This window comes from Pseudomonas sp. NPDC089530 (genome assembly GCF_050280705.1).
Taxonomy (GTDB): Bacteria; Pseudomonadota; Gammaproteobacteria; order Pseudomonadales; family Pseudomonadaceae; genus Aquipseudomonas.
Genome location: NZ_JBNNVU010000006.1, coordinates 1 through 57,671, shown reverse-complemented (window position 1 = coordinate 57,671; position 57,671 = coordinate 1). Strand labels below are relative to the sequence as shown.

Here is a 57,671-nt window from a genome sequence, read left to right as displayed (position 1 = left end):
GCCCGGCTCGACCACCCGGGCCAGGGGGTCCTTGGGCGATATCCAGCGGCCCACCTCCAGTTGCGGCAGCAGGTCGCGCAGTTGGCCAGCCTCGGGAGCCCGCAGCAGCAGGCGCTCGCGTTGCGCCGACAGACCGCGGAACTCGGCCACCGCCTCGGCCAACTGCTGCTCGACAATCCCGGCGTCGGCCGCGGTTTCGCTGCGGCTGGCCCGACGGCGCATCTGCAACTGCTGAATCTCGATTTCCCGCCGGACGATGGCTTGGCGCGAAGCCAGGTCCGGGGACTCCAGCTCGATCAGCACCTGGCCCTTGTCCACCGCCTGGCCGTCGCTGACATTGACCAGCCTGACCCGGGCCGCCACCGGCGCATGCAAGGCACTGGCGCGTCCGGCCTCGAGCATCACCGGTAGTTCCACCGCGCTGCGCCAGGGCACCGCCACCAACAGCAGTGCCGCCAACAGTCCCAGACCGCTGAGCAACACCCGCGGCGTATGCGCCTGCTCGCGGCGCGTCCACCATTCGCGCCACTCGCGCACGATAGGCAGGAAGATGAACCACGCCAGCTCCACCAGCATCAGGAAGATACCCAGCAGTTTGAAAAACAGGTGGTACACCGCCAGCGCGATCCCGAAAAACAACACCGCGCGCCACAGCCAGGAACCATACCCCCACCACAACAGGCGCCGCCGCATGGCTGGCGACCAGGGTTCCGGCGCCGGCTGCCGGTAGCCGAACAGCGCCTCGCGCAGGCGCCAGCGACACAGGGCGAAGGCCCGGCCCTGGAGGTTGTCCACCTCCCAGAAATCGCTGAGCAGAAAATAGCCGTCAAAGCGCATGAACGGGTTCAGGTTGACCGCCAGGGTGGTGAGCCAGGTGGCGCTGGCCAGCATGAACGCCGCCGTGCGCGCCGGCCCGTCCGGCAGCAGCGACCAGGCCAGCAGGGCGATGCACGCCAGCAGCAGTTCGGCCAGTACCCCGCCGGCACCGATCAGCAAGCGCGCGCGGCGGTCGTTGACCCGCCAGGCATCGCTGACGTCGGTGTAGAACATCGGCAGCAGCACCATGAACGCCACTCCCATGCTCTGCACCCGGCAGCCGGCGCGCTTGGCCATGAAGGCATGGCCGAACTCATGGCACAGCTTGGCGAAGAACAGTGCCACGCCGAACGCCAGGGCGCCGCCGAGGCTGAACAGGTGGGGAAAGGTCGCCAGAAAGCGTTGCCAGTCCCGCGATACCAGGAACACGCCCAAGCCCAGGGTCAGCGGCAGGCCGTAACGCAGCAGCCCCGGGCCAACCCGGGCCAGCCACGGCCAGGCGCGGTTGAGAAAGGCGTCCGGGCGCCACAGCGGGATGCGGAAAAACAGGTACTGGTGCAGCAGGATCTGCCAGAGGCTCTGGTGCTGCGCGGCGGCCTTGAGGGCATAGCTGGCGCGCTGCTGCGGGTCGAGGGCGGTGATCAGGTCGTGGCTGCGCAAAAATACCAGCAACTCGTCCAGCTCCACGCCGCCCAGGGGCAGCCCCGGCTCCCGGTTGGCGGCGCGCAGCACCTGCTCGGCGTCCCCCAGGGACCAGTGCCTGAGCAGGCGCATCGCCGCCGCGCCGAGCTTGAAGTAGCGGCCGCGCACCGGGTCGGCCAGGGTCCAGCGCGGCGAACCGTCCAGCGCCGGCGCCGCCGGCGACAGTTGCAGGTCCGCGCGCAGGCCCGGCAGGTTCATTACAGGCCCACGCTCTGCCGCAGGCCGGCCAGGGGCCGCCGCAGCAGGTACAGCGCCAGCGGCGCGCGTTCACCAAAGACCTTCGCCGTGCCGCGCAGGCCGATGCGCGGCGGCGCGTCGCGAAAACGCGCGTCGAGGCGGTAAGCCAGTTGCCCGCTCGGCGTGGGCTGCGCCTCGTAGGCGGCGCGTTCGAGGCTGGCCAGATGGCGTTGCAGCGGGTCGCTGTCGAGAAACAGCGCCACCTGCGCCCCGGGCTCCAGGGCGATGGCGTCGCCCACGGCCAGTTCGATGCGCAGTTCGGCCTGGTTGGGGTCGGCGATTTCCATCAGCCGCTCGCCGGTCTGCACCGGTTTGCCGGTCCAGCGCTCGGCGTCGGCGAACACCGCGATGCCATCGCGTTCGGCCCGCACTTCGCTGCGTTTGAGCAGCTCGCGGGCGTAATCCCGCTCGGCGCGCTTCTGCTCGACCCGCGCCGCCAGCAGATCGATCTTCGAGCTGGACTCGGCATCGGCGAAGGCCCGCTGGGAATTGGCCTTCAGTTCCGCCTCGGCCACGCCCAGCGCCCGGGCGGCGACATCGGCCTGGGCATTGAGGGTGGTGTTTTCGAATCGCAGCAGCAGGTCGCCGGCCTTCACCGTCTGGTTGGGCTTGACCAGGAACTCGGCGATCACCCCATCCAGCGGCGCCGCCACCACCCGCCCGCCCAGGGGCACCACTTCGGCCGGCGCCAGCACCGATTGCCGCACCGGGACCAGCAGCCCCAGCAACACCACCGCCAGCAGCGCCAACTGGCGCTTGCGAGTCCAGCGCAAGCGCCACGGCTGGCGCGGTTGCAGCGCCAGCCAGGCGTGGCTGTAGGTGTCGCCCAGTTGCGCCAGCAGCACTTGTTCCGAAGGGTTCCACGGGGTATCGCGGGCCAGCCACAGGCCACCGAAGACCGCGCCCTGCCGATCGAGCAGCGGCAGCCAGAACACCTGGGCCGCCGACAGGCTCTGCCAGTCGGCCCGCACCGCGGCGCTCAGTTGCTCGGCCGCGATGGCCCGCGCCTGCTGTACCAGCTCAAGCTTGAACAGTTGGGCCACGGCCTGCTCGACGAAGGCCACGAACGGCGCGTTCGGGTCGAGCGCGCTGACGCCGGTCACCGCACGGACCTTGCCGGCGATCACCAACGCCGCGTGGCGAAAGCCGAACAGCGCCTGGCTGTCGTTGACCAGGCTGTAGGCCAGTTGCTCGACCGTGCGCGCGGCGCGGGTCTGGCGCTCCAGGTCGAGGAACCGGGCGAAGACCTGCTCGGCGGCACCCGCTGCCGGTGCGTTCATTTGAGCTCCGCGAACCGCGCCGTGCCGCTCATGCCCGACAACAGGCCGTCGGCATTCGGCACCGCCGCCACCAGCAGCAAGGTCTGGCTGCCCTCGTCGATCCGCGCGCCCAGGCGCTTGACCGTGGCGGTCAGCGGCTGGCCGGTCTCGTCCGGGACGAAGCTGAAGGTCTGCCCGGCCTTGAGCCGGCCCATCCAGCTCGACGGCACCAGCAGGTGGATCTCCAGGGAACGGTTGTCGACGATTTCCAGGAGCGGCGAACCGGCGGTCACGCTTTCGTAGCGCTGGACCTTGCGTGCCACCACCTGGCCGTCGAATGGTGCGATCACACTGCAACGCTTGACCTGCACCTGATAGACCTGGGATTGCGCCTGGGTCTCGGAGACCTTGGCCGTGGCCCGCGCCACTTCGAAGCGGCCGACGGAATTGAGCGCCGCCAGTTGCCGGTTGTGCGCCAGCTCTTCACTGGCGCCACGGCTGGCGGCCTGGGCGGCATTGAGCTGGGCCTGATAGGCCGAGCAATCGAAACGGGCCAGAACGTCGCCCTTCTTGAACGACTCGCCCTCACTGAAAGGCAGCTCGACGATGCGCCCGGACAGCTCGCCGGCCAATACCGCCTGGTCCTTGGCCCGCAGCACGCCGCGCGCTTCGCTGCCGGTCGCCGCGGCGGCCCCGGCGCTGCTGTCATTGAGCAGTGGATCGTCTGGTGCAGGTGTTTGCGCCTGGGCCACAGCGGCCAGGCAGGTCAATCCGAATGCCAATCCATGAAAACGCCGCATAACCGTTACTCCCTGACGGATGGGCGGAGTCTAAGACAGCAAGCGCAAGCGTCAAGCAAATGGCCACTATCTTTATCGATCCCGATTAGACGCCCAGCGCTCCGCCTGGCAGCCTGGATGCCTTGTCCTGCACGGCCTGCATCGGGGTCGTGTGGGTATTTTAGATGGCGTCGAGCAGCTTCTGTATGATTCGCACCACACTCGGGCCACCGGCTCCCGCGGTTTCGGATTAAGGACAATTCATGCGTATCGGTCTTTTGTCGTCTTTGACACTGGCGCTCGGCGCCCTTCTCAGCAACCAGGCCCAGGCCAGCTCCGACGATTCCTGTTACCCCAACTGGACCCTGGTCAAGGACAACCTCGACACCTGCAGCAGCCTGCCGTTTCTCAACCCGGGCAACGACAGCCGGGTGAACCTGCGCCTGTTGCTGGCCGACAGCGGCGCCCTGTCCGTGGTGCCGAAAGTACTGAACGCCGACGACCAGGCCGAAGGTTACGGGCCGGTGCCGTTTCCGGTGTGGCACCTGGCACCGCCGTCCAGCGACGAGCCGACGCAGGCCACGGATGACACTGACCTCAATGGTCGCCTGGAGTCCTTGCAGGTGGTACGCGAAACGCCGAAAGCGGCTGGCGATGCCTTTCTGTCCGGCGAAGGCAGCCGTTGCCGCAGCAACTCTGACGCCAGCGCCCAGGCGTTCATCGACCAGCTGATCGCCGCCGACCTGCCGGATGGCGAACGCCAGGCCCTGGCGCAAAGCCGGGTCAACCTGCTCGCCGCCTGCGACTGGGACAGCACGCAACTGAGCAGCCTGCTGCCCGCCACTGTGCAGAGCCCGCTGGGCAAGGGTTTCGCCACTTATCTACAGGCCGCCGGCGACTTCTACAGCGGCCGCTTCAGCGAGGCCGACACCGGGTTCACCCGCCTCAAGGACAGCCCGAACGCCTGGCTCAAAGAAACCGCGCTGTACATGAATGCCCGCAGCGCCCTCAACAATGCGCAGCAGAATGCCTTCGACGAATACGGCATGCCCGAACTCGAGCATGTGGATAAGTCGCTGCTGCAACAGGCCGAAACCGGCTTCGACGCCTACCTGCAAACTTATCCACAGGGTGCCTACGCCGCTTCGGCCAAGGGCCTGCTGCGCCGGGTGCACTGGCTGGCGGGCAACGCCGACAAGCTGGCCGCCGACTACGCCTGGCAGATGACCCAGGCCAAGGACGACCAGCGCAACCTGTCGCTGGACGAGCTGGTGGAAGAAGTCGACAACAAACTGCTGATGGTCAACCGCAGTCCGCTCGGCACACCCCTGCTGCTGGCGGTCAACGACCTGATGTGGATGCGTGGGCAACCCGAGCCTCTGTTGACCCGCGAGGCCTTGCTGCAGCAAAAAGCGGCATTCGCCGCGCAACCGGCGCTGTACGACTACCTGCAGGCCGCCTTCGCCTTCTACGTCGAGCACAACCCGGATGCCGCGCTGAAACTGCTGCCCGCCGAGCTGCCGGCCAGCCTCGACTACCTCGCCTTCAGCCAGCAGACCCTGCGCGGCCTGGCCCTGGAAGCGAAAAACGATGGCCCTGGCGCACAGGCCCTGTGGCTGCAACTGCTGCCCCTGGCCAAGCAACCGCTGCAACGGGAACAGCTGGAGCTGGCCCTGGCGATGAACTACGAACGCAACGGGCAACTGGCCAAGGTGTTCGCCGCCGACTCGCCGATCAAAACCCCACAGGTACGCTTCATCCTGCTGCGCCATGTGGCGGGCGCCGAGCTGCTGCGCCAACAGATCGGCCAGGCCGCCGACCCGCTGGAGCGCAATACCGCGCAATTCGTGCTGCTCTACAAGGACCTGATGCGCAGCCAATACGCCGCCTTCGCCAACGACCTCAAGCAACTGCCCGCCAGCGTGTCGGAAGACAAGCTCGGCTACAGCCTGGGCTATGTCTACAGCAACGGCCTGTCGCTCCAGCTGTTCCAATGGAACGGCGCCAATGCCGACTCCGGCTACGTCTGCCCGAGCATCGTGGAAACCGCGGCGACGCTGGAAAAGGATGGAAAACACCCGCAAGGCCTGAACTGCTTCGGCGAATTCATCCGACGCAACGGCCTGGACGGCATGCCCCTGGACAATCAGCCCGACAAGCAGTCCCTGGGCGGCACGGAGCCGGCCTTCAAGGGCCAACTGTTCTCCCGCCTCGAGGGTTACAAGCAGGTGATCGCCAACACCAAGGCACCGCGCAACGACCGCGCCTATGCCCTGTACCGCGCGATCAATTGCTATGCACCGTCGGGCAACAACAATTGTGGTGGCGAGGAAGTGGAGCCGGCGGTGCGCAAGGCCTGGTTCCGCCAGCTGAAAGGCAGCCTCGCCGACACCCAGTGGGGCAAGTCGCTGCAGTACTACTGGTAAGCATGGCCGGCTTCTGGCGATGCCTGCTGCCGGTCTGGCTGTTGCTGACCGGCAGTGCCCAGGCCGCGGTCGATGCCCGCGACCACCAGAGCTTCTGGCTGTGGAGCGGGGTCGCCCCGCAGCCGGTGCTGAACCAGGCCAAGACCCTGTACATCCTGCAAGGGCAGATCAGCCGCTCACGGCGCGACCCGAGCGGCAAGGTGCATTTCATCGCCCAGGGCATGGCCATCCCGCGCCTGAGCCAGGGCGAGGTCTGGGTGGTCTATCGCGCCCACACCCTGCACTGGCCGGAAGCGGTCTACCGCCAACTGCTCGGCCAGGTGCAGCGCTGGCAGCAGGCCGGCAACCCGGTGGTCGGCATCCAGCTCGACTTCGACGCCCGCACCCGCTACCTCGACGAATACGCCAGCTTCCTGCGCGACCTGCGCCAGCGCCTGCCGGCACACTATCGCCTGAGCATCACCGGCCTGATGGACTGGAGCAGCAACGCCAACCCCGAGGCCATCGCCGGCCTCAAGGGCGTGGTCGACGAAGTGGTGGTGCAGACCTACCAGGGCCGCCACAGCATCGCCAACTACGCCGCCTACCTGCCCCGCCTCGACCGCATGGGCCTGCCGTACAAAGTGGGCTTGATCCAGGGCGGCGAATGGCAAGAGCCGGACTACCTGAAAGACAGCCCGTGGTTCAGGGGGTATGTGGTGTTTTTGCAGAATCCACCGCAGGCGGAAGCTGCCGCAACACGCCCTAATAGATCCATTCCCGCCGATCCTTGACCCTCTGGCGCCAGGCAGGCAAAACAGCTGACACCGGTTCGGATCTATTGCAGATCGATACCTTAAATCGGAGCGCGGTTGACGACGCCAGCTCCTCGAACTTAGGATCGACCCCACAACTCAACCCCGTACGCAGCGATTAGGTTCGCTGGCCGTTGGGGTGAAAAAACCGGCCCAGGCCGGTTTTTTCGTTTCCAGGGATTGGAATTGTGCGCACTGCCTTCTTCGTTGACGGCTACAACCTGTTTTACGGGCTGTTGGCCGGCACACCGTACAAGTGGCTGGACCTGCCGAGCCTGCTCGGCCATATCCTGCACGTCGAGAACCCGACCAGCGTGCTGACCTCGGTCGACTACTTCACCTCCTCCGTCAAACCCGAACTGGCCACCCGTGGCAGGGTCTCCAAGGAAGCCCAGGACACTTACGTACGCGCGCTGAAAGCCCGCCACGTCAATATTCACTACGGCCGCCACCAGCTCGAACCGGCCAGGGCCCCACGCTTTATCGACAAAGGCACCGGAGCCTCACGGCTGGACAAGGTGGATATCTGGAAGCTGGAGGAGAAGGAAACCGATGTGCACATCGCCGTCAGCATGTACCGCCTGGCGGCCAGACAGGCGCTCCTGAGAAGCCTCGAACCCGTCGACCAACTGGTACTGGTTTCCGGCGATACCGATATGGCGCCAGCCCTGCGCGCCATCCGCGAAGACTTCCCGGACCTGACTCTCGGCGTCATCCTGCCGCACCGTCCGGAATTCAAACGCCCGGCACCTGGTTCCTTGAAAAACCATGCCCACTGGATGCGCCGAGTCATCACCGCGGATGAACTGCGACAGCATCAGTTGCCGCCTCGGGTGCCGACGCACAAGGCGCCGGCCATCAAGCCGGACTACTGGTGAGCAGCAGCGCCATCGGCCCCCTGCGCCACCGCCAGCGGATACACCGACTCCCAGCCCCCGCCCAGGGCCTTGTACAGGCCGACCATGGCCAGCGACACGCCGGTGGCGCTTTCCACCAGTTGTTCCTGGGTGGCAAGCAGCGCGCCTTGTACGGTCAGGACGTTGACGAAGTCCACCACGCCTTCGACGTATTGCTGTTGCGCGGTGCGCAGGGCGATCTGGTTCTGGCGCACGGCTTCGGCGAGGCTGTCGCGGCGCAACTGGCTGCTGTTGTAGCGGGTCAGCTGGTCGTCGATTTCGTGCCAGGCGCGCAGCACGGTCTGCTGGTAGGCGATGGCCGCTTCCTGCTGCTGGGCTTCGCGCAGGTGCAGCATGCCGCGCAGGCGGCCGCCGTCGAACAGCGGCAGGCTGAACTGCGGGCCGATGCCGAACTGGCGCGAACTCCAGGAGCCGAAGTCCGACAGCTGCAGGGCCTGGGAGCCGAAGTTGCCCGACAGGGTGATGCGCGGGTAGAAATCGCCCTTGGCCACGCCGATGCTGGCGGTGGCGGCATGCAGGCGGGCCTCGGCCTGGCGGATGTCCGGGCGGCGCTCGGCCAGTTGCGACGGCAGGCCGATGGCGACCTGGCGCGGGGTCTGCGGTACCGGCGCGTCTGCCGCCAGTTCGTCGCGTAGGGCCTGGGGCGGCGCGCCCAGCAGCAGGCTCAGGGCGTTGATCAGTTGCGCCTGGCGCTGTTGCAAGGCCGGCAGTTGCGACTCGATGGTCGCCACCTGTGCGGCGGCCTCGGCCACATCCAGGTCGGTGGCCACGCCGTCGGCCAGACGCAATTGCGACAGCTTCAGGCTGTGGCGGGCAACGTCGAGGTTCTGCTCGGTCACCGCCCGGGTGCTCTGCACACCGCGCAGCTGGATATAGTCCTGGGCTGTTTCCGCCAGCACCGACAACAACACCCCGCGCCGATCGTTCTCCGCGACTTCCAACGTCGCGTCGGCAGCCTCGGTCTCGCGCCGCACGCGGCCCCAGAAGTCCAGCTCCCAGGACGCCGAGAAACCGGCGTCCCACAGATTGAAGGCGGACTTGCCGGCGTTGCCCGACGGATCGTTCAGGCCTTCGGCGCTGTTGCGTTTGCGCGCATAGCCGCCGTTGGCGCTGCTGGTCGGATAACGCTCGGCGGTCGTCACCTGGTGTGCCGCGCGGCTCTGTTGCAAGCGACTGGCGGCCAGTTGCAGGTCCAGGTTGTCGGTCAGCACCCGCCGGCTCAAGGCCGACAGCTGCGGATCGTTGAACACCTCCCACCAGCGCTCGTCCAGGGGGCTGGCCACCGCCTGGCTCGGCGCAGCCTGTTGCGGGGTGGCCCAGGCCTCGATCCGCGGCCCTTCGGGGCGCTGGAAATCCGGGCCGACACTGCAGGCCGCCAGGGACAACAGGCTCAAGGCAAACGCCGGCTGGAGCAGGTAACGACGGCTCATCGCTTCGCCACCTCACGCACGGTGCCGGCCTTGCCCAGGGTGTCGACGCTCGCTTCCACCGACATCCCGACCCGCAGGCGCTCGGCGAGGGGCTGGCCGGGCTCCAACAGGATCTTCACCGGAATGCGCTGCACCACCTTGGTGAAGTTGCCGGTGGCGTTGTCCGGCCGGACGGCGGCGAAAGTCACCCCGGTGGCCGGGGCCAGGCTCTCGACCCGGCCGTGCAGGGCTTCGCCGCCCAGGCTGTCGACCCGCACCTCGACCGGTTGCCCGGCCTGCATGTGGGCCAGCTGGGTTTCCTGGAAGTTGGCCACCACATAGGCCTGTTCCAGCGGCACCACGGCGAGGATCTTGCTGCCCGGGGTGACGTAGGCGCCGACCCGCACCGCGCGCTCGCCGACCATGCCGTCCACCGGGGCGACGATGCGGGTGTAGGACAGCTCGTAGCTGGCCATTTCCAGGGCGGCCTGGGCCCGTTTCAGACCGCCCTCGGCGGCATCGCGCTGGGCGGTGAGGATCTCCACCTGCTTGCGTTCCGCCGCCAGGGCCGCGGTGGCCGTGGCCAGCCGCGCGCTGGCCTGGTCGATGCGGGTCTTGGCCTGCTGGGCGTTCTGCACCGTGCCGGCGCCGACCCCGGCCAGGTGGTTGTAGCGGTTCAGCTCATGTTCGGCGAAGGCCATTTCCGCTCGTGCAGCGACGACCGCGGCCTGGGCCTGGGCGATCACCGAACTTTGCCGGTCGAGGGTGGCGCGGGCGTTCTGCAGCTGCGCCTGGGCCACCAGGGTTTCGGCATCCGCCGCCTGGGCCGCGGCGCGCAGGTCGCGATCGTCGATCAGCGCCAGCAACTGGCCGGCCTTGACCCGCTGGTTGTCTTCCACCAGCACTTCCTTGATGAAGCCCGCCACGCGCGGCGCCACCAGGGTGTAGTCGGCGCTCACGAACGCATCGTTGGTGGTCTGCTCGGTGGCCTTGCCGGTCACCAGATACGCCAGCACGCCAAGGACCGCGACCGCCGCCACGCCGACGGCGATTTTGTGTTTGATGTGGATCGTCATAAAAACCTTCTGTCTCAGTAAACGTTCAAGTCGGCGCGCGCGGCGGATAGATCCGCGTCGGCAGCCAGAAAATCAGCAGGATCAGGGCCGCCGCAACGCCGGCCATGACGTAGTAGAGGTCGGCGGACGTCAGCACCACCGCCTGCTGGTGCAGGCGCCGGGCGAGATCGCTGGCACCGGCGGCGCTCAGCGGCGAGTTGCCGAGGTTGTCCACCAGCACGGTCGAGTGAAAGTGCAAGCGGTGGGTGGTCAGGGCATCCAGCACGCCGGTGGCGATCACCGCCGCCAGGCCTTTCACGGTGTTGAACCAGGCGGAGGCGAACGGTCCCTCGATCGGCTGGATACTGCCGGTGGAGAGCATCAGCAGCGGCAGCACCGCCATCGGCTGGCCGAAGATCTGCAGCAGTTGCAGCACATAGAAATCGTCGCGGATCCACACCGAGGTCAGGTGCGTGCCGCCCAGGCACGACAGCACCAGCATCCCCAGGCCGATGCCCAGCACCCAGCGGCAATCGACCCAGCGCAGGTTGCACAGGGCCGCCACCAGTGGCAGCGCGATCAGTTGCGGCAGGGCCATCACCAGCATCACCGGGGCGGTCTGCAACGGCCGGTAGCCCTGGACCTGGGCCAGGAAACTCGAGGGGATGATGATCACCGCGGTCAGCACCACCAGCACCCCGGCCAGGGTCAGCAGGGCGAAGGACAGGTTGCGGATGCCGAGCATCTGCAGCTTGAAAAACGGGATCGGCTGCGACCATTCGTTGATCATGAACAGCACCAGCAGCAAGGTCCCGCCGCCCAGCAGCAGGCAGATCAGCGGCGAACCGAACCAGTCCAGGCGGTTGCCCTGCAAGATGCCGATCACCAGCATGCAGATCGCCGGAAAGCCCAGCAGCAGGCCACGCCAGTTGAAGCCTTTGAAGCGCTCCAGGCGCAGCGGGTCCTGGGGCAGGCCGTAGGCCACCGCGAGCAGCGCCAGCAAGCAGGGCGCCACCACCTGCCAGAACGCCCATTGCCAACCGACGTATTCGGTCCACAGGGCCGCCAGCGGCGTACCCAGGCTCGGGCCGAAGGTGGCGGTCAAGGCGTAGCCGGCCAGGCCGTAGAGCTTGACGTTGGCCGGCAGGAAACGCAGGGCCACGGTCATCAGCATGGGCGGCAGCGCACCGCCGGCCAGGCCTTGCAGGGTGCGCAGCAACAACAGGCTTTCATAGTTCGGGGCGAACGGGCAGAGCACGCCCAGCAGGGTGAACAGGGCGATGGCGCAGAGGGTGAAACGGCGCAGCGAGAAGGTCACCGAACACCAGGGCGCGAAGGCCATGGCCGCCACCGACGTGGCGGTGTAGCTGGCCACCAGCCAGGTGCCTTCGTCGTAACCGATGGCCAGGGCGCCCCGGATGTCGGCCAGGGCGATCTTGGTCACCATCTCGTTGAGGCCCGAGACCAGCACCGCCAGCAACACGCCCAGCAGGCCGATGACGATCCGCGGTCCGAAAACCGGAGGGCTGACGGCTGCCGGTTTGCTGGCCGCTGCAAGGGGGGCCGGGGCAGCCACGGCAAGGGAACTCATGGGGGAACCACTCCGGATAAAAACACCGAAGCAGTTTAAGAAGCGCGACAGCTGACGAAAACTGACTTATCGACAGCTTATAAGTGCACCAGACACAACGATTAGCTGACGCGATCTGTAGGAGCGGAGCTTGCCCGCGATGAACGATGACGCGGTGCTTCAGATAGACCGCGGCGCTGCTATCGCGGGCAAGCCTCGCTCCTACAGGTTCGGGGTTGGGGTCAGGGTTGGGCGTCCTGCCAGGTTTCGTTGCAGCAGGCGCGCAGGGTTTCGCGGAACCATTTGTGCGCCGGGTCCTTGTCGTAGCGCGGATGCCAGGTCTGGGTCAGCACCAGGGTCGGCAACGGAATCGGCAAGTCGAAGGAGCGCAGGCGCAGGCCCAGGCGCGACACGCTGAACAGGGTTTCCCTGGGCACCGGCAGGATCAGGTCCGAGTCCGGCAGCATGAACATCGCGGCATGGAAGCTCGGCGCGATCAGCGCCACCCGGCGCTCCAGGCCCAGGGCGTTGAGCGCCGTATCGATGGGGCCATGGGCGAGGCCGCGACGGGACATGCTGATGTGCGGGAAGGCGGCAAAACGCTCGGCGGTGATCTCATCGTCGAGCAGCGGGTGATGCTCGCGGACCAGGCCGACGAAGGTGGTGGAGAACAGGTTCTGCACCTTCACTTCCGGGGTCAGGGGCCGGGTGTTGCTGATGCGCAGGTCGATGCGACCTTCGCGCAAGGCCTCGTCGTCGCCGTCGCCTTCCGGGACGATACGCAGTTCGCAATGGGGCGCCTGGCGCTCCAGGATGTCGATCAGGCGGCCGCCGTAGACGCCGACAAAGAAGTCGTTGGCCCGCACGTTGAAGCGCCGACGCAAGGTACTCAGGTCGACCTGATCGGCGGAACGGAACACCAACGCCGCCTGCTCCACCAGGTCGCGCACCTGGCCGCGCAGCTCCAGGGCCTTGGGCGTGGGCACCAGGCCGCGACCAGCGCGCACCAGGATCGGATCGCCCAGGGCCTCGCGGATTCGCGTGAGGGTGCGGCTCATGGCCGCCGGGCTGAGGTTCATGCGCTGGGCCGCGCCGACCACGCTGCCCTCGTTGAGCAGGGCGTCGAGGGCGACCAGAAGGTTCATGTCCGGAAGTTGCATGCTGAGCACTCGTGGCTGACCGGGAATGTGTCAGACGCAATGCTAGCAGGGTCATTTCAGCCATGGATACGGCACTCTGTAGCCGCTGCCGCAGTCCTCGCCAGGCCTGCGCACGCGGGGTGTCAGGCGGAAGGCGTCACCGGGATTCAGCGTTGCATGCCCCAGCGTTTTACGGTGATGCGTTCGAGGCTGTCGAACACCAGGTTTTCCACCAGCAGGCCGATCAGGATCACCACCGCGAGGCCGGCGAAGACCTTGTCGGTGTACAGCTCGTTGCGGTTCTGGAAGATGTACCAGCCCAGGCCGCCCTTGCCGCTGGAGGCGCCGAACACCAGTTCGGCGGCGATCAGGGTGCGCCAGGCGAAGGCCCAGCCGATCTTCAGGCCGGCGAGGATCGACGGCAGCGCCGCCGGAATCAGGATGTACAACACCAAGCGCAGCCCCTTGAGCCCGTAATTGCGCCCGGCCATGCGCAGGGTTTCCGAGACCCCGAGAAAGCCGGCGTAGGTATTCAGGGCCAGGGCCCAGAGCACCGAATGCACCAGCACGAAGATCAGGCTGTTCTCCCCCAGGCCAAACCACAGCAAGGCCAGCGGCAGCAGGGCGATGGCCGGCAGCGGGTTGAACATCGAGGTCAGGCTGCTCAGCAGGTCGCGGCCCAGTTGGGTCGACACCGCCAGGGTGGTCAGGGCGAACGCCAGGACGATGCCGATCAGATAACCCTTGAGCAGCACCACTAGGGAAATGCCCACCTTGCCCAGCAGCTCGCCGCTGCGCAGGCCGTCGTACAACGCGCTGGCGGTCTGCAGGAAGCCTGGCAGCAGCAGGTCGTTGTTCTGATAGCGGGCCACGGCCTCCCAGAGCAGCGCCAGCACGATCAGGATCAGGCCCTTGCGCAGCCAGCCGTGCTGCCAGAGACGCTGGCCCAGGGGTAATTCCCGCTCCAGCGGCACCGCCAACAGCGGTTCGAGGGCGATTTCGTATTCCTGGCGAACGGGTGATGAATGGCTCATCGGACGCTCCTCCTACAAGCTCAATAAGCGATACGGATATCGGTGAAGTCCAACTCGCGCTCGGTTTCCGGCGACTGGCCTTCGTCGAACAACAGCCGGTGGATGCGTCGCGCCGTCTGCTGGAAGGCCACGCCGCCCAGGCTTTGCAGGTCGTACTGATGGCTGTGGATTTCCGCCCGCACCCGCCCCGGGTGGGGCGACAGCAGCAGGATGCGGTTGCCCACCACCAGCGCCTCCTCGATGGAGTGGGTGACGAACAGCAGGGTGAAGCGCACCTCTTCCCAGAGCAGCAGCAACTCCTCCTGCATCTTGCGCCGGGTCAGGGCGTCAAGGGCGGCGAAGGGCTCGTCCATCAGCAGAATCTTCGGCTGCATGGCCAGGGCCCGGGCGATAGCCACCCGCGCCTTCATGCCACCAGACAAGGTATGCGGGTAGGCGTCGGCAAACGCCGCCAGGCCGACCTTGTCCAGGTAGTGCAGCGCGCGTTCCCCGGCCTCGCGGCGGTTGAGGGTTTTCGATGCCAGCAGCGGGAACATCACGTTCTGTTTCACGGTTTTCCACGGCGGCAGCTGATCGAACTCCTGGAATACCACGATCCGGTCCGGCCCCGGCTGGCTGACCCGTTGCCCCTGCAGGCGGATCTCGCCCTCGCAGGGCGAAATGAAACCGCCGACCGCCTTGAGCAGGGTCGACTTGCCGCAGCCCGAAGGCCCGAGCAGGACGAAACGGTCGGCGGGGTCGACCTCGAAACTGACCTGGTGAGTGGCCCGCACCACGCGCTGCGGGGTGCGGTATTCCAGGCTGACCCGGTCGACCGCCAGCAGCGCCCGGGCTGCCGCGGTCGGGTTGCTGGCCGTGTGGCCTGGCAAGGGGGCGTTCATGGCGATCAGCTCCCTTGCAGCGGGGTGGCGTCCTGGAAGAAGTAGTCCTTCCACGATTGCGGCTTGTGCTTGATCGCGCCCACGCGGTAGAGGAACTCGGCCAGCGGGTAGGTATTTTTCGGCGTGACGGTGAATTCGTACTGCGGGCTGTCGATGATTTTCAGCAAGGCGGCGCGGTCGATCTTGGCCTGGGTCACGCGGATATAGGTGTCCGCCGCCGCGCCCTTGTCCTTCTGGGCGAAGTCGGCGGCCTCGGCCAGCGCCTCGACGAAGGCCTTGTAGGTTTTCGGGTTGTCGTTGCGGAATTTCTCGGTGGCGAACAGCACGGTCGGCGAGTTCGGGCCCAGCAGGTCGTAGGTGTTGAGCACCACGTGCACATTGGGGTTGGCCAGGGCCTGGTCCTGGAACGGCGGGTTGGAGAAGTGCCCGGTGAGCTCGGTGCCGCCGGCGATCAGCGCCGCGGTGGCGTCCGGGTGCGGGACGGCGATGGTGTACTTGTCCAGGCGGTTGAACTCCTGGTCGCCCCACTGTTTGGCCGCCGCGTATTGCAGGAACCGCGACTGCACCGAAACCCCCACCGCCGGCACCGCGATGCGGTCCTGCTCGCTGAAGTCGGCGATGGTCTTGACCTTGGGATTGTTGCTCACCAGGTAGTAGGGGAAGTTGCCCAGGGACGCCACGGCCTTGACGTTCTGCTTGCCCTGGGTGCGGTCCCAGATGGTCAGCAGCGGGCCGACGCCGGCCCCGGCGATGTCGATGGAGCCGGAGAGCAAGGCGTCGTTGACCGCCGAGCCGCCGGACAGCTGGGTCCAGTCGACCTTGATGTCGATGCCTTCTTCCTTGCCGTGCTTCTCGATCAGGTGCTGGTCGCGCACCACGTTGAGCAGCAGGTAGACGATGCCGAACTGTTCGGCGATGCGGATCTGGCCTTCGGCCTGGGCCGCGGTCGGCGCGATCAGGCTGGCGGCCAGCAGGCTGAAGCCCAGGCCGATGGCCGCGGCCAGTTTGCCCAGGCGCGGGCGACGTTGAGTCGGTTGGGACATGGTGGTTCTCCTGCCGTGGGTGGCCGATCAGTAAGGGGTGTCGCCCTGGATGGTGGTGCGGTACAGCTTGCGGCGCAGGTGGCTGGGGCAGCCGGCGGCCAGGTGGATCAGCGAGCGGTTGTCCCAGAACACCAGGTCATGGGGCTGCCACCGATGGCGGTAGATGTTTTCCGGCAGCACGCTGTGGGCGTACAGCTCGGCGAGCAGTTCTTGGCTTTCGTCTTCCGGCAGGCCGACGATGCGGGTGGTAAAGCCTTCGCTGACGAACAGCGCCTGGCGGCCGTTCTCCGGGTGGGTGCGGACGATGGGGTGCACCACTTCGGCGACCTGGGCCAGTTGCTCCGGGGTCAGGGTCGGGCGCCAGTTGCCCTCGAATTTGCTCTCGCTGTAGCGCGCGGTGTAGGAGTGCGCGGCCGAGCGGCCCTCGACGGCCTTGCGCAGCGCCTGGGGCAGGTTGTCCCAGGCTTTGTGCATGTCGGCGAACAGGGTGTCGCCGCCTTCGGACGGCAGCTCCTGGGCGTGCAGCATCGAGCCCAGGCTCGGCAGTTCCTTGTAGGAGAGGTCGGAATGCCAGAACTTGCCGGCGTCCCCCAGGCCGATGGACTGGCCGTTCTCGATGATATTGGAAACGATGAGGATTTCCGGGTGCCCGGCCAGCAGGAACTGCTTGAGCACATGGATCTGCAGCACGCCGAAGCGGCGGCTGAAGGCGATCTGTTGTTCGGGGGTGATGTGCTGGTCGCGGAACACCACGACGTGGTGATCCAGATGCGCGCGGTGAATGCGCGCGAAATCCTGGTCGTTGACCGGTCGGGCCAGGTCCAGGCCGACGATCTCGGCACCGACGGCGCCGCTGAACGGGCGGATGGTAAAGGTTTGTGCGGCGATGGGCGCAGCACTTGCGGATCTCGCAGACAGTACGGACATAAATCACTCCCGCGCAATGCACGCCCGGTGGCGCGCGCGTCGATCAGAAACTCACGGAGGTCCCGTGTGGGTTCATTTCGTGCGGCGCGCCGATTGGTCGGCAGGTACGCAGGGAGTTGACTTTATAGATATAAGAATTGAATTTTAAATACCGTTAGAGAATAACGATATGGCGATTCGGCGAGGGGATGGCGGTGAATGGGCGGACGCTATCGCGAGCAAGCTTCGCTCCTACAGGATTGTGGAGATCCTGTAGGAGCGAAGCTTGCTCGCGATGACGATGTAAAGGCCACCGCCAGCAGCGGCTACGGGATCAACGCTCGTGCAACGCCTCGGCCCGGGCGCGGATGATCGGCTTGAGCAGGTAGCTGAGGATGCTCTTCTCGCCGGTGATGATGTCCACCGAGGCCACCATGCCGGGGATGATCAGCAACGGCTTCTCGTCGCTGCCCAAGTGGCTGCGCTCGGTGCGCAGCTTGATCATGTAGTAGGTGGTCTTCTTGTCTTCGTCGGTGATGGTATCGGCGCCGATCTGTTCCAGCTTGGCCTTCAGGCCGCCGTAGATGGTGTAGTCATAGGCGGTGAACTTGACCACCGCTTCCTGCCCCGGGTGCAGGAAGGCGATGTCCTGTGGACGGATCTTCGCTTCCACCAGCAGGGTGTCGTCCAGCGGCACGATTTCCACCATGTCGCTGCCCGGCTGGATCACGCCGCCGATGGTGTTGACCATCAGTTGCTTGACGATGCCGCGCACCGGCGAGGTGACCAGGGTCCGGCTGACCCGGTCTTCCAGGGCCTTGCCGGTGGCGCTGGCCTTGTTCAGTTCGGTGCGCGCCTCGTTGAGCTGGGTCAGGGCTTCGCTGCGGAACTTGCCGCGGGTTTCGTCGATCTTGCGCTGCACTTCCTTGATCGCCGATTCGGCACGGGGGATCGCCAGGGTGGTGGCGTCCAGTTGCCCGCGGGTTTCGACTTCGGCGCGCTTGAGCCGCAGCACTTCCACCGGCGACACCGCGCCCTGGGCCACCAGCGGCTCGGACATATTGATTTCCTGGCGCTGCAGGCCCAGTTGCTGGCGGTACTGCGCCTGCTTGGAGGTGAACTCGCGCAGTTCCTGCTGCTTCTGGATCAGTTGTTCCTGCAGGCCGCCGACTTCATCGTGCAACTGCTGGCGGCGGCTTTCGTACAGCGACTTCTCGCTGGCGGCCTGGCCGGGCGCGGCCTCCAGGGCGTCGGCGGGGAAATTCAGCGCCCGGTCGTCGATCTCCGCGCTCAGGCGTTCCACCCGCAGCAACATCGACAGCCGGTCGGCCTCGGTCTCGCCGACGTTGGATTTGAAGCGCGTGTCGTCCAGGCGGATCAGCGGCGCGCCGGCCTCGACGATTTCGCCTTCCTTGACGAACAGTTCGGAGACGATGCCGCCTTCCAGGTTCTGGATTTTCTGCACCTTGGATGACGGGATCGCCTTGCCCTCGCCCTTGGTCACTTCGTCGATCACAGCGAAGTTGGCCCACAGCAGCAGGAACAGGAAGAAGCCGATGATGCCCCAGATGGTCAGGCGGATAACCCGCGGCGCGTCTTCGATCAACGCCTTGTTGACCTCGGGCAGCGGCTGGTCGTGAAGCGATTCGGTGCCTTTGAAGTAGCGCAGGATCGAGTCTTTTACATCGGACTTAAGCAACACTGATCTGCCCCTTCTTCAACGCTTCCATCACCACGGCTTTCGGCCCATCGGCCAGGATCTGCCCGCGGTCGATCACCAGCAGGCGATCCACCAACGACAGCAGCGAGGCCCGGTGGGTGACCAGGACCACGGTCTTGCTTTCCACCACGGCTTGCAGGCGTTGCTTCAAGCGCTCTTCACCGGTGTTGTCCATGGCGCTGGTCGGTTCGTCGAGCAGCAGGATCGGCGGGTTGAGCAGCAGGGCCCGGGCCAGGGCGACGTTCTGCCGCTGACCGCCGGACAGGTTCTGCCCGCGCTCGCCCACCTGCAGTTCGTAACCCTGCGGATGCAGCCGGGCGAATTCATGCACGCCGGCCAGTTCGGCGGCCTGCAACACCAGTTCGTCTTCGACGTAACGCGCGCCGGAGGTCAGGTTGTCGCGCAGGGTGCCGGCCAGCAGCTGGATGTCCTGGGCCACATAACCGATGTTGTGGCGCAGCTCGCTGACGTCGATCTGCCGGATGTCCACGCCGTCCACCAGCAAGGCGCCGGAGTCCGGGGCGTACAGGCCCACCAGCAGCTTGGCCAGGGAGCTCTTGCCCGAACCGCTGCGGCCGATGATGCCGATCTTCTCGCCCGGCTTGATCACCAGGTTGATGTTCTTCAGCGCCGGGTTCTGCTGCCCCGGGTAGGTGAAATTCAGTTGCCGGCATTCGATGGCGCCCTGCAGCACGTTGCGGCTCAGGGGGCGCTCGTCGAAGTTGCGCTCCTGGGGCAGTTCCATCATCTGGTCGACCGAGGTCATGGTCACCCGCGCCTGCTGGTAGCGGGTCAGCAGGCCGGACAGCGAGGCCAGCGGGCTGAGGGCGCGGCCGCTGAGCATGTAGCAGGCGATCAGACCGCCCATGCTCAGGTTGCCGTCGATGATCTGGTACACGCCGAAGACGATCATCACCACCCCGGCCAGTTGCTGGATCAGCAGGGTGATGTTCATCGCCAGGCTGGACAGCATCTTCACCCGCAGCTCGAGCCGCCCCAGGGTGCCGATGGTCTGCTCCCACTGGTACTGGCGCTCGCTCTCGGCGTTGTTGACCTTCACCGCGTCCAGCCCGGCCAGGGTCTCGATCAGGCTCGACTGCCGCTCGGCGCCCAGGGCCATGGTTTTTTCCATGGTCGCGATCAGCGGCTTCTGCAGGGCGTAACCGATGCCCAGGGCGATCGGGAAAGCCAGCACCGGAATCCACACCAGGTGCCCGCCGAGGATGGCGATCACCAGGAAGATCAACAGGGTGAACGGCAGGTCGATCAGGCTGGTGAGGGTCAGCGAGGCGAGGAAGTCGCGCAGGCTCTGGAACTCGTGGATGTTCTGGGCAAAGCTGCCGACCCGCGCCGGCCGGTATTTCATGGCCATGCCGACGATGCGCTCGAACAGCGTGGCCGAGATGATCAGGTCGGTCTTCTTGCCGGCCAGGTCCAGGCACAGGCTGCGCAGGCTCTTGAGGATCAGGTCGAACACGTAGGCGCCGGTGATGCCGATGGCCAGCACCCACAGGGTCGCGGCCGCCTGGTTCGGCACCACGCGGTCGTAGACGTTCATCACGAACAGCGGCGCGGCCATGGCGATGATGTTGATCAGGAAACTGGCGGCGATGGCGTCGGCGTACAGCCAGCGCGAACGCTTGAGGGTGTCGCGGAACCAGGAGCGCGCCCGGGGAATCAGCGAGCCATGGTTGACGTCGAACTTGTGTTGCGGCTGGGCGAAGAACACTTGCCCGCTGTAATCGTCGGCCAGCACCTGGCGGTCGACGCTGACTTCGCCGCCGTCGCTCTCGCTGAGCAGCAGCCGGGCCCGGTCCTCGCCCTTCCAGCCGACCAGGACGGCGCTGCGGCCGTCCTTGAGCAACAGCAGGGCCGGCATGGCGATGGCGGGGATCTGCTCCAGCTTGCGCCGCAGCAAACGCCCCTGCAGGCCGGCGCGAGCGGCGGCGCGTGGCAGCAGCTCGGCGCTCAGGCGCTGGGACGGCAACGGCAGGCCGGTGGTCAACATGGCCGCGCTGGCCGGCTTCTGATGCAGTGCGCACAGGGTCAGCAGGGCATCCAGCAGCGGGTCGTCATGCATGCCGCGTGGATCATGGCTGAGTTGCACTCGACTGACTTCTGATTCCACGCTCGGCACTCTTTAACTGTCAAATTGGATGAAATGTACTCAATTCATCCCAGGCAGTTGGACCTTGGGCTTCACATCGTTCTGTACGACGGAAGCCATGGGGGCGACCACTCCCTGGCTCTTGAGCAACTCGCCCATGGTCGCCTTGATTCGATACTGAGTAAATAACTGAATGTTCTTGATTTCGGCCAGTCGGCGCGAAGCGGTGAACAGTTCATTCTCGCTATCGAGCAAGTCGAGCAAAGTACGCTCGCCCAGGCTGAATTGCTTCTGGTACGCCTCGCGGACACTGGCGCTGCGGTCGACATACTGCTGGGCGATCGGCACCTGTGCATTGGCGTTGTTCAAGGCGTTCCACGCCAAGCCTAGCTCTTCGTTCAGAACACGCAGGGCGTTGTTGCGAATATCCAGCGCCTGGTTGGACTGGTAGGCCTTGGATTCCAGGTCGGCCTTGTTGCTGCCGCCGGCGAACAGGTTGAAACGCATGCGCAGCATGGCCTGCCATTCGTTGTTGTGGCCGTTGATCCCGTCCAGGTTGTTGTCGGCGGTACGTCCCAGCTCGGCATCGAAGCGCGGATAGAAGGTCGACTTGGCGGCGTCGTACTGCTTCTCGGCAGCGACGATGTCGGATTCGGCCGAACGCAGGATCGGGCTGTTTTCCAGCATCTGGCGCTGGGCCTCGTCGAGGGTCGCCGGCAGCAGGGCCATGAAACCGGCCGGACGTTCCAGCTGGTCCGGCATCTGGCCGACCGCGCTCAGGTAGTTGGTCTGGGCATCGGCCAGGTTGGTCTGTTCGGTGATCAGGTTGTTGCGCGCCTGGGCCATGCGCGCTTCGGCCTGGTCGAGGTCGGCGCGGCTGCCGACGCCGCGCTGGGTGCGCAGCTGGATCTGATCGTAGATGCGCTCGTGATTGCGCATGTTGTCTTCGGCCAGGCGCACGAACTCACGACGGGTCAGCACGTCCAGGTACACCTGGGCCACGGTCAACGCGGTGCGTTCGGAGGTGCCCAGCAGCGAGTACGCACGGGAATTGACGTTGGCTTGTTGACGCCCTACTTCACTGGACGTGGCAAAACCGTCAAAAACCATTTGTTGGAGACGTAAACTTGACTCGCTGCGGTTCAACGTCTCCCAGTGGTTGCTCGAACCGGCACGGGTCGTCGGGCTGTCGGTGCCTTCGCGGCCGTAGCCACCCAGCAAGTCGACCCGCGGCAAATAGCCGCCCTTGGCCGCTTTGAGCTGGTAGTCGGCCGCCAGGCGGCTATTGACCGCAGCCTGGATTTCCGGGTGGACGTCCAGGGCTTTCTGCATGGCTTCAGGCAGGGTCTGGGCTTGGACGAAACTGCTGGCGAGAACGAAGGGTAAGGCTTTGAACAACTGCGGACGCATAGAGGGGGTTCCCTGGACTTCTTGTCCCAAATCACAGCAATACGAGGTGCTGCATCGGATGATGGCAACCTGCATGACCGTATATCGGAAAGTTCAAAACAAGAACTGGGTCACACACTTTTAGACAGGTCACCGGACAAATATCAATGTGACATTACCTTGACGATTGTTTAGGATGGCACACAGAAGGTCAATAGTTTGGCATATGCTTAATAGCAAAAAAATATAGCCAAAATATTGACATGTTTTCGCGTCAAAAGCACGTGTTTCTACACTCTGAACGTCCAGACTGCGCCGGCGTATGTATGCCCGTCAGGAACATGGAAGCCTACTGAACGGTACCCCCCGGAGAATCCTCAATGAGCAGTGTTGTTGCCACCGTCAAAAGCATTGTCGGCCAAGTTTTCGTCGTATCCCCCGAAGGGGTCCGCCGTGTACTCGTTGAGGGCGATCGTCTGTATGTAGGCGACCAGGTCGACACCGGCCTGGCGGGGGCCGTCAGCCTGGAACTGGCCGATGGCCGGGTCCTCGACCTGGGCCGCGACACGCAGTGGAGCGCCAGCGCTCCGGACTCCAGCACCGACGTGACCGAAGCCGCCGCGCAAGCCGCGCCATCGGTCGCCGAACTGCAGCAGGCGATCGCCGCCGGCGCCGACCCGACCACCGACCTGGAAGCCACCGCGGCCGGTCCGAGCGCCGCAGGTACTGGCGGCGCTGCCGGCGGCGGCCACAGCTTCGTGATGCTCGATGCCACGGCGGGCCGGGTCGACCCGACCATCGGCTTCCCGACCGCGGGCCTCGGTGCGGCGGGAACCGTAGCGCAAGACACCACCGGCGCGCTGACCAACAATGGCAACAACGGCACGGCCGAGGTGCTGCGCGGCGCGACCCTGACCCTGAGCGCGACCCCGACCATCACCGAAGCCGGCGGCGTGCTGGTGTACACCGCGACCCTGACCCAGGCCCCCCTGACCGGCCTGACCATCACCTTGTCCAACGGCTCGGTGATCGTGATTCCGGCCGGGCAACTGACCGGCACCATCAACGTTCCGCTGGCACCGAACGACACCGTCTACAACGACCCGAAACAGATCAGCGTGGGCGTCACCGGCACCACCGGCGGCGGTGGCCTGGTCGTGACTGTCGACCCGACGCCAGCCGTCACCCAGGTCACGGACACGGTGGACACCACCACCGTGACCCTGACCGCGGACACCGGCGTGACCGAGGGTGGCCAGATCACCTATACCGCGACCCTGACCAACCCGGCCCAGACCCCGGTCACCGTGACCCTGTCCAATGGCTCGACCATCACCATCGACGCCGGCCAGACCATCGGCACCGTGGTGGTCAATACGCCACCCAATGACGTCTACAACAACGGCAGTACCGTCAGCACCACCATTACTGGCGCTACCGGCGGCAACTTCGAGAACCTGGTACCGAACACCACGCCAGCGGTGACCACCATCACTGACTCGGTGGACACCACCGGCCTGAGCCTGACCGCCACCGGCACCGTGGTCGAAGGCGGCCAGATCACCTACACCGCGACCCTGACCAACCCGGCACAGACCCCGGTCACCGTGACCCTGTCCAATGGCTCGATCATCACCATCGACGCCGGCAAGACCACAGGCACCGTGGTCGTCGATACCGCGGCCAACGATGTCTACAACAACGGCAGCACCGTCAGCACCAGCATTACCGGCACCACCGGCGGCAACTTCGAGAACCTGGTGCCGAACACCACGCCAGCGGTGACCACCATCACCGACTCGCCGGATGCCACCGGCCTGACCCTGTCGGCCACCGGCACCGTGGTCGAAGGCGGCCAGATCACCTACACCGCGACCCTGACCAACCCGGCGCAGACCCCGGTCACCGTGACCCTGTCCAACGGTTCGACCATCACCATCGACGCCGGTAAAACCACCGGCACCGTGGTCGTCGACACCCCGGCCAACGATGTCTACAACAACGGCAGCACCGTCAGCACCACCATTACTGGCGCTACCGGCGGCAATTTCGAGAACCTGGTACCGAGCACCACGCCGGCACAGACCCTTATTACCGACTCGGTGGACAACACCGGCCTGAGCCTGACCGCCACCGGCACCGTGGTCGAAGGCGGCCAGATCACCTACACCGCGACCCTGACCAACCCGGCGCAGACCCCGGTCACCGTGACCCTGTCCAACGGTTCGACCATCGTTATCGAAGCCGGTAAAACCACCGGCACCGTGGTCGTCGATACGCCGCCCAACGATGTCTACAACAACGGCAGCACCGTCAGCACCAGCATTACTGGCGCTACCGGCGGCAACTTCGAACAACTGACGCCCGACACCACGCCTGCGCAGACCGTCATCACCGACTCGGTGGACGACACCGGCCTGACCCTCTCGGCCAGCGGTTCGGTCGCCGAGGGCGGCACTATCGTCTACACCGCCACCCTGACCAACCCGGCCGGCACGCCGGTCACCGTGACCCTGAGCAACGGCGCGGTGATCACCATCGCCGCCGGCGCCACCAGTGGTTCGGTCAACGTTGCCGCGCCTGCCGATGACGTCTACAAGGACGCCGGCAAGGTCGAAGCGACCATCAAGGACGCCAGCGGCGGCAACTTCGAGAACCTGGTGCCGAGCACCACCCCGGCGGTGACCGATATCACCGACACCATCGACACCAGCACCGTATCGCTGACCGCCACGCCATCCGTGGCCGAAGGCGGCACCGTGGTGTACACCGCGTCCGTCACCGCTCCGGTTACCGGCTCGCCGCTGGTCGTCACCCTGTCCAATGGCCAGGCCATCACCATCCCGGTGGGCGAGTCTTCCGGTAGCGTCAATATTACGGCGCCAAACGATGCCCTGGCGGGCGGCAGCTCTCTGAGCGCGACCATTACCGGTGCGACAGGTGGCAACTACGAGAAGCTGGATGTCGATGGCAAGCCTGCCGACACCACCGTTACTGATACCCCGGACACTACAACGCTCAGCCTGACAGCGACTGACACCGTCGCTGAAGGTGGCTCGATCGTTTACACCGCCACGCTGACCAATGCTGCGGGCACTCCGGTGACCGTGACCTTGAGCAATGGCGCGGTCATTACCATCGCTGCGGGTGCGACCACCGGTTCTATCACCGTCGCCGCACCAGCTGACGACGTCTACAAAGACGCCGGCAAAGTCGAAGTCAGCATCAAGGATGCGACTGGCGGTAATTTCGAGAACCTGGTGCCAAGCACTACCCCGGTCGTCACCGATGTCACTGACACTATCGACACCTCGACGGTCAGCCTGACCGCGACTCCGTCTGTAGCCGAAGGCGGCATCGTGGTTTACACCGCGTCCGTGACTGCTCCAGTGACCGGTGCGCCGCTGGTGGTCACCTTGTCGAACGGCCAGACCATCACTATTCCGGTGGGTGAGTCGTCCGCGACAGTGAACTTCACCGCACCAAACGACGCCCTGGCCGGCGGCAGCTCGCTGAGCGCGACCATTACCGGTGCGACAGGCGGCAACTACGAGAAGCTGGATGTCGATAGCAAACCTGCCGACACCACAGTCACCGACACACCAGACACTACAACGCTCAGCCTGACAGCGACCGACACTGTGGCCGAAGGCGGCTCCATTGTTTACACCGCCACGCTGACCAATGCTGCCGGTACTCCGGTGACCGTGACCTTGAGCAACGGCGCGGTAATTACGATCGCTGCTGGTGCAACCACCGGTTCTGTCACCGTCGCCGCACCAGCTGACGACGTGTACAAAGACGCCGGCAAAGTCGAAGTCAGCATCAAGGACGCGACTGGCGGTAACTTCGAGAACCTGGTGCCGAGCACCACCCCAGCGGTGACCGATGTCACCGACACCATCGACACCAGCACCGTCTCGCTGACCGCCACACCGTCTGTGGCTGAAGGCGGCATCGTGGTTTACACCGCCTCCGTCACTGCTCCGGTTACTGGCGCACCGCTGGTTGTGACCCTGTCCAACGGCCAGACCATCACCATTCCGGTGGGTGAGTCGTCCGCGACAGTGAACTTCACCGCACCAAACGACGCCCTGGCCGGCGGCAGCTCCCTGAGCGCGACCATTACCGGTGCGACAGGTGGCAACTACGAGAAGCTGGATGTCGATGGCAAGCCTGCCGACACCACCGTTACTGATACCCCGGACACTACAACGCTCAGCCTGACAGCGACTGACACCGTGGCTGAAGGCGGTTCCATCGTTTACACCGCCACTCTGACCAATGCGGCAGGCACGCCGGTCACCGTGACGCTGTCGAACGGTGCCGTCATTACCATCGCAGCCGGTGCGACCACTGGTTCCGTCACCGTCGCCGCACCAGCTGACGACGTGTACAAAGATGCCGGCAAGGTTGAGGTCAGCATCAAGGATGCGACCGGCGGTAACTTCGAGAACCTGGTGCCGAGCACTACGCCGGCCGTCACCGATGTCACTGACACTATCGATACCTCGACTGTCTCGCTGACCGCGACTCCGTCCGTGGCTGAAGGCGGAATCGTGGTTTACACCGCGTCCGTCACCGCTCCGGTCACTGGCGCACCACTGGTGGTCACTCTGTCGAATGGCCAGACCATCACCATCCCGGTCGGTGAGTCTTCCGGTACCGTGAACTTCACCGCGCCGAACGATGCCTTGGCTGGCGGTAGTTCCCTGAGCACCACCATCACCGGTGCGACGGGTGGCAACTACGAGAAGCTGGATGTCGACAGCAAACCTGCCGACACCACAGTCACCGACACACCAGACACTACAACGCTCAGCCTGACAGCGACCGACACTGTGGCCGAAGGTGGCTCCATTGTTTACACCGCGACCCTGACTAACGCGGCTGGCACGCCAGTCACCGTGACTCTGTCGAACGGTGCGGTGATCACCATTGCTGCTGGTGCAACTACCGGTTCTGTCACCGTCGCCGCGCCGGCCGATGATGTGTACAAAGACGCCGGCAAAGTCGAAGTCAGCATCAAAGACGCGACTGGCGGTAATTTCGAGAACCTGGTGCCAAGCACCACCCCAGCCGTCACCGATGTCACTGACACCATCGACACCTCGACTGTGTCGCTGACGGCGACTCCGTCCGTGGCTGAAGGCGGCATCGTGGTATACACCGCGTCCGTTACCGCTCCGGTCACTGGCGCACCGCTGGTGGTCACTCTGTCGAATGGCCAGACCATCACCATCCCGGTCGGTGAATCGTCCGCTACCGTGAACTTCACCGCGCCGAACGATGCCCTGGCTGGCGGTAGCTCGTTGAGCGTCACCATCAAGGACGCCACCGGCGGCAACTACGAAAAGCTGGATGTCGATAGCAAACCAGCTGACACCACCGTTACCGATACGCCTGACACCACCAACCTGACCCTCAGCGCGACCGATACCGTGGCTGAAGGCGGATCGATCGTTTACACCGCGACCCTGACCAATGCTGCGGGCACTCCAGTGACCGTGACCTTGAGCAACGGTGCGGTGATTACCATCGCCGCCGGCGCGACTACAGGGTCCGTGACTGTCGCGGCGCCAGCTGACGATGTGTACAAGGATGCCGGCAAGGTCGAAGTCAGCATCAAGGACGCCACTGGCGGTAACTTCGAAAACCTGGTGCCGAACACCACGCCGGCTGTCACTGACGTGACCGACACCATCGACACCTCGACCGTCAGCCTGACCGCTACGCCTAGCGTCGCTGAGGGTGGTGTTGTGGTTTACACCGCCTCCGTGACCGCCCCGGTCACCGGCGCGCCGCTGGTGGTCACCCTGTCGAATGGCCAGACCATTACCATTCCGGTCGGTGAATCGTCCGGCACCGTGAACTTCACAGCGCCGAACGATGCCTTGGCTGGCGGTAGCTCGTTAAGCGTCACCATCAAGGACGCCACCGGCGGCAACTACGAGAAGCTGGATGTCGACAGCAAGCCGGCTGACACCACCGTTACCGATACCCCGGACACCACGTCCCTGACGCTGACTGCGACCGACACAGTGGCTGAAGGCGGTTCGATCGTTTACACCGCGACCCTGACCAATGCCGCGGGCACCCCGGTGACTGTGACCTTGAGCAATGGCGCGGTAATTACCATCGCTGCGGGTGCCACCACTGGCTCCGTCACCGTCGCCGCGCCTGCCGACGACGTCTACAAAGATGCTGGCAAGGTCGAAGTCAGCATCAAGGACGCGACTGGCGGTAACTTCGAGAACCTCGTTCCGAACACCACCCCAGCTGTCACCGATGTCACCGACACCATCGATACCTCGACTGTCTCGCTGACCGCGACTCCATCTGTGGCAGAAGGTGGCATCGTGGTTTACACCGCGTCCGTCACCGCTCCAGTCACTGGCGCACCACTGGTTGTGACCCTGTCCAACGGCCAGACCATCACCATCCCAGTGGGTGAGTCTTCCGGTACCGTGAACTTCACCGCACCGAACGATGCGTTGGCTGGCGGTAGCTCGTTGAGCGTCACCATCAAGGACGCCACCGGCGGCAACTACGAGAAACTCGACGTCGATAGCAAACCAGCTGACACCACAGTTACCGACACGCCTGACACCACTAATCTGACCCTGAGCGCGACCGATACTGTCGCCGAGGGCGGTTCGATCGTTTACACCGCCACCCTGACCAACGCTGCTGGCACGCCAGTCACCGTTACGCTGTCGAACGGTGCGGTAATCACCATCGCTGCAGGTGCGACCACGGGCTCCGTGACCGTCGCGGCGCCTGCCGATGACGTCTACAAGGACGCCGGCAAAGTCGAAGTCAGCATCAAGGACGCGACTGGCGGTAACTTCGAGAATCTGGTGCCGAGCACTACGCCGGCCGTCACCGATGTCACCGACACTATCGACACTTCGACCGTCAGCCTGACGGCTACGCCTAGCGTCGCTGAGGGTGGTGTTGTGGTTTACACCGCCTCCGTGACTGCCCCGGTCACCGGCGCGCCGCTGGTTGTCACCCTGTCGAATGGCCAGACCATCACTATTCCAGTGGGCGAGTCTTCCGGCACCGTGAACTTCACCGCGCCAAATGACGCCCTGGCCGGTGGCAGCTCGCTGAGCACTACCATCACTGGCGCTACCGGTGGTAACTACGAAAAACTCGATGTCGACAGCAAACCTGCCGACACCACAGTCACCGACACGCCAGACACTACAACGCTCAGCCTGACAGCGACCGACACTGTGGCCGAAGGCGGCTCCATTGTTTACACCGCCACTCTGACCAATGCTGCGGGCACTCCAGTGACCGTGACCCTGTCGAATGGCGCCGTCATCACCATCGCTGCTGGTGCAACCACCGGTTCCGTGACCGTGGCGGCACCGGCCGATGACGTCTACAAAGACGCCGGCAAGGTTGAGGTCAGCATCAAGGATGCGACTGGCGGTAATTTCGAAAACCTGGTGCCTAGCACTACCCCAGCGGTCACCGATGTGACCGATACCATCGATACCTCGACTGTCAGCTTGACCGCGACGCCTAGCGTCGCGGAGGGCGGTGTTGTGGTTTATACCGCGTCCGTCACTGCTCCAGTTACCGGCGCACCGTTGGTTGTCACTCTTTCCAACGGTCAGACCATCACCATCCCGGTCGGCGCCAGCAGCGGTACTGTGAACTTCACAGCACCAAACGATGCCCTGGCCGGTGGCAGCTCGCTGAGCGTCACCATCAAGGACGCCACCGGCGGTAACTACGAGAAACTGGATGTCGATGGCAAACCGGCTGACACCACCGTCACCGATACGCCTGACACCACTAATCTGACCCTGAGCGCGACCGATACTGTCGCTGAGGGTGGATCGATCGTTTACACCGCGACCCTGACCAATGCGGCCGGTACGCCAGTGACCGTGACCCTGAGCAATGGCGCAGTAATCACCATCGCAGCAGGCGCGACCACTGGTTCCGTCACCGTCGCAGCGCCAGCCGACGATGTGTACAAGGATGCAAGTAAGGTTGAAGTCAGTATCAAGGACGCCACCGGCGGCAACTTTGAAAACCTGGTACCGAGCACTACTCCGGCGGTGACCGATGTCACCGATACCATCGACACCTCGACTGTTTCGTTGACCGCTACCCCATCCGTGGCCGAAGGCGGCATCGTGGTGTACACCGCGTCCGTGACCGCTCCGGTTACCGGTGCGCCGCTGGTTGTGACCCTGTCCAACGGTCAGACCATCACCATCCCAGTCGGTGAGTCGTCCGCTACCGTAAACTTCACAGCACCGAACGATGCCCTGGCCGGCGGTAGCTCCCTAAGCACCACCATCACGGGAGCCACTGGTGGCAACTACGAGAAGCTGGATGTCGACAGCAAGCCTGCCGACACCACCGTTACCGATACCCCGGACACCACCAACCTGACCCTCAGCGCCACTGATACTGTGGCTGAAGGCGGTTCGATCGTTTACACCGCAACCCTGACCAATGCCGCTGGCACTCCTGTCACCGTGACCCTGTCGAACGGTGCGGTGATCACCATCGCAGCAGGCGCGACTACGGGTTCCGTCACCGTGGCCGCACCGGCCGATGACGTCTACAAGGACGCCGGCAAAGTCGAAGTCAGCATCAAGGACGCGACTGGCGGTAATTTCGAGAACCTGGTGCCAAACACCACCCCAGCCGTCACCGATGTCACTGACACTATCGATACCTCGACTGTCAGCCTGACGGCGACTCCGTCCGTGGCTGAAGGCGGCATAGTGGTTTACACCGCGTCCGTCACCGCTCCGGTCACTGGCGCACCGCTGGTGGTCACTCTGTCGAATGGCCAGACCATCACCATCCCGGTTGGCGCCAGCAGCGGCACCGTGAACTTTGTTGCCCCTAACGACGCCCTGGCCGGCGGTAGCTCCCTGAGCACCACCATCAAGGACGCCACCGGCGGTAACTACGAGAAACTGGATGTTGATAGCAAGCCAGCTGACACCACAGTCACTGACACACCAGATACGACCAATCTGACCCTCAGCGCGACTGAGACCGTGGCTGAAGGCGGATCGATCGTTTACACCGCTACCCTGACCAACGCTGCGGGCACGCCAGTCACCGTTACGCTGTCGAACGGCGCGGTAATCACCATCGCTGCAGGTGCGACCACGGGCTCCGTCACCGTCGCCGCGCCGGCCGATGATGTCTACAAGGACGCCGGAAAAGTCGAAGCGACCATCAAGGACGCTACCGGCGGCAACTTTGAAAACCTGGTACCAAGCACTACCCCAGCCGTCACCGATGTCACTGACACCATCGACACCTCGACTGTCAGCCTGACGGCTACTCCGTCTGTGGCCGAAGGCGGCATAGTGGTTTACACCGCGTCTGTCACTGCTCCGGTTACTGGTGCACCGCTGGTCGTCACCCTGTCCAATGGCCAGACCATCACCATCCCGGTGGGTGAGTCCTCTGGCACCGTGAACTTCACCGCGCCGAACGATGCCCTCGCCGGCGGCAGCTCCTTGAGCACCACCATTACTGGTGCGACAGGCGGCAACTACGAGAAACTCGATGTCGACAGCAAGCCGGCTGACACTACGGTTACCGACACTCCAGACACCACCAACCTGACCCTCAGCGCGACCGAGACTGTCGCCGAGGGCGGCTCGATCGTTTACACCGCGACTCTGACCAACGCAGCGGGCACTCCGGTGACCGTGACCTTGAGCAATGGCGCGGTCATCACCATTGCAGCGGGTGCTACTACCGGCTCCGTGACCGTCGCGGCTCCGGCTGACGATGTGTACAAGGATGCAGGCAAGGTCGAAGTCAGCATCAAGGACGCGACTGGCGGTAACTTCGAGAACCTGGTGCCGAACACTACTCCGGCGGTGACCGATGTCACCGATACCATCGACACCTCGACTGTTTCGCTGACCGCGACTCCGTCCGTGGCAGAAGGTGGCATCGTGGTGTACACCGCGTCCGTGACTGCTCCAGTCACCGGTGCGCCGCTGGTCGTCACCCTGTCCAACGGCCAGACCATCACTATTCCGGTCGGTGAATCGTCCGGCACTGTGAACTTCACCGCGCCGAACGACGCCCTGGCGGGTGGCAGCTCCCTGAGCACCACCATCACCGGCGCCACCGGCGGCAATTACGAGAAGCTGGATGTTGATAGCAAGCCGGCGGACACCACTGTCACTGACACTCCGGACACTACGTCCCTGACCCTCAGCGCGACCGAGACTGTCGCCGAGGGCGGCTCGATTGTTTACACCGCAACCCTGACCAACGCCGCGGGCACGCCAGTGACCGTGACCCTGAGCAACGGCGCAGTAATCACCATCGCTGCCGGTGCAACCACTGGCTCCGTGACCGTCGCTGCGCCTGCCGATGACGTCTACAAAGACGCCGGCAAAGTTGAGGTCAGCATCAAGGACGCGACTGGCGGCAATTTCGAGAACCTGGTTCCGAATACCACCCCAGCTGTCACCGATGTCACCGACACCATCGATACCAGCACCGTCTCGCTGACCGCGACTCCGTCCGTGGCTGAAGGCGGCATCGTGGTTTACACCGCGTCCGTCACCGCTCCGGTCACTGGCGCACCGCTGGTGGTCACTCTGTCGAATGGCCAGACCATCACCATCCCGGTCGGCGCCAGCAGCGGCACTGTGAATTTCGTAGCGCCAAACGATGCCCTGGCTGGCGGTAGCTCCCTGAGCACCACCATCAAGGACGCCACCGGCGGCAACTACGAGAAACTGGCCGTCGACAGCAAGCCTGCCGACACCACCGTCACCGACACTCCGGACACCACCAACCTGTCCCTGAGCGCCACCAACACTGTGGCCGAAGGCGGCTCCATCGTTTACACCGCAACCTTGACCAACGCTGCCGGCACTCCGGTAACCGTGACTCTGAGCAACGGTGCCGTAATCACCATCGCGGCTGGCGCAACCACCGGTTCCGTGACTGTCGCGGCACCAGCCGACGACGTCTACAAAGACGCCGGCACCGTAGAGGCCACGATCAAGACCGCCACCGGCGGCAATTTCGAGAACCTGGTCACCAGCACGACTCCGGCCGTGACCAACGTCACCGATACCATCGACACCAGCACCGTCTCGCTGACCGCGACTCCATCCGTGGCCGAAGGCGGCATCGTGGTGTACACCGCCTCCGTCACCGCTCCGGTGACCGGTTCGCCAGTGGTCGTGACCCTGTCCAACGGCCAGACCATCACCATTCCGGTCGGCGCCAGCAGTGGCACTGTGAATTTCGTAGCCCCTAACGATGCCCTCGCTGGCGGCAGCTCCCTGAGCACCACCATCAAGGACGCCACCGGCGGCAACTACGAGAAACTGGCGGTCGACAGCAAGCCTGCCGACACTACCGTCACCGACACTCCGGACACCACCAACCTGACGCTCAGCGCCACCAACACTGTGGCCGAAGGCGGTTCCATCGTTTACACCGCAACCCTGACCAATGCGGCGGGCACGCCTGTCACCGTGACCCTGAGCAACGGCGCGGTAATCACCATCGACGCTGGCAAAACCACCGGCTCCGTGACCGTGGCCGCCCCAGCAGACGACGTCTACAAAGACGCCGGCACCGTGCAAGCCACGATCAGTACCGCCACCGGCGGCAACTTCGAGAACCTGGTCACCAGCACCGCCCCGGCCGTGACCAACGTCACCGACACCATCGACACTTCGACCGTCAGCCTGAAAGCCACGCCGTCGGCCGCGGAAGGCGGAACCGTGACCTACACCGCCACCGTGACCTCGCCGGTCACCGGTTCACCGGTAGTCGTGACCCTGGCCAATGGCGAGAAGATCACCATCGCGGTCGGCCAGACCACTGGCTCGGTGAGCATCACCGCACCGAACGATGTCCTGGTTGGCCATACGCCGCTGAGCAACTCGATCAGCAACGTCAGCGGCGGCAACTTCGAGAACCTGGTGGCCGACAAGACGCCGGTCAGCACCACCGTGACCGATACGCCGGACACCACCAGCCTGTCGCTCAGCGCCACCAGCACCGTGGCCGAAGGCGGTTCGATCGTCTACACCGCCACCCTGACCAACGCCGCCGGCACGGCGATGACCGTGACCCTGAGCAACGGCGCGGTGATCAACATCGCCGCTGGCGCCACCAGCGGCAGCGTGACCGTGGCCGCGCCAGGCGACGATGTGTACATCGACGCCGGCAACGTCAGCGCCCGCATCACCGCGACCACCGGCGGCAACTTCGAAAACCTGGTGCCGAACACCACGCCGGCGGTGACCAACGTCACCGACACCATCAACACGACCACCGTGAGCATCAACGGCAGCACCTCGGTCACCGAAGGCCAGACCGCGACCTACACCGTCAGCCTGACCAACCCGGCGCAGACCGAAGTCACTCTGAAGATCAGCTACAGCGGCACCGCCGCCGACGGCTCGGACTTCACCGGCGTCTACACCGTGAAGATCCCGGCCGGCGCCAGCAGCGCCAGCTTCAACGTCGCCACCATCGACGACAAGATCACCGAGGGCACGGAAAACTTCGTGGTCAAGATCGACTCGGCCAGCGGCGGCAACTTCGAGAGCCTGGTGGTCAGCGGCACCAACGGCAGCGTCACCACCTCGATCATCGACAACGATGCACCGCCGGTGATCGACCTGGACGCCAACAACTCCAGCGGCGCCACCGGGGCCGACTACAAGGTGACCTTCACCGAGAACACCCCGGGCGCGGGCGTGTCGATCGCCGACACCGACCTGAGCATCACCGACCCGGACAGCACCATGCTGACCGGCGCCACCATCGTGCTGACCAACCGTCAGCCGGGCGATGCGCTGAACCTGGGCAACAGCGTCAACGGCATCAGCATCAATGCCAACAGCCAGGCGGGGACCATCACCCTGACCCTGACCGGCAATGCGACGCTGGCCGACTACATGCAGCAGATCAAGAACATCACCTTCACCAACAGCAGTGAGGACCCGAGCACCACGCCGCGGATCATCACCGTGACCGTGACCGATGGCAGCAACTACTCCAACGTCGCCACCACCACGGTCAACGTGGTCGCGGTGAACGACGCGCCAGTGGCCACCGGCGGCGCCGTGACCGGCACCGAGGACACCGCCCTGACCCTGAACTGGGCCACTTTCGGCGTCAGCGACGTCGACAGCCCGGCGGCCAGCCTGGGCGTGAAAATCACCCAGCTGCCGGGCGACGGCAAGCTGCAGTACCTCGACGGCTCGACCTGGAAGGATGTGGCCAACAACCAGACCTTCAGCAAGGCCGATATCGACGCCGGCAAGCTGCGCTTCGTCCCGGACGCCAACGAATCGGGCGTCGACGGCTACAACGGCAGCGGCGTGGGCAACCAGCAGGCCGACTACGCGCAGATCAAGTTCCAGCCCACCGACGGCCAGGCGCTGGGCAACACCGGCACGGTGAAGATCGACATCACCCCGGTGGCCGACGCGCCGACCCTGAACGTGGCCAGCAACAACGTGAACTCCATCGGCCTGCTCAAGGAGTCCTGGACCAGCCTCAGCGGCCTGGGCACCAACGGCAACGGCATCACCGGCGATGCGCTGAAAGCGGTCTTCGACAAATCCGGCAACCCGACCAGCAGCACCACGGTGACCAATGCCCAGTCCGACGCCAGCGTCCCGGGCGGCAGCGGCTCGAAGACTTCCGGCCTGATCTACCTGGAAGCCGGCAAGACCTACAGCTTCAGCGGTACCGGCGACGACAGCCTGCTGATCACCATCGGCGGCAAGAACGTGGCTACCGCGCTCTGGGGCTCGGGTGGCGGCATCAGCGGTTCGTTCACCCCGACCACCAGCGGCTACTACACCCTGGACATCTACCACGCCAACCAGAGCGGCCCGGGCAGCTATGACGTCAATCTGTCGGTCAATGGCAGCACGCCGGTCGACCTGAGCAACGCCAACATTCCGATGTACCCGAACGAAACCGCGTTGAACAACGCCGGCGTGACCCTCTCCGAGCTGCACGGCAGCAACGGCGAAGGCTACTACGACGGCTACAAGCTCAACGAAGGCGCCGAAGGCGGCAGCGTCAAGCTGACCAAGATCACCACCGCCCTGACCGATACCGACGGCTCGGAAAGCCTGAGCGTGAAGATCGGCGGCATTCCGGCAGGCTCGGTGCTCAGCGATGGCGCCGGCCACACCTTCACCGCCGGCAGCAGCGTCAGCGAAGCCAATGTCACCGGCTGGAACCTGGGCACGCTGACAATCACTCCGCCGCCGTACTACAACGGTTCGTTCAACCTGACCGTGACCTCGACGTCCACCGAGTCCCTGGGCGGCTCGGCCAGCACCACGGCGCAAATCCCGGTCACCGTGTACCCGGCGACCTACAACGCCAGCGTCGCCACGGCGAACGACGACAACTTCGTCGGCACCGACGGCAACGACATCATGGTCGCCGACATCGGCGGCCTGAACGTGGTGCAGGGCAAGAACTACAACATCGCATTCATGGTCGACAGCTCCGGCAGCATGAGCGCCTCCTCGCTCCAGGCCGCCAAGAACTCGCTGACCACGGTGTTCAACACCCTGAAGAACAGCCTGGGCAGCAGCACCTCGGGCACCGTGAATATCTTCCTGGCGGACTTCGATACCCAGGTCAACAAGCAGGTCTCGGTGAACCTGAACGACCCGAACGCCCTGACCCAGCTCAAGGCGGTCCTGGACTCCATGGCGTCCGGCGGCGGCACCAACTACGAAGACGTGTTCAAGACCACGGCCAACTTCTTCCAGAGCGGCGCGGCCACCGGCAATACCAACGCGACCAACCTGACGTACTTCATCACCGACGGCAAACCGACGTACTACCAGTCCGGCGAGCAGACCAACCCGATCCTGTACGGCAGCACCCGGCTCGATAGCGTGATCACCACCAGCAACTATAAGTTGGGCGATACCGTTCGGCTGCAACCGGACAGCACGCACCTGATCGACATCAACAGCAGCGGCAGCGTCACGGTATGGACCCAGGCCTGGGGTAGCTGGTCCAGCTACAACGCCGGCACCCTGCACGCCCAGGGCGACGGCACCTATGAGCTCTCCAACCTGAACGGCCTGGGCTACGACACCGATAGTGCCACTACCAACAACTCCAACAGCGGCTTCGCCCTGCTGAGCAATCTGTCGCAGGTGGAAGCGATCGGCCTGAACAACGACATCAAGCTCAACGACCTGAAGCCCTACGACACCGATGGCAAGCCACAGACCAACATCGACCCGTCGGACCTGGCCAACGCCATCCTCGGCCACACCGAGGCGACGCTGCCGGGGGCCGATACCGTCAATGGCGGCAATGGCAACGACATCCTGTTCGGCGACCTGGTGAGCTTCAACGGCATCGCCGGCGAGGGCTACCAGGCCATGCAGGCCTTCGTGGCGCAAAAGACCGGCGTGGCCGCGAGCAGCGTCACCACCGCCAACGTGCACCAGTACATCACCGAGCACTACACCGATTTCGATGTCTCCGGGGCCCATGACGGCAATGACACGCTGCTGGGTGGTGCCGGCAACGACATCATCTTCGGCCAGGGCGGCAACGACCTGCTCGACGGTGGCAAGGGCAACGACATCCTGCTGGGCGGTACCGGCAACGACACGCTGATCGGTGGCTCGGGCAATGACATCCTGATCGGTGGTTCGGGTGCCGACACCTTCGTCTGGAAGGCGGGCGACACCGGCAACGATGTGATCAAGGACTTCAAGGCCGGCGAAGGCGACCGTATCGACCTGCGGGATCTGTTGCAGGGCGAGAGCGCCAGCACCATCGACAACTTCCTGAAGATCACCACGGTGGACGGCACCTCGACCCTGCAGGTCAGCTCCGAAGGCAAGCTCAACGCGGCCGGTGGCATCGCCAACGCGGACGTGACGATCAAGCTCGAAGGCAACAACTGGTCCAACACCAGCATCAGCTCGCTGATTGCCGGCAGCGACCCGACCATCAAGATCGACCACAACAACAGCTGATCCACGGCCTCCCGGCCACCCGTCCCGGGTGGCCGGTGCTTGCGGTCGTGACGGTTGCGCCGCTTTGGCTGCATACTCGCGAGCAACGCGCGCGGTGGTCTATGCCACCGACAGCCTGATGCCGGACCATATTTCGAGGGATTTCTCATGTTCTACGTGCAACGCGATGCACAGGGCAAGCTGGTTCGCGTGGAACCCGCGCCTTACGCCGAGGCCACGGAAACGCTGGCGGCCGACCACCATGAGGTCCAGGAGTGGTACGCCAACGAAGTGGTGGAAGTCAGCCTCAAACAGCTCAAGCAGAGCGACCTGGAGATGATCCGGGTCCTCGACGACCTGATCCAGGTGCTGACCAGCAAGGGGGTGATCCGCATCACCGACCTGCCGGCGGCGGCCCAGGCCAAGCTGCTGGACCGGAGCCACGCGCGTGAAGCCCTGGGTGGCTTGAGCCATCTGATCAACGACGACGAAACCGGCCTGATCTGAAACGCACCGGCCCGCCGGCTCCCGCCTCTACTGCGGGAGCCGGCGGGCCGGCGCTGTCGTCAATTCAACGCCAGGGCGCGGGTTCGCCGAACAGGCGGCCCTGGACGCCGTACAGGCCCATCTCGCGGATCACCCGCAATTCCCCTTCGGTTTCCACCCGCTCGGCGATCAGCGGCAGGTCGATGCTGTGGGCGGCGCGCTGGATCGCTTCGATAAACAGGCGCTTGTCGCTTTCCTGATCGATGTCGCGGATGTAGCTGCCGTCGATCTTCAGGTAAGCCAGGCCCAGGCGCGCCAGGTTGCCGATCATGCTGAAACGCCCACCGAAGCGTTGCAGGCTCAGGGAGAAGCCCAGCTCGCGCAGGCGCCGGGTCAGTTGCTCGAGCAGCGCCTGTTCAGGCAGCTGCTCTTCACCGATCTCCAGAGTCAGGCGCGTGCCCAGGTTGGCGTGCTGGCGCAGAATCTCGAACACCTTGTTCAAGGCCTGGGGATCGGCCAGGGTCGCGGCCGACAGGTTCAGCGCCAGGGAGTCCTGGTGCCCGGTCATCTGTTCGACCACCTGTTCGAGCATCAGCAGGTCCAGGCGCGCGGTCCAGCCAAAGCGCTCCAGCCACGGCAGGAAGCGCCCGGCGGCGATGGTCTGGCCCTGTTCGTCGAGCAGCCGTGACAGCACCTTGTAATGCAGCACCAGCGCGGTGTCCCGGGTCGCGACCACCGGCTGGAAGTACAGCTCGAAGCGCTGCTGGCTCAGGGCCCTGTCCAGCAGGGTATGCCAGGCGTGATGATCGTCGCCGATGCTGGCCGCCGCGCCATGGTCCAGGCAGGCCCAGCTCGAGTCGCCCTGAGCTTCGGCCTGGGCCAGGGCCTGGTCGCCCAGGCTCAGCACCGCCTGGGGCGAGTCGCCATGGGCGAAGGGCACCAGGCCGATGGAGGCCACCGAGGCCACATCGGTGGCGCCCGTGGCGTGCAGGCTGGCCAGTGCCTTCTCCAGGTTCTGCGCCAGTTGCAGCGCCTCTTCGTGCACCAGCCCCGGCGCCAGCACGGCAAATTCGCCGCCGCGGATGCGGGTCACCAGGTTGTGGGTTTCCGGATAGCGTGCGCACTCGCGCTGCAATTGTTCGCCCACCGCCTGGAGCAACTGGTCGGTGCGCTGCCCGCCCAGGCGCTGGTTCAGGCCGGTCAGGTCCTTGACCCGCAGCAACAGCAGATAGCCGGAGCTGGCCTGCTCCGGGTTGCTCACCCGGGCGTTGAGCTGCATCTCGAAGTAGCGCCGGTTGGCCAGGCCGGTCAGGTTGTCCTGGTAGGACTCGGCCCGCAGCCTTTCGCTGCGCTCGGCCTGCTCCTGGAACAGCGCCTTGAGCTTCTCGACCATCTGGTTCATCGCCTGCACCACCCGGCGCAGTTCCGGGGTACGCGGCAATTCGGGCAGGCTGAGGAATTCGCGGCGGGCGATGGCGTGGGATTGCTTGACCATGTAGTCCAGCGGCTTGAGCTGGCGGCGCAGCAGCAAGGCCCCCAGCACCGCGCTCACGGCCCCGCACAGCAACAGCCAGGTCAGGCTGCCCAGGGCGCTTTGCCAGAGCTTGGCCACGGCGAACATCGGATGGCTGACCACCTCGACCCGCGCCGCCTGCTGCCAGCCGCGGCTGACCAGGGCATCGCCGCCGGCCGGCTCCAGGCCGATCAGCTTGACGAACCAGTCCGGCACATTGCCGACCTCGGGGGTGCCGTTGCGCTCGACCAGCACCTCTTCGGAAACCTGGTTGACCACCCGGATGCTCGAGTAGTAACCGCTGTCGAAAATCGAGCTGACCAGCAGCTCGACCATCGCCGGGTCATCGATATTCGGGGTCAGGGACAGGGCCAGCGCCGTGGCCGCGTCCTGGGCGTGGGAGCGCAGCTGGTTGACGTACTGGGTCCGCGAGCTCTCCAGGCTGACCATGAAGCTGCCGCTGAAGGCGACCACCAGGAACAGACAGATTGCGATCAACAGTTGTTTGAACAAAGACATCTGAGCTCGTGCTCCTAGTGAGTCGTCTCGACCGGAAAACCTTCGGCCTGCATTTTCTTCAACACGTCCTGCCACCGGGACAGGCGCTTGGTGTCACCGACCTTCTTGTTGCCCTTGGCGCCCGGCAACCACAGCCCCTCGGCGTTGAAGGAGTACACCGGCAGCAGGTCGGTACGCTGGCTGGCCGGCTGGATGGCGTCGACCAGGCTGTCGAGGACCAACGGCATGGCCTCCGGGCTTGAATAGTAGGTCAACACCATGTGCGCGCGATTCTGGCGCAGGGCCTTGACGTAGGTGATGCGCAATTTGTCACTGGAAACCCCCAGGTGGCGCAGGCTGAAATACTTGGCGATCGCATAGTCCTCGCAATCGCCAGCCCCCTTCCACAGGGCCTCGACCGGGGTTTCCCAGTAGTCGACCTGATGCCACAGGTCGATGTCTTCCACGTAACGCATGTGCTTGTTGAAGAACAGGTTGACCACCTTGAGCTGTTCCAGCTCGCTGGCCTGGTTCTGGGTCGCCAGCAGTTGCTGCCAGGCGTCGATGCGCTTCTGCCCTTCGCCCAGCGGCCCGTACAGCGCCGTGGCGCGGCGGCTGATCTGCGAGAAGTCCCAGTCGGCCTGCAGGCTGCCCAGCAACACGCCGGCCAGCAGCAGCGCCGAACACGACCAGCGCAAGGTCCGAGAAAGAGCTAAACGTGCCGCCAAATGCGAAGAGTCCATGGGAACTGTCGGGGTCGAAGGATGGTGCAGGCTGGGCTGGCAAAAGACAATGGCACCTTACAATCACCGCCCTCCGGGAAACGCTAAGCTGAAAGCAGAAACCTGTTCGTTTATCGGCCGGCGCTTGAGCCGCGAGAGGGCTGCCCCGAGAATCGGCGCCGGCAAAATCCGGGACAAGCCCGGCTGGCGCCTGGTTTGACAAGCAACAGGGCGCTATCTAGCGTCCATTGGATCCAAAGCAACATTGAAAACAGGATAGCGTTAACGTGATCGACAAACCGAGACCCTTGAGCAAGATCGCAGTCAGCGGGCCGATCCCCGCCCACCTCGCGCGCTCGGTGATCGAGGAAACCCTGCGTGCGGCGATTCTCGACGGCCGCCTGCCCAGCGGCACGGCGCTGCGCCAGCAGGACCTGGCCGACCTGTTCGGCGTCAGCCGCATGCCGGTGCGCGAAGCCTTGCGCCAGCTCGAAGCGCAATCGCTGCTGCAGGTGGTGCAACACAAGGGCGCGGTGGTCGCCGAACTGATCGGCTACGACGCCGTGGAAACCTACGGCCTGCGGCTGCTGCTGGAACTGGAGGCGCTGCGCCTGTCGATCCCGCTGCTCGACGCCGAGGACATCGCCCAGGCCCGGGGCTATATCGCCCAGTTGGAAAGCGAAACCGACTACGCCGAGCTCGGCCGCCTCAACCGCCTGTTCCACATGGCGCTATACCACCGCGCGCCGAACCAGAAGCTGCTGCGCCTGATCGAGCTCGAGCTGAACGAGGAAGAGCGCTTCCTGCGTTTCCATCTATCCTCCATGGGCCTGGGCAAGCTGACCCAGGACGACCACAACGCCCTGACCGACGCCGCCGAGGCCAAGGACATCGAGCGGGCGCTGGAGATACTGCGCGGCCATCTGGAAAAAGCCGAGATCACCATTCGCCACTACCTCGAGCGGCCCGCCCAGAGCTGAGGCTGTCACGGCGACCACACCGTATCACTCGATAACCGGCACACCGGCTTAAGGAAAAGCAGTGCACGCTCCCAATAAACAATGGCTGATGGTGCTCAACTCCGGCCAGCCAGTACGGACCCGGCTGATCTTCTTTCCGCAGACCGGCGCCGATCCGGAACAGCTGCGCAACTGGTCCGACGGGCTGGCCGGGCATATCGAACTGGTGCTGGTGCGGCTGCCCGGCCACGGCAGCCGCCAGGCCGAACCACTGTTCGACGACTGGCCACCGCTGCTGAGCGAGACCTTCGCCGTGCTACGCCCGCTGCTGGCCGAACCCCATGCGCTGTTCGGCCATGGCCTGGGCGGACAGTTGGCCTACGAGACCGCCAAGTGGGCCCAGGCGCACTACCCCGGGCAGACCCGCCATCTGTTCATTTCCGCCTGCCGCAGCCCGGACAGCCCCGCCTCCCGGCCGCTGTTGCACACCCTGCCGGCCATGGCCTTTCACGCAGCCATGCTGTCGCTGGGCGCCACCCCCACCGAAATCCTCCGCGACCAGGCCAGCCGCGATCGGTACGAAAGGCTGCTGCGTGCCGGTCTGAAGCTGTTCGAGTCCTGGTGCGATCGGTCGAGCGATAACCTCGACATTCCCCTCACCGCCCTCTACGGCAGCGAGGACCCGCTGGCCACCGCCAGCCACATGGCCAACTGGTGCGAGTTCACCCGCCGTGAATTCGAGCTGATCGAGGTGGCCGGCAACCACTGCTTCATCAAGTCCCAGCGCCAGCGCCTGCTGCAGATCATCAATACCCACCTGGGCCTGCTCGGCGAATAGTCCGCGGCGCGCTCTACCATCAGCCTCTCGCCCGCCCCCGCCCGAGCGAACGGCGGCATGGCTCCTGCCTCCATCGCTGCATAGCCCTGCCGACGATGGCTCAGCGGTCGATTTAGGCCCACTCTTGCTGTCGCCGACTGGAAAAGGGACGTGGGCACGGCAACTCGCCCGCGGCACGTCGATCTGCAGCCCCGCGCAAGGAGCCCAATGACTGGAGGACAAGGCCGGGACCGGCTCCCGGATGCGTTCTCCCGGAAAGTCAACGACTGCAACTCAGCATTTGAAAGTTGCTTCGAGTGAGGCATTCACTCAGCGTTAAAAATTCTGACTTATATAAGTTGGAAGGGGCAACCTCATCCCGATAAAACTTGAAACTAAAGTTTTACCGCAACTTGTCGCGCCTTAAAAACAGCCAACTAAAAAGTATTGAAAAAACAACTTGCCCAGAACTTTTCCCTGTACTAGTTTTTTCTTCGCCGGCCTTGAGAAATGTCGAGCACTCGTTCACGAACACCTGGCCAGCTGGCGTTCCAGGCCTGCCCGAAGCAATGCCCGGGCCCCGGCTCCATAACGAATAGACCGGCCAGCGCCAAACAACTTTCGACCCAGCCCATTCAGGTTTGAGGCCCCTGCTCGCCCACAATAAACAAGTACTTATTACAACGCCTGCGAACCGGAACTATCCGGCCAATAAATCGCACTGCAACTTATCCAGACAGGTAGTCCAGATGAACGCCAGCCAAGAACTTCTCGACACCAGGAAAGCCACACTCGGTGCCCACCCGATCTTTGCCGAGATCAACACACTCGCGGTGCTGCAACGCTTCATGCAGACCCATGTTTTCGCCGTGTGGGACTTCATGTCGCTGACCAAGCGCCTGCAACAGGAACTGACCTGCACCGGCCTGCCCTGGCTACCGCCGCAAGACCCCGGCGCGGCGCGGCTGATCAATGAGATCGTGCTCGGCGAGGAGTCTGACGAGCGCCCCGGCCAGGGCTATTACAGCCACTTCGAGCTGTACCTGGATGCCATGCGCGAAGTCGGCGCCGCCACCCGGCCCGTGGAACGCTTCGTGGCCCTGCAGCGCACAGGCGTGGGCTTCGACCTCGCCCTGCACAGCGTCGACGCCGCCCCAGCCGCCCGCGCCTTTGTCCGCCAGACCCTGCACACCGCCGTGCAGGCCCCGGTCCATTGCGTGGCGGCAGCGTTCCTGCATGGCCGGGAAAGCGTCATCCCGCGGATGTTCCAACGCCTGCTCGACGATTGGGGCATCGGCATCGAACAGGCACCGACCTTTCGCTACTACCTGCAACGCCATATCGAGGTCGACTCCAACGCCCACGGCCCGGCCGCGCAACGGTTGCTGGAACGGCTGGTGGACGGCGACCCGCAGCGCCAGCGGGAGGTGTACGCCGCCGCCATCGCCGCGGTGGACAGCCGCATCGCCCTGTGGGACGGGCTGCGCCTGAGCATGGCCGAACCGGCAATCGGGGTGAGTGCATGAACGCCCTCGACTACCAGTCCTTCGCCGACACCTGGGAAGAGCGTGCGACCATCCGCACCCGCCCGCGGCGCCTGCTGGAGGACGACGACCAGCTGATCTACCCCCTGAGCCGCCAGCCCCTGGTGCACAGCCGCAGCTTTCTCGAACACTGCGCCCACCTGCGGGACTTCGTGCTGGTGCAGAGCCTCTACAAGTTCATCAACGACGTGGTGATCTTCGAGACCGAGCTGGTGGACAAGACGGCCCGGAGCATCGCCAAGGGCCGCTTCGCCATCGCCTTCCCCTTCGCCTGCCGCTACGACGCCATGACCGTGGTGGTGGACGAGGACTACCACGCGCTGGTGGCGATGGACTTCATGCAGCAGACCATCGCCCTGAGCGGCATCGAGCCCATCGAGCTGCCCCGGGAGATCGAGCTCAGCCGCGCCATCCCCGCCGCCCTGGAGCGGGCGCCCGACCACCTGCGCGACGCGGTGGAGCTGATCTGCGTGGCCATCGCCGAAAACACCGTGACCAACGATGTCGCCGCCTTCGCCAAGGACGACACGGTCAAGCAGTCGATCAAGGGCCTGATGGCCGACCACCTGCAGGATGAAGGGCGGCATTCGGGGTTCTGGTCGCGGCTGGTGCGCATCTATTGGCAAGGCGCCAGCGACACCGACCGCCAGCAGATCGCCCAGGTGCTGCCGGTGTTCATCGCCCAGTACCTGACCAACGACATCCAGCAGCGCTTCGACCTGCACTTGATCGAGCAACTGCCAGTCGCCGCGCCGGTCCGCCAGGCGCTGCGCGAAGAAGCGACCGGCCTGGCCTACCCGATCCACCGCCATCACCCGCTGATCGCCAACATCCTGCGCTTCTTCCGCAGCAGTTCGATGCTCGACTCGGCCTGCGTCCGGGACGCCCTGGCCGATTACCTGCCCTAACGGAGGGATCCGAACATGAGACGCCTCGATATTGTGTTGACGGGCCGCAGCCAGGCCCTGAACGAACTGGCCCTGGAGCTGGAGCGCCATGGCCATCTGTTGCAGCGCCTGGACGCGCCGCAGGCCGTCGCCAGCGGGCGCACGCCCGACCTGCTGATCGACGATGGCAGCCTGAGGGATGCGCCCCGGCTCGCGGCGGACACGGCGCGGCTGCACCTGCGCATCGCCCTGATCGCCCAGCCGGCGCCCGGGCTGCCCCAGGTGCGCCTGTTCCTGCGGTACGGCGCCCGGCTGATCGAGCAGGCGACCCTGCCCCTGGAAGCCAGCGGCAATGGCCAGGCCCTGCGCGGCAGCGCCGTGGCCCGGCTGGTCGCCAGCAGCGTCCGGCTGGTCAGTGGTTTTTCCCGTAGCTCGGCGTTTTTCCAGCAGCTCGCGCCACTGGCCGAGCCCGCCGAACCGCTGCTGGGCCTGGAGCACCTGGACGCGCTGGCATTCGAGCACCGGCACAACCAGCAAGCTGCGCCGGCGCTGCTGCGGGAGATGCAGGTGCCGATCGCCCGGCGCCTCGACCAGAGCCTGCTGGCCTTCGCCCAGCGCCCGGCCCTGAATATCCAGGGCATCGACTACAGCTACCGGACGCTGCACCGCATGAGCCGCCACCTGCAGCGGCAGATGCTGCGGCTCCTGCCGGTGGGCCCCGGGCAAGCGCCGGTGATCGGCCTCTGCCTGCCCAAGTCGGCGGCGCTGTATGCCGCCCTTCTCGCGACCCTCGGCTGTGGCGCGGTATACCTGCCCCTGGACCCGGAGCACCCGGCGCAACGGCGGCGCTACATTCTCGACAACGCCGGCGCGGCCCTGCTGCTGCACGACGGCAGCGCCGACCTGGGCGACCTGGAGCTGGCGCAACTCGATGTGCGCCCGCTGCTGCAGGCCACGGCCGACGACAACCGGCCGCTGCTGTGCCAGGCGCAGGCGCCAGAAGCGCCCTGCGTGGCGATCTACACCTCGGGCACCACCGGCCAGCCCAAGGGCGTGTTGCTCAGCCAGGGCAACCTCAGCCACTTCTGCGCCTGGTACAGCCAGCATGTCGGGCTCAACGAGCACAGCCGGGTACTGCAGTTCTCCACTATCGGCTTCGACGCCTCGCTGCTGGATATCCTGCCCACCTTCCTCTGCGGCGCGCTGCTGGTGGTGCCCGATCAGGATCAGCGGCGCGACCCCAAGCAATTGCTCGCCCTGCTGCAGCGCCAGCGGGTCAGCCATGCCTTCCTGCCGCCGGCGCTGCTGAGCATCCTGCCCCTGGACCAGCCCCTGGGGCTGCAACACCTGGTGACCGGCGGCGACGTCTGCGAACCCTTTGTCATCCAGCGCCTCGCCGACCAGTGCACGCTGCACAACATCTACGGCCCGACGGAAACCACGGTGCTGGCCACCACCCGCCGCCTGCGGGCCGACGACAACCCGCGCAACCTCGGCCTGCCCATTGCCAACAGCCAGGTGCTGATCCTCGACGAGCAGCTGCAACCGGTGCCCGAGCGCACCCCCGGCGAGCTGTACCTGGCCGGGCCGGGCGTCGGCCTCGGCTACCTGAACCATCCGCAGTTGAGCGCCGAACGCTACCTGAGCCTGGCACTGCCGGACGGCCGCCGGCTGCGGGTCTACCGCACCGGGGATATCGGCCAGTGGACCGACAGCGGCATCGAGATCTGCGGGCGGCGGGACAATCAGGTGAAGATCCGCGGGTTCCGGGTCGAGCCCGAGGAAATCGAACACTGCCTGCGCGACAGCCGCTTGTTCCGCCAAGTGGCGGTGGTGATCGACAAGCAGCGCCGGATCCTCGCCTACCTGGCCCAGCCGAGCTCCCCCGGCGACACGCTGCAGGCCCTGACCGAGCAGATGCGCCAGCGCTTGCCGGACTACATGCAACCCAGCGCCTACATCGAGCTGCCAAGCATGCCGTACACCGCCAATGGCAAGGTCGACCGCCGCGCCCTGCTGGAACTGCCGCGTCCACCATGCCGCCACCGGCCACGGCGCCCGCCCCGGAACGCCCATGAGCAGCGCCTGCTGGCGCTGTGGGCCGAACTGCTGGAACTGCCGGCCGACGACATCGGCACCGACGACAGCTTCTTCAACCTCGGCGGCCACTCGATCCTGCTGTCGCGCCTGCTGCTGGCGGTTCGCGAACAGTTCGGCCGAGGCCCGTCGATCAACCGCTTCATCGAGGCGCCGACCCTGGTCAACCTGGCGACCCTGATCGACGGCGCCGCCCACGACGCCCCGGACAGCCGCCTCGACCCGGTGTTCGCCGACGCCAATGCCGAGTTCCAGCTGCAGGTACTACCGGCCAGCCGGCTGGGCGACGTGCGCAAGGTGGTGGTTACCGGCGCCAACAGTTTTCTCGGCGTGCACATCGTCCAGGCCCTGCTGGAAGAGGGTGCCAGCGAGGTGGCGTGCCTGGTGCGGGAAACGCCCACGCAAACGGCCGTCGAGCGGTTCGCCCAGGCCCTGCGCGACAACCGCCTGGAGCCTATGGACCCGAGCCGGGTCCGGGTGCATGCCGCCGACCTCGGCCAGCCCCGGCTGGGGCTGGCGCCTGATGTGTACGAACACATCGACCGCGAGTACGGCGCGCTGGTGCACAACGCCGCCAACGTCAACCACGTGCTGGACTACCCGGCCCTGGTGCGCGACAACGTCGAGCCGCTGTTCGAGTGCCTGCGCCTGTGCGAAGGGCGCAGCAAGAAGCTCTTCAACTTCGTCTCGACCCTGTCCGCCTCCAGCAGCGTCGACGCCCAGGGCCGAGTGCTGGAACAGCCCCCCGCGGCCACCCCGCCGATTTACCTGCGCAACGGCTACAACCTGTCCAAGTGGGTCGGCGAGCGGATCCTGCAACGGGCCTGCGAACAGGGGGTGTGGGTCAATCTCTATCGCCCGGGCAACATCAGCTTCAACAGCCGGACCGGGGTCTGCCAGCCCCACCGCAACCGCCTGATGCTGATGCTCAAGGGTTCGCTGCAACTGGGCCAGGTGCCGCAACTGGCGATGAACTTCGACCTGATGCCGGTGGACTTCCTCGCCCGCTTCATCGCCTTCCACGCCAGCCGTTATCAGCCAGCCCAGGCGGTCTTCAACCTGCACAACCCGCGACCCTTGAGCTGGGAGGCCTATGTCGCCTCGTTTCGCGAGGCCGGGCGCGAGTTCCGCATGGTCAGCGTCGCCGACTGGCAGCGCCAACTGGCCCGGGTCGACCGCGACAACGCGCTGTTCGGCGTCCTCGGCTTCTACCTCAACGGCTTCGAGGAAGACATCGGCGACATCTCGCGGATCGGCCACGCCAACGCCGAGGCCGGGGTGCGGCGCATGGGCGCCGACTACCCGCCCAAGGACCCGGCGCTGCTGCGCAAGGGCTGCCAGTACCTGCAAGACATCCACTTCATCTGAACCCGACCCACGCTGGAGTACGCCATGAACAACCTGCAACCCGACACCCTGATCAAGAACCCGCAAGCCTGCGAAGTCGTATCCACGGTGGACATCGGCGCCGACGCCCGCAGCGTCTGGGCCATAGTCGGCGACTTCGCCGGCTTCCCGGCCTTCATTCCGGCGCTGTCGCACATCGAGATGACCGGCGAAGGCGTGCGCTCGGTGCGCAAGAAGTTCTTCCACGACGGCCATATCGTGATCGAACAACTCAACTCCCGGGACGACCAGGCGCGGTACATGACCTGGAGCCTGATCTACGACACCCTGGGCATCGGCAACCTGTGGGCGGCCATGAGCGTCGAAGCCTTGCCCGGCGCACGGGCCCGCGCCACCTGGCGCATCGTCGCCGACCCGGCCGAGGGGGGCGCCGAGCTCACGGCGTTCCAGGGCTTCCTGCAGGGCTTTGCCGATGAGGCGCTGGGGAATGTGCGGAGGATGTTCGAGTAAGCCCGGGGCCGCTCGCTCCAGCAGGGTCGTGACAATCCGTGGCGGCGAGCTGACGGGCAAAAAAAACGCGATGTGGTCAGGCAGACCGCATCGCGTTTTTTGTGCAGCTCGCCGATCAGATCTTGAAGCTGTCCACCAGTTGCTTCAGGCGGTTGGCCTGCAGGGACAGGGCATCGCAATCCTTCAGGGTTTCGTTGAGGTTGGCCACGCCCTGCTGGTTCAGCAGGTTGATCTGGCTGATGTCGGCGTTGAGGGTTTCCACCACGGCGGTCTGCTCCTCGGTGGCGGCGGCTACCGACTGGTTCATGCCGTCGATCTCGGTGATCCGCTGGGTCACGCTGACCAGCCGAGAACCGGCCTGGTTGGCCACCTCGACGCTCTCCTCGCTGGACGCCTGGCTGGCGTTCATGGTCGACACCGCTTCGCGGGAGCCGATCTGCAGCGAGGTGATCATCTTGTGGATCTCCTCGGCCGATTCCTGGGTGCGATGGGCCAGGTTGCGGACCTCGTCGGCCACCACGGCAAAACCGCGACCGGCTTCACCGGCGCGCGCCGCTTCGATGGCCGCGTTGAGCGCCAGCAGGTTGGTCTGCTGGGAGATGCCTTTGATCACATCGAGGATGTGGCCGATGTTGTCGGTGCTGGCGTTCAGGGTTTCGATCTGGGTGCAGGACAGGCTGATCTTCTGCGACAGTTCGGTCATCGCCTGGATGGTCTGCTCCACCACCTGACGGCCATCGTCGGCCTGTTCGCTGGCGCCGCTGGCGTGCTGCGAGGCATCGGCGGCGTTACGGGCGATTTCCTGGGTCGCGGCGCCCAGCTGGTTGATCGCCGCGGCCACGCTGTTGGTGCGGGCGCTCTGCTCGTCGGAACCGATGATCGACGCATTGGAGGACGCCATCACCCGCTGGGACAGGTCGTGCACCTGGCGGGTGGCCGAGGACACTTCGGAAATCGACGCGTGGATACGTTCCACGAACTGGTTGAACGAACCGCCCAGCTCGCCGAACTCGTCCTTGGTCTCCACCACCAGGCGCCGGGTCAGGTCGCCCTCGCCCTGGGCGATGTCCTGCATCGCACGGCCCATGGTCGTCAGCGGACGCATCAGCACCTGGATCAGCAGGCTCAGCAGCACGGCAATCGCGGCCACGGCGATGAACATCGCCAGCAGCGCCGAGGTGCGGAACTTGCCCAGTGGGGCATAGGCCTTTTCACGGTCGATGGACAGGCCGATGTACCACTCGGCATTCGGCAGGCCGGTCACCGGCGTGAAGGACAGGATGCGCTGCTCGCCGTTGAGCACCACGTCCTGGGTGCCCTTCTGGATGTGCACGTTGGCACCCGGGTAGATGTCCTTGAGGTTCTTCATCACCTGGTCCTTGTCCGGGCTGACGATCACCTGCCCCTCGGAGCTGACCAGGAACGCATGGCCCAGGCCGCCGAAGTCCACCGAGTTGATGATCTTCACCAGGGTTTCCAGGCTCAGGTCGCCCCCCACCACGCCCAGCAGTTGGCCGTTCTTTTTCACCGGCATGGCGATGGTCACCACCAGGCCGCCGACAGCCGCCATGTAAGGCGGGGTCAGCATGGTCTTGTCGGCCGCCACGGCCTGCTTGTACCAAGGGCGCTGACGCGGGTCGTAGCCGTCGGGCATCTTCGCGTCAGGCCGCTGGGTGAACACGCCGTTGGCCTGGCCCACGTAGGTGAACTGGAAGTTCGAGGTGAACGCCGGTTGGTCCACCAGCCCCGGGAAATCGGCGTTGGCGCCCTGGTGCGCGACGTTCTGCGAGAGGTTCTCCAGCACCAGGATGCGCCCGCTCATCCAGTTCTGGACGCTGCTGGACGTGAGGTCACCCGCCTGCTCGATGGAAGATTCGAGGTTCTGGTCGATGGTGTTCCGCTGCAGGTAGTCGTTGTACAAAGTGAACAACGCGAAAGCCAGAACCACTACACCAGAGGCGGCCAAAAGGATTTTATGGCTGAACTTGAGATTCATGTCATGGGACTTCTTATGCCGAAAGTGGGGATGCGTACGGGATGCAACTTTCCGTGTAACAGCGCAGGCGGTGTTCTACGGCCGCTCTACTTTGGTGCACGCATGGGTCTCACTGTCTGTCGGCACAAGAAGGATAAATCTTAGCGATTTGTCAGAAATGTACGCTTTATCTGCAAAAAAACTGCTGAACGGCAATTTAGAGCGCTCGCGTCGGGCTTTTCCAGAGGCCGACGCCCCCCAACTGTTGCAAAATCCAAACCCCTTGATGACAATGCGACTAATTATCATTTGTGACACCCGGGCAGTCGCATCCATGTCATCACCTGAGTTCGCGGTACAGGCGCTGTACAGCCACCACCATGGCTGGCTCAACACATGGTTGCGCAGCCGGTTGGGCAATGCCGCCGATGCGGCCGACCTGGCGCAGGACACCTTCGTCCGGCTGTTGCAGCGCACCGAACGCCTCGAACTCAAGTCCCCCCGCGCCTTCCTGCGGACCATCGCCCGCGGCCTGGTGATCGACCACTGGCGCCGCGAGGAGATCGAACGCGCCTACCTGGAAACCATCGCCCATCTGCCGCCAGCCGAGGTCCCCAGCGAGGAAGCCCGCGCCCTGGTGCTGGAGCTGCTGGAAAGCATTGCGCGCCTGCTCGAAGGCCTGAAGCCGAAAGTACGCCAGGCGTTTCTCCTGGCCCAGTGCGAAGGCCTGACTCACAAGCAGATCGCCGAACAGATGGGGCTGTCCCTGCGCTCGGTGGAACGCTACGTGGCCGATGCGCTGTTCCACTGCTACCTGCTGCGCTACGAGGCTTGAGCCCTGTGGATAACCCATCGCTCAACCGGTGCCGCGCCCCGGACCCCAGGCATCTGGTGGTCAAGCAGGCTATCCACTGGACGCTGCGCCTGCGCAACAGCGCCGATAACCCCCGGCTGCTGCAGCAATGCGACACCTGGCGCGCAGCCCATCACGAACACGAGCAGGCCTGGCAGCGGGTGCAGTCGCTGCAGCAGGAACTGCACGGCCAGCTGCGGGCCGTGCCGGGCGCCCAGGTGGCCTTCGATACCCTGGAAAACAGCGCCCAGCGCCTGGGCCGGCGCCAGGCCCTGAAACTGCTCGGCGGCGTCATGCTGCTGGGCTCAGCCGCCTGGCTGGGCAAGGAGCAACTGGCCTGGCAGCAATGGAACGCCGACTTCGCCACCGCCACCGGCGAACGCCGCGGCTTCCAGTTGCCCGATGGCACCCGCCTGGAACTCAACACCGACAGCGCCGCCGACCTGGACTTCAATGCCCGGCAGCGCTTGATCAAGCTCAGCCGTGGGGAAATCATGCTGACCTGCGGGCCAGACCCGCAGGCGGACACCACCAGGCCGTTGCTGGTACGGACTCGCCATGGGCTGTTCGAAGGTGTCGATGCGCGCTTCGTGGTGCGCCTGGAGGGCGACTGCACGCGCCTGAGCGTCACGGCCGGCAGCGTCACCATTCATGCGCCGCACAGCCCGCCGACCCGGGTCCAGGCCGGGCAAAACTATCGGGTCAGCGCCTCCCAGGCCGTGCCGGTGCCGCCGCTGGATATGGACGTGGGCGCCTGGGCCGACGGGCTGATCGTTACCCGCAACATGCGCCTGGCGGACTTTATCCAGGAGGTCGGGCGTTATCGCCACGGCTACCTGGGCTGCGCCGACGAGATCGGCGAGCTGCGCCTGTCTGGCGTCTACCGCCTGGAGGACACCGACAAACTGCTGGCGGTCCTCCCGCAAACCCTGCCCGTGCGCCTGCGTTATCGCACCCGCTGGTGGGTGACCCTGGAACGTCTCGCCTGAGGCGGTGCCATTCGTTGATTTTTTTTGGCGGCTTTTTCCCTCGAGTCCGGCTTGGACAGTAAGCACTTCCCTTTGCCTTCAGCGACTCGACGGAACCCTTTCATGACTGTGCGTAGCAACCTTCGCGATTCCTCCTCTGCCCTGCGCCACGCCGTGGGTGCGGCCCTGCTTTCTTCGGTGCAGTTCTCTTCAGTGCTATGCGTCGCGGCACTGCCTTGCCTGGCGCAGGCGGCAGAGGCAAGCCTGAGCCATAGCTACAACATTCCCGGCGGCGCCCTGAGCGAGGTCCTCAACCGCTTCGCCCGCGAGGCCGGCATCACCTTGTCGATGACCCCGGCGCAGCTCCAGGGGCGCCAGTCCGCCGGCCTGAAGGGCGACTGCTCGACCGACCAGGCCCTGAGCCGGCTGCTCGACGGTTCCGGCCTGGAAGCGGTGAGCCAGGACGGCAGCAGCTATGTCCTGCGGGCCTTGCCCGAGGGCGGTGCCCTGGCGCTGCCGACCACCGACATCAAGGGGTTCGCCCTGGGCAATGCCTTGGGCAGCATGGAAGGCTACAACGCCACCCACAGCCAGATCGCCACCAAGACCAGTACCGCGCTGCTGGAAACCTCCCAGAGCGTGTCCGTGGTGACTCGCGAGCAAATGGACGACCAAGGTTCGCAGACCGTGTCCCAGGCCATGCGCTACACCCCCGGCGTGCTGACCAATCCCTACGGCGCGACCCACCGATACGACTACGTGGCCATGCGCGGCTTCAACGACGGTTCGGTGGACAACATCTACCTCGACGGCCTCAAATCCATGGGCGACAGCGGCACCTACAGCACCATGCAGGTCGATCCGTACTTCCTGGAGCGGGTGGATATCCTCAAGGGCCCGTCGTCGGTGCTGTATGGCCGCAGCTCCCCGGGCGGCCTGGTGGCGCTGACCAGCAAGAAGCCGCTGTACGAGCCCTACCACCAGATCCAGGCCACGGTCGGCACCCAGGGCCAGCGCGGCATGGGTTTCGACTTCAGCGGCCCACTGGACGGCGACAAACGCATCGCCTACCGCCTGACCGGGCTGGCGGACCGGTCTGACACTCAGTTCGACCACAACAAGGAAAAGCGCTACGCCCTGGCGCCGACGCTGAGCATCGACTTCAGCGACGACACCTCGCTGACCCTGCAGGCGTACCTGCAGCACGATCCGGACGGCGGCTACCACAGCGGCATGCCGGCCGACGGCGCCTTGCATCCGCGCAACGGCCAGCGCATTTCCGAACATTTCTTCGAAGGCGAGCCGGGCATCGACCGCTACCGGCGCGACCAGCAGTCGTTCGGTTATCAGTTCGAGCATCGCTTCAACGATGTCTTCACCGCACGGCAGAACTTCCGCTACCTGGACTCCAAGGTGAAGCTGGACCAGGTCTACGGCTATGGCTGGACCACACCGACCAGCAATGAGCTGAACCGCTACTACACCGGCGGCGACGAGCAGCTGCATGCGTTCATCGTCGACAACATGCTGCAGGCCGAATTTCTCACCGGCGCGACCAAACACACGGTGCTGCTGGGCGCGGACTACCAGCGGCGCAAGACAGTGGTGGACTGGACCAGCGGCTCGGTGGCGCCGATCAATGCGTTCGATCCGGTCTACGGCAACTCGGCCATCACTTACTACGACCCGCTGAGCTACCTGCGCCGCCTCGAGCAGACCGGCGTCTACCTGCAAGACCTGATCGAGATGGACCAGTGGCGCTTCTCCCTGGGCCTGCGCCAGGACTGGGTGGAGACCTCGGACGAGAACCGCCTGGCCGAAGCCGCGCGCCCGCTGGGCACCGAGATCAACGACAAACGCACCAAGCTGACCGGGCGCGCGGGGGTGCTGTACCTGTTCGACAACGGCCTGGCGCCGTACATCAGCTATTCCGAATCCTTCAACCCCAACTCCTACGCAGACAGCGCCGGCAATCCGCTGGCACCGACCGATGGCACGCAGTGGGAGCTGGGCCTGAAGTACCAGCCACCGGGCACGGACGACCTGTACACCGCGTCCCTGTTCCGCATCGACCAGGAAAACCTCGCCACCAAGCTGCCCCAGGAAAACTTCTACCGCGCGGTCGGCGCCGTACGTTCCCAAGGCCTGGAGCTGGAAGCGCACCTGCAACTGAACGACAACCTCAAGCTGCTCGGCAGCTACACCTTCACCGATATCGAGTACTCGAAGTCGATGATCAGCACCCTCAGCACCGCCACCGACATCATCGAGAACAAGGGCAACTCACCAACCCAGGCCCCGCGCCACATGGCCTCGCTCTGGGCCGACTACCGGTTCGACAGCGCGGCGCTCGACGGTCTGCGCCTGGGCGGCGGCGTGCGTTATGTGGGCTACAGCTGGGCGGATGCGGAGAACACCATGAAGGTACCGTCCTACACGCTATTCGATGCTTCCGTCGGCTATGACCTGGGCAAGGTCGGCCTGAAGGGCGTGGATGTGCGACTCAATGCCAACAACCTGACCAACGAATCCTATATCGCCTCCTGTGCCAGCCTGAGCTTCTGCTACATGGGCGAGGAGCGTAACGTCGCGGCCACCGTCAGCTATCAGTTCTGATCTTTTGTCGACTCCCCCAAAGCCAGCGCCTGCGCTGGCTTTGTCGTTTCCACGGGACAATTCCATGCGCGCAATCCTGGTTCTACTGCATCGTTATATCGGCCTGGCCACGGCGGTATTTCTCCTGCTGGCAGGGCTGACCGGCAGCCTGCTGGCCTTCCATCACGAGCTGGACGAATGGCTCAACCCTGGTTTCTACAAAGCCTCCACCGAGGGTCGAGCGCTACCGCCTGGAACCCTGGTCGACCAGGTGCAGGCGCAGCATCCGCGCCTGCAGGTCTGGTACATGGAGTACCCCAACGAGCGCGGGCATACCTCGCTGCTGGCCGCGGTGCCCCGCAACGATCCAGCCACGGGCAAGCCGTTCGACGAGCCCAACCAGGTGTTCTATCTGGACCCGGTCAGTGGCGAGCAGACTGGCCAGCGGTTCTGGGGCGCCTGCTGTTTTCAGCAGGAAAACCTGATCCCCTTCATGCTTGAGTTCCACTACAACCTGACGTTGCCGGGTAATTGGGGTTTGCTGTTGATGGGGCTGGTGGCCATCTTCTGGGTCATCGACTGCTTCATCGCCTTGTTCCTCACCCTGCCCCGCGGCCGGCCGTTCTGGAAGAAGTGGTCGACCGCCTGGAAGATCAAGGGCGGGCATGCCTATCGCCTCACCATGGATCTGCATCGGGCGAGCGGTTTATGGCTGTGGTTACTGCTGCTGCCGATCGCCATCAGCAGCGTGGCGATGAACCTGCCGAGCCAAGTGTTCAAGCCGGTGGTGTCCCTGTTCTCGCCGATCGAACCGAGCGTCTATGAGGCCCGTGGGCGCATGCCCAGCGATCGGTTGGGGGTTACCCGACTCAGCTATCAACAGGCGTATGAGCGGGCTCGGGAGGAAGGCCAGCGGCTGGGCCTGACTGCGGCGATCGGCGAGCTGTATTACAGCTTCGAATACAACTTCTATGGCGCCGGCTTCGGGCAGCACGATACCGAGGCGCAGGGTAAGTCGTGGCTGTTCTTCCACGGTACGAATGGGCGCCTGCTGGGGCAGGAGATCGCCGGGCAAGGCACCCTGGGCGAACGCTTCTATCGGCTGCAGCTACCGATCCATGGGGGGCGGATCATCGGCCTTACCGGGCAAGTGTTGATTGCGGTGTTGGGGTTGGTGATTGCGCTGCTGTCCGTCACCGGGATCTACATCTGGTGGCGTAAGTGGCAGGCTCGCAGAAGCAGCAGACTGCGTCAGCGATGAAGGGGAGACAGGGCGGAGGGGGCGCTCTGTTGTTCAGTGGCGTGCCGCTGGGGGATTACCTCCAGCGGGTGTCCTGGAAACCAGGCTTGAAGGTAAGCCACGGGGTTTTCGGACGTGCAAAAACAAAACCCCAACTGCTTTCGCAGTTGGGGTTTCGGAATTCAATCTTGACGATGACCTACTCTCACATGGGGAAACCCCACACTACCATCGGCGATGCATCGTTTCACTTCTGAGTTCGGGATGGGATCAGGTGGTTCCAATGCTCTATGGTCGTCAAGAAATTCTGTGGCCGGACCGTTGGCTCAAGGGCCGAACGTGCCAGCAAAATCAGTAACTTCTACAAAAACAAAACCCCACTTGCTTTCGCAATTGGGGTTTCGGAATTTAATCTTGACGATGACCTACTCTCACATGGGGAAACCCCACACTACCATCGGCGATGCATCGTTTCA

At 64.9% G+C, this 57,671-nt stretch carries 32 protein-coding genes, 1 rRNA gene and 1 pseudogene (1 of these 34 running past the window's edge); 15 read left to right on the top strand and 19 right to left on the bottom strand.

Features of this window, described 5'->3' with window-relative positions; all coding sequences use genetic code 11:
* The 3 genes in view from ACQKQA_RS03885 to ACQKQA_RS03875 are tightly spaced (each overlapping or abutting the next) and all read right to left on the bottom strand, a layout consistent with a single transcriptional unit that may run on beyond the window.
* Nucleotides 1-1,716 carry the 5' portion of a biotin/lipoyl-binding protein gene (locus ACQKQA_RS03885; RefSeq protein ID WP_427553725.1) on the bottom strand. It extends 381 nt beyond the left edge of the window, so the window shows 1,716 of its 2,097 coding nt (coding positions 1-1,716); the start codon lies at nucleotides 1,714-1,716; its stop codon lies beyond the left edge, outside the window.
* Complete coding sequence (locus ACQKQA_RS03880; RefSeq protein ID WP_427553723.1) at nucleotides 1,716-3,035, bottom strand: efflux RND transporter periplasmic adaptor subunit; 1,320 nt, start codon at nucleotides 3,033-3,035, stop codon at nucleotides 1,716-1,718. The genes ACQKQA_RS03885 and ACQKQA_RS03880 overlap by 1 nt, the downstream gene beginning before the upstream one ends.
* Nucleotides 3,032-3,814, bottom strand: a complete 783-nt coding sequence (locus ACQKQA_RS03875) for an efflux RND transporter periplasmic adaptor subunit (RefSeq protein WP_427553721.1) — start codon at nucleotides 3,812-3,814, stop codon at nucleotides 3,032-3,034. The genes ACQKQA_RS03880 and ACQKQA_RS03875 overlap by 4 nt, the downstream gene beginning before the upstream one ends.
* 242 nt (nucleotides 3,815-4,056) lie before the next feature.
* Between ACQKQA_RS03875 and ACQKQA_RS03870 the strand changes: the two genes are divergently transcribed.
* The 3 genes from ACQKQA_RS03870 (at nucleotide 4,057) to ACQKQA_RS03860 (ending at nucleotide 7,891) form a co-directional block, all read left to right on the top strand.
* A complete protein-coding gene (locus ACQKQA_RS03870) occupies nucleotides 4,057-6,219 on the top strand; it encodes an outer membrane assembly lipoprotein YfiO (protein WP_427553719.1) in 2,163 nt (720 codons plus the stop codon).
* A 2-nt stretch (nucleotides 6,220-6,221) separates the two neighbouring features.
* Nucleotides 6,222-6,992 carry a DUF3142 domain-containing protein gene (locus tag ACQKQA_RS03865; protein ID WP_427553717.1) on the top strand — a complete coding sequence of 257 codons (771 nt, stop codon included), beginning with the start codon at nucleotides 6,222-6,224 and terminating at the stop codon, nucleotides 6,990-6,992.
* A 209-nt stretch (nucleotides 6,993-7,201) separates the two neighbouring features.
* Nucleotides 7,202-7,891 (top strand): NYN domain-containing protein, encoded by a 690-nt coding sequence (locus tag ACQKQA_RS03860; protein ID WP_427553715.1) that lies wholly within the window; start codon nucleotides 7,202-7,204, stop codon nucleotides 7,889-7,891.
* On the opposite strand, the gene ACQKQA_RS03855 is transcribed toward ACQKQA_RS03860, so the two are convergent.
* The 11 genes from ACQKQA_RS03855 to ACQKQA_RS03805 form a co-directional block, all read right to left on the bottom strand.
* Nucleotides 7,882-9,360 carry an efflux transporter outer membrane subunit gene (locus ACQKQA_RS03855; protein ID WP_427553713.1) on the bottom strand — a complete coding sequence of 493 codons (1,479 nt, stop codon included), beginning with the start codon at nucleotides 9,358-9,360 and terminating at the stop codon, nucleotides 7,882-7,884. The genes ACQKQA_RS03860 and ACQKQA_RS03855 overlap by 10 nt on opposite strands.
* On the bottom strand, nucleotides 9,357-10,415 hold the full coding sequence (locus ACQKQA_RS03850; protein WP_427553711.1) for an HlyD family secretion protein: 1,059 nt from the start codon (nucleotides 10,413-10,415) through the stop codon (nucleotides 9,357-9,359). The genes ACQKQA_RS03855 and ACQKQA_RS03850 overlap by 4 nt, the downstream gene beginning before the upstream one ends.
* 25 nt (nucleotides 10,416-10,440) lie before the next feature.
* Nucleotides 10,441-11,985, bottom strand: coding sequence for an MFS transporter (locus tag ACQKQA_RS03845; RefSeq protein ID WP_427553709.1), 1,545 nt, complete (start codon nucleotides 11,983-11,985; stop codon nucleotides 10,441-10,443).
* A gap of 221 nt (nucleotides 11,986-12,206) precedes the next feature.
* Complete coding sequence (locus tag ACQKQA_RS03840) at nucleotides 12,207-13,124, bottom strand: LysR family transcriptional regulator (RefSeq protein ID WP_427553707.1); 918 nt, start codon at nucleotides 13,122-13,124, stop codon at nucleotides 12,207-12,209.
* 146 nt (nucleotides 13,125-13,270) lie between these two features.
* Nucleotides 13,271-14,137, bottom strand: coding sequence for an ABC transporter permease (locus tag ACQKQA_RS03835; RefSeq protein ID WP_427553705.1), 867 nt, complete (start codon nucleotides 14,135-14,137; stop codon nucleotides 13,271-13,273).
* A gap of 20 nt (nucleotides 14,138-14,157) precedes the next feature.
* Nucleotides 14,158-15,018: an ABC transporter ATP-binding protein gene (locus tag ACQKQA_RS03830; RefSeq protein WP_427553703.1), complete on the bottom strand. Its 861-nt coding sequence runs from the start codon at nucleotides 15,016-15,018 to the stop codon at nucleotides 14,158-14,160.
* A 5-nt stretch (nucleotides 15,019-15,023) separates the two neighbouring features.
* Nucleotides 15,024-16,061, bottom strand: a complete 1,038-nt coding sequence (locus tag ACQKQA_RS03825) for an ABC transporter substrate-binding protein (RefSeq protein ID WP_427553701.1) — start codon at nucleotides 16,059-16,061, stop codon at nucleotides 15,024-15,026.
* A gap of 27 nt (nucleotides 16,062-16,088) precedes the next feature.
* Entirely contained in the window at nucleotides 16,089-16,988 is a 900-nt protein-coding gene (locus ACQKQA_RS03820) for a TauD/TfdA dioxygenase family protein (protein ID WP_427553699.1), read from the bottom strand.
* A gap of 313 nt (nucleotides 16,989-17,301) precedes the next feature.
* A complete protein-coding gene (locus tag ACQKQA_RS03815) occupies nucleotides 17,302-18,669 on the bottom strand; it encodes an HlyD family type I secretion periplasmic adaptor subunit (RefSeq protein ID WP_427553697.1) in 1,368 nt (455 codons plus the stop codon).
* Nucleotides 18,659-20,815, bottom strand: coding sequence for a type I secretion system permease/ATPase (locus ACQKQA_RS03810; protein ID WP_427553695.1), 2,157 nt, complete (start codon nucleotides 20,813-20,815; stop codon nucleotides 18,659-18,661). The genes ACQKQA_RS03815 and ACQKQA_RS03810 overlap by 11 nt, the downstream gene beginning before the upstream one ends.
* A 39-nt stretch (nucleotides 20,816-20,854) precedes the next feature.
* On the bottom strand, nucleotides 20,855-22,204 hold the full coding sequence (locus ACQKQA_RS03805) for a TolC family outer membrane protein (protein ID WP_427553693.1): 1,350 nt from the start codon (nucleotides 22,202-22,204) through the stop codon (nucleotides 20,855-20,857).
* Nucleotides 22,205-22,563: 359 nt separating this feature from the next.
* On the opposite strand from ACQKQA_RS03805, the gene ACQKQA_RS03800 reads away from it, so the two are divergent.
* Both ACQKQA_RS03800 and ACQKQA_RS03795 read left to right on the top strand, forming a co-directional pair.
* Nucleotides 22,564-38,205 (top strand): LapA family giant adhesin, encoded by a 15,642-nt coding sequence (locus tag ACQKQA_RS03800; protein ID WP_427553691.1) that lies wholly within the window; start codon nucleotides 22,564-22,566, stop codon nucleotides 38,203-38,205.
* 147 nt (nucleotides 38,206-38,352) lie between these two features.
* Nucleotides 38,353-38,691, top strand: coding sequence for a tryptophan synthase subunit beta (locus ACQKQA_RS03795; protein ID WP_427553689.1), 339 nt, complete (start codon nucleotides 38,353-38,355; stop codon nucleotides 38,689-38,691).
* Nucleotides 38,692-38,755: 64 nt separating this feature from the next.
* Here the strand turns inward: ACQKQA_RS03795 and lapD are convergent, their stop codons facing one another.
* Together lapD and lapG are read right to left on the bottom strand one after the other, a co-directional pair.
* Nucleotides 38,756-40,702 carry a cyclic di-GMP receptor LapD gene (lapD, locus tag ACQKQA_RS03790; protein WP_427553687.1) on the bottom strand — a complete coding sequence of 649 codons (1,947 nt, stop codon included), beginning with the start codon at nucleotides 40,700-40,702 and terminating at the stop codon, nucleotides 38,756-38,758.
* A 14-nt stretch (nucleotides 40,703-40,716) separates the two neighbouring features.
* A complete protein-coding gene (gene lapG / locus ACQKQA_RS03785; RefSeq protein ID WP_427553685.1) occupies nucleotides 40,717-41,409 on the bottom strand; it encodes a cysteine protease LapG in 693 nt (230 codons plus the stop codon).
* 281 nt (nucleotides 41,410-41,690) lie between these two features.
* On the opposite strand from lapG, the gene ACQKQA_RS03780 reads away from it, so the two are divergent.
* The 6 genes from ACQKQA_RS03780 to ACQKQA_RS03755 all read left to right on the top strand — a co-directional run bounded on the left by ACQKQA_RS03780 (nucleotide 41,691) and on the right by ACQKQA_RS03755 (nucleotide 49,564).
* A complete protein-coding gene (locus ACQKQA_RS03780; RefSeq protein ID WP_427553683.1) occupies nucleotides 41,691-42,383 on the top strand; it encodes a GntR family transcriptional regulator in 693 nt (230 codons plus the stop codon).
* Nucleotides 42,384-42,444: 61 nt separating this feature from the next.
* Nucleotides 42,445-43,200 (top strand): thioesterase II family protein, encoded by a 756-nt coding sequence (locus ACQKQA_RS03775; protein ID WP_427553681.1) that lies wholly within the window; start codon nucleotides 42,445-42,447, stop codon nucleotides 43,198-43,200.
* Nucleotides 43,201-43,928: 728 nt separating this feature from the next.
* A complete protein-coding gene (locus ACQKQA_RS03770) occupies nucleotides 43,929-44,705 on the top strand; it encodes a DUF3050 domain-containing protein (protein WP_427553679.1) in 777 nt (258 codons plus the stop codon).
* On the top strand, nucleotides 44,702-45,631 hold the full coding sequence (locus ACQKQA_RS03765; protein ID WP_427553677.1) for a diiron oxygenase: 930 nt from the start codon (nucleotides 44,702-44,704) through the stop codon (nucleotides 45,629-45,631). Before ACQKQA_RS03770 ends, ACQKQA_RS03765 begins: the two co-directional genes overlap by 4 nt.
* A 15-nt stretch (nucleotides 45,632-45,646) precedes the next feature.
* Nucleotides 45,647-49,075: an amino acid adenylation domain-containing protein gene (locus tag ACQKQA_RS03760; RefSeq protein ID WP_427553675.1), complete on the top strand. Its 3,429-nt coding sequence runs from the start codon at nucleotides 45,647-45,649 to the stop codon at nucleotides 49,073-49,075.
* 24 nt (nucleotides 49,076-49,099) lie between these two features.
* The gene (locus tag ACQKQA_RS03755) at nucleotides 49,100-49,564 is read left to right on the top strand and encodes an SRPBCC family protein (RefSeq protein ID WP_427553673.1); all 465 of its coding nucleotides are present in this window, start codon (nucleotides 49,100-49,102) and stop codon (nucleotides 49,562-49,564) included.
* Between the two features lie 115 nt (nucleotides 49,565-49,679).
* On the opposite strand, the gene ACQKQA_RS03750 is transcribed toward ACQKQA_RS03755, so the two are convergent.
* Nucleotides 49,680-50,465, bottom strand: a complete 786-nt coding sequence (locus ACQKQA_RS03750; protein ID WP_427553876.1) for a methyl-accepting chemotaxis protein — start codon at nucleotides 50,463-50,465, stop codon at nucleotides 49,680-49,682.
* A gap of 69 nt (nucleotides 50,466-50,534) precedes the next feature.
* Nucleotides 50,535-51,560 (bottom strand): annotated as a pseudogene (locus tag ACQKQA_RS03745) (HAMP domain-containing protein); the annotation flags it as partial.
* Nucleotides 51,561-51,873: 313 nt separating this feature from the next.
* Between ACQKQA_RS03745 and ACQKQA_RS03740 the strand changes: the two are divergent.
* From ACQKQA_RS03740 to ACQKQA_RS03725, 4 genes are all read left to right on the top strand, one after another.
* Nucleotides 51,874-52,374 (top strand): sigma-70 family RNA polymerase sigma factor, encoded by a 501-nt coding sequence (locus tag ACQKQA_RS03740; RefSeq protein WP_427553671.1) that lies wholly within the window; start codon nucleotides 51,874-51,876, stop codon nucleotides 52,372-52,374.
* Between the two features lie 5 nt (nucleotides 52,375-52,379).
* Nucleotides 52,380-53,381, top strand: a complete 1,002-nt coding sequence (locus ACQKQA_RS03735) for a FecR domain-containing protein (RefSeq protein WP_427553669.1) — start codon at nucleotides 52,380-52,382, stop codon at nucleotides 53,379-53,381.
* A gap of 102 nt (nucleotides 53,382-53,483) precedes the next feature.
* Nucleotides 53,484-55,976 (top strand): TonB-dependent siderophore receptor, encoded by a 2,493-nt coding sequence (locus ACQKQA_RS03730; RefSeq protein WP_427553667.1) that lies wholly within the window; start codon nucleotides 53,484-53,486, stop codon nucleotides 55,974-55,976.
* Between the two features lie 64 nt (nucleotides 55,977-56,040).
* Nucleotides 56,041-57,216, top strand: coding sequence for a PepSY-associated TM helix domain-containing protein (locus ACQKQA_RS03725; RefSeq protein WP_427553665.1), 1,176 nt, complete (start codon nucleotides 56,041-56,043; stop codon nucleotides 57,214-57,216).
* A gap of 165 nt (nucleotides 57,217-57,381) precedes the next feature.
* Here the strand turns inward: ACQKQA_RS03725 and rrf are convergent.
* Nucleotides 57,382-57,497: ribosomal RNA gene (gene rrf / locus ACQKQA_RS03720) — 5S ribosomal RNA — on the bottom strand.
* Between the last annotated feature and the right edge of the window lie 174 nt (nucleotides 57,498-57,671).

Coding starts and splice junctions, on each gene's coding strand:
- ACQKQA_RS03880 (WP_427553723.1), bottom strand. CDS start 3,035: ATGAACGCACCGGCAGCGGGTGCCGCCGAGCAGGTCTTCGCCCGGTTC.
- ACQKQA_RS03875 (WP_427553721.1), bottom strand. CDS start 3,814: ATGCGGCGTTTTCATGGATTGGCATTCGGATTGACCTGCCTGGCCGCT.
- ACQKQA_RS03870 (WP_427553719.1), top strand. CDS start 4,057: ATGCGTATCGGTCTTTTGTCGTCTTTGACACTGGCGCTCGGCGCCCTT.
- ACQKQA_RS03865 (WP_427553717.1), top strand. CDS start 6,222: ATGGCCGGCTTCTGGCGATGCCTGCTGCCGGTCTGGCTGTTGCTGACC.
- ACQKQA_RS03855 (WP_427553713.1), bottom strand. CDS start 9,360: ATGAGCCGTCGTTACCTGCTCCAGCCGGCGTTTGCCTTGAGCCTGTTG.
- ACQKQA_RS03850 (WP_427553711.1), bottom strand. CDS start 10,415: ATGACGATCCACATCAAACACAAAATCGCCGTCGGCGTGGCGGCGGTC.
- ACQKQA_RS03845 (WP_427553709.1), bottom strand. CDS start 11,985: ATGAGTTCCCTTGCCGTGGCTGCCCCGGCCCCCCTTGCAGCGGCCAGC.
- ACQKQA_RS03840 (WP_427553707.1), bottom strand. CDS start 13,124: ATGCAACTTCCGGACATGAACCTTCTGGTCGCCCTCGACGCCCTGCTC.
- ACQKQA_RS03835 (WP_427553705.1), bottom strand. CDS start 14,137: ATGAGCCATTCATCACCCGTTCGCCAGGAATACGAAATCGCCCTCGAA.
- ACQKQA_RS03830 (WP_427553703.1), bottom strand. CDS start 15,018: ATGAACGCCCCCTTGCCAGGCCACACGGCCAGCAACCCGACCGCGGCA.
- ACQKQA_RS03825 (WP_427553701.1), bottom strand. CDS start 16,061: ATGTCCCAACCGACTCAACGTCGCCCGCGCCTGGGCAAACTGGCCGCG.
- ACQKQA_RS03820 (WP_427553699.1), bottom strand. CDS start 16,988: ATGTCCGTACTGTCTGCGAGATCCGCAAGTGCTGCGCCCATCGCCGCA.
- ACQKQA_RS03805 (WP_427553693.1), bottom strand. CDS start 22,204: ATGCGTCCGCAGTTGTTCAAAGCCTTACCCTTCGTTCTCGCCAGCAGT.
- ACQKQA_RS03800 (WP_427553691.1), top strand. CDS start 22,564: ATGAGCAGTGTTGTTGCCACCGTCAAAAGCATTGTCGGCCAAGTTTTC.
- ACQKQA_RS03795 (WP_427553689.1), top strand. CDS start 38,353: ATGTTCTACGTGCAACGCGATGCACAGGGCAAGCTGGTTCGCGTGGAA.
- lapD (WP_427553687.1), bottom strand. CDS start 40,702: ATGTCTTTGTTCAAACAACTGTTGATCGCAATCTGTCTGTTCCTGGTG.
- ACQKQA_RS03770 (WP_427553679.1), top strand. CDS start 43,929: ATGAACGCCAGCCAAGAACTTCTCGACACCAGGAAAGCCACACTCGGT.
- ACQKQA_RS03765 (WP_427553677.1), top strand. CDS start 44,702: ATGAACGCCCTCGACTACCAGTCCTTCGCCGACACCTGGGAAGAGCGT.
- ACQKQA_RS03760 (WP_427553675.1), top strand. CDS start 45,647: ATGAGACGCCTCGATATTGTGTTGACGGGCCGCAGCCAGGCCCTGAAC.
- ACQKQA_RS03755 (WP_427553673.1), top strand. CDS start 49,100: ATGAACAACCTGCAACCCGACACCCTGATCAAGAACCCGCAAGCCTGC.
- ACQKQA_RS03750 (WP_427553876.1), bottom strand. CDS start 50,465: ATGGCGTCCTCCAATGCGTCGATCATCGGTTCCGACGAGCAGAGCGCC.
- ACQKQA_RS03740 (WP_427553671.1), top strand. CDS start 51,874: ATGTCATCACCTGAGTTCGCGGTACAGGCGCTGTACAGCCACCACCAT.
- ACQKQA_RS03730 (WP_427553667.1), top strand. CDS start 53,484: ATGACTGTGCGTAGCAACCTTCGCGATTCCTCCTCTGCCCTGCGCCAC.
- ACQKQA_RS03725 (WP_427553665.1), top strand. CDS start 56,041: ATGCGCGCAATCCTGGTTCTACTGCATCGTTATATCGGCCTGGCCACG.